The sequence below is a fragment of the Ruegeria sp. B10 genome (genome assembly GCF_056539825.1).
Genome location: NZ_JBQFVP010000007.1, coordinates 115,343 through 173,013, shown reverse-complemented (window position 1 = coordinate 173,013; position 57,671 = coordinate 115,343). Strand labels below are relative to the sequence as shown.

Sequence of the window (57,671 nt, the reverse complement as noted above, 5' to 3'; positions counted from 1 at the left end):
CCAGCTTCAACCAGAGGGAAACCCCGGAACTGGATGGCCATGTTATCAATGTCTCAGCGGACACATTCACCGACGAGGGCACAGGCTTCACCTTCTATCGGGCTGAACTGGTCCCTGATGACGGTCAGTTGGATCGCCTGAACGGCCAAACTCTGCTTCCGGGTATGCCGGTGGAGGCGATGATCAAGACGGACGAGCGCACTCCGCTGTCCTACCTGACCAAGCCGCTGACCGATTACTTCACGCGGGCATTCCGGGAATAACACATCACGCCTGGGGCAACCTGTCCCATTGTCGCGACTTGCAATCCCTGCTGATTTAGTATACCGCCGCATACAAAGAGCATATCCGGGCGTCAGATCCATGTCTGAGACCTGGACCTCAAGCACCTTCTAACGCCAATACGTCGGGATAGCCATGAGCCTGTATACTGAATACCTTGCCGAGATCGAAACACGCAAAGAGCAGGGGTTGAACCCCAAACCCGTCGATGACGGTGCCCTGACGAAGGAGATCATCGACCAGATCCGCGACCCTCAGAACGAACACCGCGCGGACTCGCTGAACTTCTTCATCTACAACACCCTGCCCGGCACAACCAGCGCCGCAGGTGAAAAGGCCGCGTTTCTGAAAGAGGTCATTCTGGGTCAGGCCGATGTCGAAGAAATCTCGCAGGATTTCGCGTTCGAGCTGCTGTCGCACATGAAGGGTGGCCCCTCGGTCAAGGTTCTGCTGGATCTGGCTTTGGGTGACGACGCGTCGATTGCGGGCAAAGCGGCTGAGGTGCTGAAGACTCAAGTCTTCCTGTACGACGCGGATACGGACCGGCTGAAAGCTGCGCTCGATGCAGGCAATGCCGTCGCGAAAGACATCCTTGAAAGTTACGCCAAGGCCGAGTTCTTCACCAAACTGCCCGACATCGACGAAGAAATCGAGGTCGTCACCTATGTCGCCGCCGAAGGTGACATCTCGACCGACCTGCTGTCGCCCGGCAATCAGGCACACTCGCGCGCGGACCGCGAATTGCACGGTAAATGCCTGATCTCCGAGACCGCGCAACAAGAGATCGAAGCGCTGAAGCTGAAGCATCCCGGCAAGCGCGTCATGCTGATCGCTGAAAAAGGCACCATGGGTGTGGGATCGTCCCGTATGTCGGGTGTGAACAACGTGGCCCTGTGGACCGGTAAACAAGCCAGCCCCTATGTGCCCTTCGTCAACTACGCTCCCATCGTGGCGGGCACCAACGGCATTTCGCCGATCTTCCTGACCACCGTCGGCGTGACCGGCGGCATCGGACTGGACCTGAAGAACTGGGTCAAAAAGGTAGATGAGGATGGCAACGCAATCCTCAACAATGACGGCAACCCGATCCTGGAAGAGAAGTACTCGGTTGCGACTGGCACGGTTCTGAAGATTAACACCAAAGACCACAAACTGCTGAGCGAGGATGGGGAAGAGCTGGTCGATGTAACTTCGTCCTTCACACCGCAAAAGGTTGAGTTCATGAAGGCAGGCGGTTCCTACGCCATCGTCTTCGGCAAGAAACTGCAAACATTCGCAGCCGAGGCACTGGGCGTTGAGGCACCGCTGGTCTTTGCGCCGTCGAAAGAAATCAGCCACGAGGGCCAGGGCCTGACCGCGGTTGAAAAGATTTTCAACAAGAACGCCGTTGGCACCACGCCCGGCAAAACCCTGCATGCCGGATCGGACGTGCGCGTCAAGGTCAACATCGTCGGCTCGCAGGACACAACCGGCCTGATGACCATGCAAGAGCTTGAGTCGATGGCGGCAACTGTTGTCTCGCCCATCGTCGACGGGGCGTATCAGTCCGGCTGTCACACGGCCTCTGTGTGGGATGCTAAGGCGCAAGCCAACACCCCCCGCCTGATGAAATTCATGAATGACTTCGGCCTCGTCACTGGGCGTGACCCGAAAGGCGTCTATCATTCGATGACCGACGTGATCCACAAGGTGTTGAACGACATCACCGTGGATGACTGGTCGGTCATCATCGGCGGCGACAGCCACACTCGTATGTCCAAAGGCGTGGCCTTCGGGGCCGACTCGGGCACTGTTGCTTTGGCGCTGGCCACGGGTGAGGCCTCGATGCCGATCCCTGAATCGGTCAAAGTGACCTTCAAGGGCACGATGGCCGAGCATATGGATTTCCGCGATGTCGTGCATGCCACCCAGGCACAGATGCTGGAACAGCACGGCGACAACGTGTTCCAAGGCCGCGTGATCGAAGTGCATATCGGCACGCTGCTGGCCGACCAGGCCTTTACCTTCACCGACTGGACGGCGGAGATGAAGGCCAAGGCCTCGGTTTGTATCTCGAATGACGAGACCTTGATCGGCTCGCTGGAACTGGCCAAGTCCCGCATCCAGATCATGATCGACAAGGGCATGGAGCATGAGAACGGCATGCTGCAAAAGCTGATCAACATCGCCGATGCACGCATTGCCGAGATTAAGTCGGGCGAAAAGCCAGCGCTGCGCCCCGATGACAACGCGAAATACTTCGCCGAGGTTGTCGTTGATCTGGACCAGATCGTTGAACCGATGATCGCCGATCCGGATGTACACAACGCCGACGTCTCGAAGCGCTATACTCACGACACGATCCGCCCGATCTCGTACTACAATGCCGAAAAGCATGTGGACCTGGGCTTTGTCGGCTCGTGCATGGTGCACAAGGGCGACATCAAGATCGTGGCCCAGATGTTGAAGAACCTCGAAAAGGAAACCGGCAAGGTCGAGTTCCAGGCCCCACTGGTCGTCGCAGCCCCGACTTACAACATCATCGACGAGTTGAAGGAAGAGGGCGACTGGGAAGTACTTGAGAAATACTCGGGCTTCGAATTCGATGACCTGTTCCCGAAGGAAAAGGCGCGGACCGAGTACGAGAACATCCTGTATCTCGAACGTCCCGGCTGTAACCTGTGCATGGGTAACCAGGAAAAGGCCGCCAAGGGCGACACGGTTCTGGCCACCTCGACCCGCCTGTTCCAGGGCCGCGTCGTGGCAGATGCGCCGGACAAGAAAGGTGAATCGCTGCTGGCCTCGACCCCGGTTGTTGTCCTGTCGGCCATTCTGGGCCGGACGCCCACGATCGAGGAATACAAAGCCTCGGTTGAAGGGATCGACCTGACCAAGTTCGCCCCGCCGGTTGCGAAAAACCCGGCCACTCAATCGGCGCATTTCTAACGCCACATTTGACACGTTTTTCCTGCGCGCGGCCGTTCATCGGTCGCGCGTAGGTGTTTTAAGGGGGCGAAGCTAGCGCAGTTCGGCCTCGGTATTGCCACCATCGACTGTGATGACGTGACCGGTCGTACGCTCCATCAAGGCCAGATTGACGAACCCTTCGGCGACATGATGCGCCTCGACCTCGCGGCCCAGAAGGTTGCCGCCCATATAGACCTCTTCGCTGACGCCCCGCGCGGCGGCGCGTTCCTTGATGAACGCATCCGTCAGCAGGCCTGATCTGATCTTGTCAGCATTGACCCCGTTAACCCGAATACCAGACCCCGCCAGTTCCAACGCCAGTTGCCGCATCAGGAACATTGTTGCGGCTTTGGGGGTTCCATAAGCGCCCAGGTTGCGGCCGGGATTGACCGCCTGTTTGGAGATATTGAACAGAATCTGCCCACCCCGCCCCTGATCCTGCATCAGCTTGGCAGCGGCGGTGGCAAAGGCCTTATGCGCGAAAAAGTTCAACTCGAAAGCCGCGCGGAAGGCATCATCCCCCAGCTCGACCAATGCGCCCCCTGTGGCCGTGCCCGCATTGGACACCAGAATATCCAACCCACCAAAGGCCGCAACCGCAGCGGCCATCGCGGTATCAGCAGCGTCAGCTTGCGTGACGTCGAGCGCGCAGGCCACGTGCCAGCGACCCAACTGAGATAGGGCCGCATCCAGCGCCTCTTGATCCCGGTCCACCAGAACAATATTCGCCCCCTTGGCAGCAAAGGCCTTGGCGGATGCCAGACCAATCGCGCCTGCCCCTCCGGTCACCATGACGACCCGGCCCTGAAATGGTGGAGGAGTGCCTTTGCCCAGCTTTGCTTGCTCCAACGACCAATATTCGCAATCGAACATGTCCTTTTCGCCAATCGGATAGAACCCGCCCGCATCTTCTGCGACGGCGCGCACGCGGATGTTCTGTTCAGCCAGATCAGCTGAGGCCGAGGCCGCCTTGGCGTTCACCCCTATCCCCAGAACACCGATCCCTTCGATCCACGCATGTTTCGGGTCAGGGGTCAGCATGGTCTTGGGTTCCGCAGCCTGAGGGGCCTGACGGTCGAAATAGACGCGGTAATCAGCAGCGAAGGCTTCGACCTTGGCCCTGATGCTCTCTCGGTCGGTCAGGTCCGCCTGTTTCAGCACCAGCGGCCAGCCCTTGGTGCGCAGAACGTGATCGGGTGAGGCCATGCCGCGCGTCGCCAGCGCGTCCACATCGCCGCGCGCCATAAACGCATGTGTCGCGGGGCCGTTTCTCAGGTCGAAAACGGGCATAACGCCGTCCCGATCCGCAGTGGCTTCGGCGATCACACCGCGCAGGACGGGCAACATGTCCAGCCCGTTGGCAGGCAGACGTTTACCAATTGGCGTGAGTTCGGTCAGGCCCAGATAGGCCGCGACCTCATTGGTATGCTGAACGATCTTGTCATAGCTTTCCTGCGCGGTGGCTCCAAAGGCGAAATGACCGTGTTTAAGCAGCAACAGCCCCTCAACATCAGGGTTGGCGTCATACACATCCGCCGCCGCCTTCGCGAGGCTAAAACCGGGCATGATGTAAGGCACGATCCCCAGCCGGTCGCCGAAAATCTCGCGACAGACCTCCTCGGCATTGGGCAGGTCGGCGAGGATCAGAAACGGAGTGGCGTGGGTGTGATCGACGTATTTGTGTGGCAGGAAGGCATGCAGCAGCGTTTCCACTGACGGGTTGGGCGAGGTCGAATTCAGCAGGCTTGAGCGCTGATAGTTCACCATGTCTTCATCCGACAACTTATCGAGTGCGCGTAGCTTCAACAGTGGCTCTTGCCAGACACCGGGCAGTCCGGGCGCTTCGATCGTGTCCAGATCCCAGCCCGAGCCTTTGACGTGCAGAACCGGCCGCATCTCGCCGAACAAATCGGGGCGCTCTAGCTTGACCGAGGTATTGCCACCGCCATGCATCAGCAGATCCGGGTTCTGACCGATGAGGCGCGAAGTGTAGACCCGCTCTGCCAATTCCTGATCAGCCGGATCGGCGCCGGCAGCCGCACGCCAGTCTGCGGCGGCCTGCGCCTTGTACATGTTTTCGATCATGTTTTTTGTATCCTTGTAGTTCTGCGCTCAGGCGGCTTGGCCAACCTTTTCAGGGAACATGGCCGCCAGACCCTCGGCGCTGGCGTCGCAGACGCCCCGCTCGGTGATCAAGCCCGTGACCAGACGGTTCGGCGTGACGTCAAAGGCCGGGTTGCCCACAGCCGAGCCTTCGGGAACCACGCAAACCTCACCGATGCCACCCTCTGTCATGCCGAACACATGCGAGATTTCGCGGTCCGGTCGGTCCTCGATCGGGATTTCGGCGACCCCGTCGCGAAGCGTCCAATCGATAGTGGGTGAGGGCAAGGCCACATAGAACGGCACGTTGTTGTCATGTGCGGCCAGGGCTTTCAGATAGGTGCCGATCTTGTTGCAGACATCGCCGGTCGAGGTGGTTCGATCCGTCCCGGTGATCACAAGATCGACCAGACCATGCTGCATCAGGTGACCGCCTGCATTGTCGACGATGTATTGATGGCTGATGCCATGTTCGCCCAGCTCCCACGCAGTCAAGGCCCCCTGGTTCCGGGGTCGTGTTTCATCGACCCAGACATGGATCGGCAAACCAGCGTTATGCGCCTGATACATCGGGCTGGTCGCAGTGCCCCAATCTACGGTGGCCAGCCACCCGGCATTGCAATGGGTCAGCAGGCGCACCGGCTCACCCGAGGGTTTGCGGGCGGCGATCTCGCGGATCAAAGCAAGCCCATGTTCTCCGATCCGGCGATTGATCTCGATATCCTCTTCGCAGATATCATCCGCCAGCGCCCAGGCCGCGGCGGCGCGTTGATCAATCGGCAGAGGCAGCAAGGCCTCCCGGCAGCGCTGCAACGCCCAGTTCAGGTTCACCGCCGTTGGCCGGGTCGCGTTCAAAACCGAAGCTGAATGTTCAAAGTTCTGATCAGACGGGTCGCGGGACATCGCATCCGCCATACCATAGGCAGCGGTCGCCCCGATCAGAGGCGCGCCACGCACCCACATCTCGCGGATTGCGGCCTCAAACTCGGCCAGCGAGGACAACGTGGCGATCCGGAAATCGTGCGGCAGCCAGCGCTGGTCGATGATCCTGACCTCGCCGCCTTCAGCGTCGCGCCAGATCGAGTGGTAGTGAACGCCGCCAATTTTCATCTTCTGCCCTCCGGTCGGGTTTCATGGGATCTGCCACACGTTCCAGTATTTTCACGCAGGCCTCAAGCGCCGATGGGTTGTTTCCGCACGGCTTTTAGCGGCGGATTACAGATCGGCCAGCCCCATGGCGGCATAGGCGGGTGGCATCAGGGCGCGCCGCCACCGGCCTAAAGGAAAGCGTCGGGCTGTCTCGGACATGACATTTGTCACTCCGCTGGTCTGACCCAGCGCCAACCGCGCCAAGGCCCGGCCGCTATAGGTGCCCATGGCGACTCCGTTACCATGATAGGCAAAGCCCGCAAACATCCCTGCCTGCCCCGGAACCGGCCCGACAAAGGGCACTAGATCGCGCGACATGCATACCATGCCCGACCAGATATGAGTGACGTCCACCTCGGACCACGCTGGGAACATACGCTTGAAGTCGCGCTGCACCAGCATTCGGATCGCCGCCTCGGATTTGGGTGAGGACCGCAGCCCGCCCCGCATGCCAAACAGGAACCGACCGTCCGGCATCAGGCGGAAATAGTGCAAGAGATTGCGCGTATCGTAGGACATCTGATCCGAGGTCCAACCCTGCGCCTCCTTCTCGCCCGGCGTCAGAGGACGAGTGACCAGCACCGTGGATTGGGCAGGCATGTAACGAGCCGACATCCAGGACGGGATATCTTCGCTGGAGTACCCATTGGTGCAGACCAAGACCTTGTCGGCTCGGATTTGGCCTTTTGGTGTTTGAACAGCAAAGCCTGACGCGGACTTCTCAATGCTCAGAACGGGGCTGTTCCGAAAAAACACTGCGCCTTGCGCCTGCGCGGCTTGGGTTAAACCAAAAAGGTATTTCCGAGGATTCAGGCCGAACCCAACAGGAGTTGTGTACCCACCGTGAAATGGCCCGTTCAGGCTTAGACCGGGCAGATCGGCAGCTTCATGCAGTATGCCGTGATCTTCGGCCTTGCGCCTCAGCGCCTCCATCGCACGGCGGGAATGGGCCAGTTGCGTCTCACCTTTTGAATGCCGATCCACGTCGATCCCGTAGCGGTCCAGAAGGCTTTCGACGAGTTGCACCGAGTCGCATTCAGCCTCGGAATAGGCTTGCGCCGAAGCCTCACCATAGCGGCGACACATGGCCTTGTAGCTGAGTTTTGATCCCCCCAGACAGCAGAACCCACCATTGCGTCCTGATGCCCCCCAACCGGGTGTTTCGGCTTCACATACAGCGACGGACACGGCGGCATCCGACAGATGCAGTGCGGCCGAAGCTCCGGTGAAGCCGCCGCCGATGATGGCAACATCAACTTGCAAATCACCCTGCTGTTCAGGCCAGTCGGGGGCGGTGATCGTTTCATCCCACCAGCACCCCTGCCTTGGCCCATCACCATAGGTGTAGTCTGGAAATATCCGTTTCATTCGGCGCGCACGGCGGCCATCTCATCCTGCTTTTGCCGCATCATGGCACGCTTAGTGACCAATGAGGCGGTGATGACGCCGATCGTCACAACCGCGATCATCAGGGTCGACAGCGCATTAATCTCAGGGCTGACACCAAGCCGCACGGCCGAGAAAATCTTGATCGGCAAAGTCGTGGCAGACGGGCCCGAAGTAAAGGACGCGATCACCAGATCATCCAGTGACAGGGTAAAGGCCAGCAGCCAGCCTGAGATCACTGCCGGCGCGATGATCGGCAGGGTTACCAGTCGAAACGCTTGCGCGGGCGAGCAGCCAAGGTCCAAGGCGGCCTCTTCCAGCGACTGGTCAAAGGTCACAAGACGCGAGGAAACAACCACTGACACAAAGCACATCGAAAAGGTCGTATGGGCCAGAACGATGGTCAGGATCCCCCGGTCCAATCCGATACCGATGAAGAGCAGCAACAGGGACAGACCTGTGATCACCTCGGGCATGACCAGCGGCGCGTAGATCATTCCCGAGAACAGGGTACGGCCAAAGAAGCGCCCTCCGCGTACCAGGACATAGGCCGCGGCGGTGCCCAGAACGGTTGCCAGCGTCGATGAGAACACCGCCACCCGGATCGTCACCCATGCCGCGTCCAGAAACGCTTCGTTCTGGGCCAGCTCTCCGTACCATTTGGTCGAGAACCCGGCCCAGACAGTCACCAGTTTGCTTTCATTGAAGCTGAAGATGATCAGGATAATCATCGGGATGTACAGGAACGCGAACCCTAGCGTCAGGGAAACCGTGTTGAACCAGCTTAATCTGTTCATTTCTCGGCCTCCGCCTGTTTCTGCTGGTTGCGCTGGAACAGCACAATCGGCACCACGAGGATCAGCAGCAGAACCACCGCCACCGCGCTTGCCACCGGCCAGTCACGGTTTGAGAAGAACTCCTCCCACAGGACCTTACCGATCATCAGGGTGCCCGAGCCGCCGAGAAGTGAGGGGATCACAAACTCACCGATCACCGGGATCATCACAAGGAAACAGCCCGCAATGATGCCGGGGCGCGACAAGGGGATCGTTACCAGCCAGAAGGCCTGGAGGCGCGAACACCCCAGATCCTCGGCGGCTTCGATCAGTGACTCATCCATGCGCTCCAACGACGAATAGATCGGCAGGATCATGAACGGCAGGTAGGTGTAGACGATCCCGATATAGACAGCCGTATTGGTGTTCAGAATCGTCAGCGGGGTCGAGATGATACCCGTCCACAGCAGAAGCTGGTTTAGATACCCTTCGTTCGAAAGGATCCCCATCCACGCGTAGACGCGGATCAGGAATGAGGTCCAGAACGGCAGGATCACCAGCATCATCAGTGTCGGTCGCCATTCAGCCGGCGCGCGCGCCATGCCATAGGCAATCGGGTATCCCACCAGCAGCGTCAGAAAGGTTGAGATGACCGCGATCTTCAGGCTGGACAGGTAGGCCTTCCAATATAGGTCATCCTCGGTCAGCCAGACGAAATTCTCAAAATCCAGCTGGCTGAAGAAATCCTTGATCCCGGCCCAGCCCTGCGACAGGTCCAGGGTCGGCGTGTAAGGCGGGATCGCCAGTTCCGTGTCCGAGAGTGAAATTTTCAGGACAATGAAAAACGGCACCAAAAACAGCGCCAATAGCCAGACATAAGGAACTGCAATCAGCAGCGCGCGACGCATCAGCTTGCCAACAAGACCGCAGCCGTTGCTGTCCAGGACAGCCAGACCGGGTCTTCCCATGTGAATGACCGACGCGAGATGCGGCGGGTATTGGCCGTTTGCGCCTTGATGATCGTGCCGTTCGGCAACTCGACATGATAGGTCGAGAGGTTGCCCAGATAAGCGATATCCAACACCTTGCCCTGCACGGCATTGATTGCCTCGGCAGGGCGGTCAGTTGATATCGTCACCTTCTCGGGCCGGATCGCCAGATGGCAGGCCTGACCCTCCGAGAAGCCGTTTGCCGAGGTTGCCGTCAGCGGAGCCTGCCCTTCGGCCCAATCGATCCGATAGGTTTCCTCACCATTCGCGGTGGCGTGGCCTTCGATGATGTTTACGTCGCCGATAAAGTCAGCGACATAGACCGAGTTCGGGTTTTCATAGATGCGATCGGGCGTGGCGACCTGCATCAAGCGACCTTGATCCATTACCGCCACGCGGCTGGCGACGGTCATGGCTTCCTCCTGATCGTGGGTAACGATCACAAAGGTCGTGCCGGTCTTCTCCTGAATATCCATCAGTTCGAACTGCGTGTCCTGTCGCAGTTTCTTGTCCAACGCGCCCAGAGGTTCGTCCAACAGCAACAGCTTGGGCGCCTTCGCCAGCGACCGCGCCAGCGCAACCCGTTGCCGTTGACCGCCCGAGATCTGATGCGGCTTGCGGCGCGCGAATTGCTCGAGCCGTGTCAGGCGCAGCATCTCTTCTACCCGGTCCTCAAGGCCATGCTTGGGCATGTTGTCCCGGCGCAGACCGAAGGCGATGTTTTCCCAGATGCTGAGATGCGGAAACAGCGCGTAGGACTGGAACATCATGTTCACCGCCCGCTTGTTGGGCGGGATCGGGTCAATGTCCTGACCGCCCAGAATGATGTGCCCCTCTGTCGGCGTTTCGAATCCCGCCAGCATCCGCATCATCGTGGTCTTGCCGCAACCCGACGGACCGAGCAGGGCAAAGAATTCTTTCTCGAAAATGTCCAGAGACAGATTGTCTATGGCCGTGAAATCTCCAAACCGTTTGGTGACATTCTGGAATTGGATCAAGGGTTTCGCCTGCGGGTCATCCCACGGCGCAAAGACGTCAGAGTTCAAAACGGCCCCCGTTCGACAATCTGGAAGTGGGCGCAAGGCGATCCCCGCCGCCTTGCGCGAAATCGGATCAGGTGCCCGATTTGATCTTGGTCCACATACGGGTCACAACCCGCTGCGTTTTTGCCGGGTACGGCGTGGTGATGTAGAGGTTCTGCATCGTCGCATCATCCGGATAGATCGCCGGATCACCGATCACGTCTTCTTCAAGGAACTCTTGCGAGGCCTTGTTGCCGTTGGCGTAGTACACATAGTTCGACGCCGCCGCCATGTTGTTGGCATCAAGGATGAAGTTCAGGAACTTATGCGCGCCTTCCGGGTTCGGAGCGTCCGCCGGAATAGCCATCTGGTCGAACCACATCAGCGAGCCTTCGGCGAAGGGATGGTATTCGATCTCAACGCCGTTGTCGGCCTCGGCCGCACGGTCACGGGCCTGCAGAATGTCACCTGACCAGCCGACTGCCACGCAGATATCGCCATTGGCCAGCGCGTTGATGTATTCCGAGCTGTGGAATTTCTGGATATAGGGGCGCACGCCGGTCAGAACTTCCTCGACCTTCTTGATGACGTCCGGGTCATGGCTATCCGGGTCCTCACCGAGATATTGCAACGTCATCGGGATCATTTCAGCGGGTGCATCCAAGAAATGCACTCCGCACTCGGCAAGTTTCTCCATGTTTTCGGGCTTCAGCACCAAATCCATGCTGTTCAACGCAACGTCATCCCCCAGCGCTTCTTTCACCTTTCCGACATTCACACCAATGCCCGTTGTGCCCCACATGTAGTTGATCGAATAAGCATTGTTCGGGTCGTATCCGGCAGTACGCTCCTGGATGACATCCCAAAGGTTGCCAGCATTGGACAGCTGAGCTGTATCCAGTTCCCGGAACGCTCCGGCCTGAATCTGGCGCTGAAGGAATGTACCCGAGGGCACCACGACATCATAGCCAGAGCCACCGGCCAGCATCTTGGTCTCCAGCAATTCGTTGCTGTCGAACACGTCGTAGATCAGGGTCAGCCCTGTCTCTTCCTCGAACTTCGTTAGAAGCTCCTCGTCGATATAGTCCGACCAGTTATAGACTCGCACCTCTTCGGCGAAGGCCGCCGAAGTCCCCAATGCGAGAACCGCTGTCAGTGTCAGCGTCTTGAACATCATTTTTGTTCTCCCTGCGATTATGGTGGGTATTGTCCCGTTTTTTTGGATTTGATCAAGTTTTGCGTTTTTCGACTTTCTGAACTATGGTTCCAAAAGGTCAACAGCCCGGCAAGTCGGCACCCATCGAGACAAGGCAAACCAATTGGATTTGATCAAAAATAAGGCACCTAAGCCCAATATTGACGCCGGGAAACGGCCCGCGCACGAACAGGTCTACCACACCCTGAAATCCATGATCATGTTCGGCGAGCTGGTCCCAGGTCAGCCCGTCACTATTCAGGGCCTTACTGATTCGCTCGGCGTCGGCATGACCCCCGTGCGTGAGGCGATTCGACGTCTGATCTCGGACGGCGCATTGGTGTTTCAGGGCAATCGCAGGGTCAGTGTGCCGTTGTTGTCCAGCGGTGATGTTGAGCAGGTGATCTTCGCCAGAATTGCCATAGAATCAGAGCTTTCAAGGCGATCCACCGCCAAAATGTCCGCCAGCGACATTGATCAACTGGAATCAATCGACCAGCAATTGGACCAGATGATCGCGGATGGTGACGTTCATGGCTACCTGCATCTCAACCACAGATTCCACGAAACGCTTTACGCACATGCCGATGCGCCTGTCCTGAGCGATCTGGCCGAGCGTCTGTGGCTCCGATTCGGGCCATCCTTGCGTGTGGTCTGCGGCCGCTTCGGCACTCAAAGCCTGCCTGATCGCCATAAGGACATCATCGCAGGGCTGCGCGCTGTGGATGCGGAAAAGGTGGCGAAAGCGACCGCTCAGGATATCGAGCAAGGCATGGAACTGATGATCGACGCTGCCCCGGACATCTAGAAAACACCGATTCGATTGACAGGAAATAATTTGATCATATTGTGACTCGCAACCACCGTTGCAGGAGTCTTTCGGATGTCCACGATCACAAACCACATGCCCACCGCCGAATTGCAGGCGCTGGACGCCGCCCACCACATGCACCCGTTCTCCGCCAACGGAGCGCTGGGCGAAGAGGGCGCGCGCGTTATCACCCGCGCCAATGGCGTCTATCTGACAGACAGCGAAGGCGAACAGATCCTGGACGCGATGGCCGGCCTGTGGTGCGTGAATATCGGCTACGGACGAGATGAGCTGGCCGACGCCGCCGCCCGCCAAATGCGCGAGCTTCCCTACTACAACACCTTCTTCAAAACGACGCACGTGCCCGCAATTGCACTGGCCAACAAACTGGCCGAGCTTGCCCCGGGCGACCTGAACCACGTGTTCTTCGCAGCTGGCGGGTCCGAGGCGAACGACACCAACATCCGCCTGGTGCGCACCTATTGGGCCGAAAAAGGTCAGCCTGACAAGAACATCATCATCAGCCGGCACAACGCATATCATGGCTCGTCAGTGGGCTCCGCTTCGTTGGGCGGAATGGCCGGAATGCACGCACAGGGCGGTATTCCGATCCCGAACATCCACCATATCAATCAACCCAACTGGTGGGCCGAAGGCGGTGACATGACGCCCGAAGAGTTCGGCCTCACCCGCGCGCGCGAACTGGAAGAAGCCATTCTAGAACTGGGCGAAGATCGTGTCGCGGCCTTTATCGCCGAGCCGGTTCAGGGCGCAGGCGGCGTGATCGTCGCGCCCGATACCTACTGGCCGGAAATCCAGCGCATTTGCGACAAATACGATATTCTCATGATCGCCGATGAAGTGATCTGTGGCTTTGGCCGTACGGGCAACTGGTTCGGATCGCAGACCGTTGGCATCAAGCCCCACATCATGACCATCGCCAAGGGCCTCAGCTCGGGCTACGCACCCATCGGCGGCTCCATCGTCAACGACGAGATCGCCGAGGTGATCGGCGGCACTGAATTCAACCACGGCTACACCTATTCCGGCCACCCGGTCGCGGCCGCTGTTGCCCTGGAAAACCTGCGCATCCTTGAAGAAGAAAAGATCGTCGAGCATGTCCGTGACGTCGCCGCCCCCTACCTGAAACAGAAGTGGGAGGCGCTGGCCGATCACCCGCTGGTGGGCGAGGCCAAGATCGTCGGCATGATGGCGTCGATCGCGCTTACCCCCGACAAAGCCAGCCGCGCAAAATTCGCCTCGGCCCCCGGCACGGTGGGCTATATCTGCCGCGACCGCTGCTTTGCCAACAACCTGATCATGCGGCATGTGGGCGACCGGATGATCATCTCTCCGCCTCTGATCCTGACGACGGCGGATATCGACGAGATGTTCGTGCGCATCCACAAATCTCTGGACGAAGCACAAGCTGAGATAATCGCGCAGGGGTTGATGAAAGCGGCCTCCTGATCCGCCCTTCATCTGGCTAAAACATCCCGGGGGAGACGCCGATAGGCGGCGGGGGCAGAGCCCTTAGCCCGCTCGTTAGTTGCACTTTCAGTTGTGGTCGACAAGTTATCACCGCTGATTGCGATCCCTTTGGCATTGCCCAAGCACTAACATCAAAATCGGCCCAAGGCGGCCATTTGCGTCGGCCGCATCGAAAGTCGGCTTATAGCCCAGGGCGGACCTTTGTCTTACTATTGGAGTCGCAGGAGCAACGAAGAACCACATACCTACCTACACAATCCGGCGTCGAAAACGGCCATCATTGCGCTTCGCAGGTGAGCAATATCTTCGTCCACTGAAGCGGAGTGATCGCATTTAAATGACGGCAATACCTCGACCCTGATCGTTCCGCTTTTGGGCAAGTGTTTGTCGCGCGGCATGCTTTTGTAGGATGCGTGAATTACGACGGGTCGTGTTGTTCGGCCGTTGGTGCGCGCGACTACTATAGCTCCTGCCTTGAACTTGCCGAGGCTTCCGGAGTTAGTGCGCGTACCCTCTGGGAAAAGCACGACATAACGGCGCGCGGGCATGGCTTGAACAAAAGCAGTGAGTGTTTCGATCGCCACATTGCCACTTTTCCAGTCAATCTTCACCGGCCCTACACACTTGATTCCGTGGCGTTGGATAACCGCGTCGCAAAGTTCCTTTTTTGGCGGCGAAGGTGATCCACTTGGCGTCGGACACCACGTCAATCAGAGTGAAACCATCCAGGTGGCTGCGGCGGTTGATCACGATAATTGTGGAACGTCACAGATCTTTGACTTAATCGATGGCCAAAACCTCAAGGAATGATTGCATCACGTCATTCATATCTGACCCAAACATCAAGCATTTCTGACCCAAAACACCTATCGACCATACGTAAGCACTGCTGCCAATACTTCAAACTTCCTCAAATCGTCGAAAGGCCAAGGCAATTAAACCGGCGATGGCCATGTAAACCAAAGCCAACAACAACAGGGGCTCGTAGACCACAAATGTGTCTGCTCGAACCCGGGACGAAACAGCATATATCTCGACCACTGTGATCGTTGCTACGAGTGGCGTTGCTTTGAGCTGCAAGATGGTTTCTCCGCCCAAGGTAGGTAGAACATTGCGTACGGCTTGGGGTAGCCAGATCCGGCGGAACATCGTGAAACGTGGCATCCCGAAAGACTTTGCAGCCTCCAGCTGGCCTTTTGCCACACCGGAAAACGCGCCTCGCATGACCTCGCCTTCATATCCCGCAAAGGACAGTGTCAGTGCCAGGACGGCGTAGGGCCAAGCCTGACGCAGGTAGGGCCAAAGCTCAGACGACCGTATCCAGGGAAACTGCGGAAACAACGAACCAAGCCCGTAATATAGCAACCAGATCTGCAACAGCAGCGGTGTGCCTCGAATTATCGTGCAGAACACCCGGGCGGGCGTTGCCAAGTACCACGGGCCCACCGCCTGCGCCAATCCCAGAGGCACAGCCATTAGAAAGCCTAGTACGGTTGTGACTACCAAGAGCCAAATTGTGGTCCAGAGACCCTGCAACGCCAAAGGGGCATATTTTGGAATCCAATCCCAACGCAGCGAGAACGCACACCAGATCACAAGCGCTGCAAACAACAACATCATGACGATACGGTGCGGTTGCATAAGAGCTTTTACAGTAATCATGCCGAGCCACCCTTCAACGAAGGTTGACCACGCCGCGCCCATTTCTCGATACGGGCAAAAACGACCCCTGAGAAAAGGGTCACCATAAGGTACAAGAAACCTGCAGCCAAAAAGAAGGTGAAATAAGCACGGGTACTGCTAGCCGCTTGGCGCGTTTCCAGCGTCAACTCACTGAACCCGACGACAGCAAGCAAGGCCGTGTCTTTGGTGGCGATAAGCCACAGATTGGCCAGCCCGGGCACCGCAAATCCCATCATTGCTGGTATTGTCACCCGACGCATGATCATGAAAGCGGGCATTCCATAGGACTTCGCCGCCTCGATCTGCCCGACTGGCACCGCCTTTATGGCGCCTCGCAGAACCTCGGTGGCATAGGCGCCTTGTACAACGCCCAGCACCCAAATACCGGCGGCGACACCGTTGATCTCGACCCGACCGCCACCGACCGCCTCAGAGATCTTGTTGATGATATCACTGCCGACATAATAAAGGATCAGGATCAGCACCAATTCAGGCACCGCCCTGATCACTGTTGTGTAGATGGCAAGAAGGTCGCGCGTGACCTTCCCGCCGTAGAGTTTTCCGTAGGCCCCGAACAGCCCGATAACCAGCCCCATTCCAAATGCGCCGAAGGCGATTTGTAGGGAATTGGCAAGCCCGCGCAACAGGTTGCCACCCCAACTAGACAGCGACAGCAACTCCATGCTGGTGCCAAGGCCCAGTGTCTCTAACAGTCCGGTCACAGCTACGCCTTAGTAGATGCTGGTGGTGAAATAACCCTCGGTGATTTTCTCGTGGGTCCCATCTGCCAGGATCGCAGCGATCCCTTTGTTAAGCGCTTCAAGAAGTTCGGTTTCGCCCTTGCGCACACCGGCACCGACGCCACGGCCCAAGATTGCCGGATCATCCTCGACAGCACCTTTGATCTCGCAACAGCTGCCATTGTCCGAATTCACAAAATCCGCCATAGCGATGCTGTCGGCTTGAGTAGCATCGATGCGACCCGCGAAAAGGTCTTGGTTGGCCTCATCCTGAGTCTGATAGACTTTCAGCTCTGAATCCTTGAAGTATTCCTGGGCATAGGCCTGGTGGATGGTCGAGGCTTGGATCCCGATGATCTTACCAGCAAGGGACTCTGCGGTGGGTTCGATATCCATCGACTTGTCGGCCACGATCACTGCGGGTGTGTTGTAGTACGCATCACTGAAGTCGATGGTCTTCAGCCGCTCTTCGGTGATCGACATCGACGCCATGATCGCGTCGATCTGCTGGCCGGTCAGCGACGGAATGATACCGTCCCAGGCAACAGGTGTGATCACGCAGTCAAGCTCGGCTGCGTCGCAGACGGCATTGATCACCTCGATCTCCCATCCTACCCAATTGCCCGAGCTGTCGGGTGACGCAAATGGGGGATAGGGTTCGGCGGCGATACCGATCTTGACTTGTTCAGCTGCGGCAGCGCCTGCAGTTAGAACGGCTGCGGCCGTTGCTGCAGTCAGAAGTGCTTTCAGTTTCATTAGGGGTCTCCCGGTTGGTTTTATTTGGTGTTTTGATGCTATCCGACTGATCTGAGGAATTGCTTCAGTCGTTCTGATTGTGGATTTCCAAAGAGGTCGGCAGGCGGTCCCTGCTCTTCAATGCGCCCCTGGTAGAGGTAGACGACATGGTTCGCCACTTCGCGCGCGAACTTCATCTCATGGGTGACCAATAGCATGGTTCGCCCTTCTGCAGCCAGGTCACGGATCACCGTCAGCACTTCGCCCACTAGTTCTGGATCCAGTGCGGATGTCGGCTCGTCAAAGAGCATGGCGGAAGGATCAACTGCCAATGCCCGAGCAATAGCCGCCCTCTGCTGTTGGCCCCCGGAGAGATATGCTGGGAAGGTGTCCTCTTTGCCGCCCAGGCCTACCCTGACCAGCAACTGGCGCGCGCGTTCGATCGCCTCTGATTTTGGCACCTTCAACACATGTACCGGAACCTCGATCACATTCTCCAGCAGAGTGCGGTGGGTCCACAGGTTGAATTGCTGGAACACCATCGCCAGCTTTGTCCGGATGCGCTCTATCTGCTTCTGGCTGGCCGGGCTGCCATCTGCCCGCATTGCTACTTCCTCGCCTCCGATTATGATTTTGCCGGAGGTCGGCGTTTCAAGGAAATTGATGCATCTTAGCATGGTCGACTTGCCAGACCCCGAGCCACCAATGATCGCTACGACATCGCCCTGATGTGCAGTGAGGTCTACGCCTTTTAGTACCTCGAGATTTCCAAAAGACTTGTGCAAGTCCTCAACGCGGATCGCCTCTCGGCGCGTATCCGTTTCTTGAGCAACTGCGTCAGCGGCGGCTGTGTCCATTTTTTCTTTGACCCCAACTTTCTGATTGCAGTAAGCCGCGAGCATAGTAATTATGCAAGTGTATAATTACAGCATCCGCAAATTAGGACCAATCGTGAGCGAAACCCGCAAGAAATTTAAGCGCGAGACGGCCGAAGCCCGACAACACGCACTGATTCTGGCGACACTTGATTTGGTCGCCGAACAAGGCGTGCGTGGCGCAACTGTGCGGGAAATCGCAGATCGCGCAGATGTTTCTCAGGGAATGATCCGTCATCATTTCAACTCCAAGCAGGAGCTGATCGCCGCCGCTTATGAGCACCACATGAACTCGATGACAGATCAGACCTTCGCACCTGCGCATGAAGTCGAAGCCAGCGCCCAAGCCAAGTTGGCAGCTTTCGTGACCGCGTCGTTGACGCCTCCGGTTGTCGACCCCCGTGCTATCGCTCTTTGGGCCAGTTTTTTGAACAAAGTTCAGCAGGACCAGCAAATGAAGGCGACCCACGAACGAACATACGCCTATTTTCGGGACCAGCTTGAAGGGTTAATCGCGGCCTCTCTGAATGAAGCGAACCGTTCGGCATCGCCTGTCCAATTGCGGCAGCTGGCTATCGCTTGCAATGCGGTCATCGACGGTCTGTGGCTGGAAGGCGGGGCCTTACCCGATGCCTTTGAGCAGGGTGAACTGGTTGAAATCGGGCTGCAATCCGTTTCCGCCATTATCGATTTGGATCTAACGCAAGAGAGCGAGCGCCTATGAGGTTGACGGCAATTACTGAACGGCTGGCCGGATTGGGCGGCGGTAAGTGGGAAGTACACTTGAAGGCGCGCGCCATGGTTGAGGCAGGCGCCGATCTGGTGGAAATGACAATCGGCGAGCCGGACGTGCCAACGCCGTCGGAGCTTTGCGATGCCGCTGCCTTAGCTTTGCAGTCGGGCCGTACCGGCTATTCCAACGGCCGCGGAGAGGCCGGGCTTTGCGCAGCCTTGGCAGAGTCGTACACCAAAAGCCGCGGCCGGCAGTTTTTGCCGGAGAACATTCTTTGTTTTCCCGGCACGCAGACCGCACTTTATACGGTGATGCAAGGCGTCGCCGAAGCCGGTTCCGAAGTGTTGGTCGGTGATCCGATGTATGCCACGTATGAGGGCGTGATCCGCGCATCAGGAGCCGAACCCGTGCCGGTGCCACTCCGCCCTGAAAACGGTTTTCGGTTGCAGGCCGAAGATATTGCCGAGCGCATCTCCCCGCGCAGCCGCGCTATACTTCTGACGACTCCGCATAATCCAACCGGCGCGATCGTGACCGCAGAAGATGTGCGGAAAATTGGCGAACTTGCGATCAAGCACGACCTCTGGATCATCTCGGACGAAGTGTACGAGCATCTAGTGTTTGAAGGAGCAGAATTTGTCTCTCCGTTGTCTGTCCCGGACTTGGCCGATAGGGTCATCGCGGTGTCGTCGATTTCAAAATCTCACGCAGCCCCTGGATTTCGCAGCGGTTGGTGCGTAGGCCCAGCCGCGTTCTGTACTGCGTTACTACCGGTCTCGGAAACGATGTTGTTTGGCAACCAGCCCTTTATCGCAGACATGACGGAAAAAGCTGTGCGAGACGGATCTTCGGTCGCCGCTGGTATGGCTTCCCGTTTTGCAGCCCGCGCTGATGGTCTGGCACGCCGCCTTCATAGTGAAACGCCTCTGACCGTCCACCAACCGGAAGCGGGCATGTTTGCGTTAGTCAACGTGTCGGGCATTGGAATGGATGGTGACGCCTATGCTTGGGATCTTTTGGAGCATGGCGTTTCAGTGATGCCGGGCTCGGCCTTTGGTGAAAGCCTCAAGGACTGGGTTCGGGTCGCCCTCACCATCGACGACAGCCAATTCGCGACGGCGCTGGACCGCATCGTCGCCCACGCAAACCTCAGCAAACGGAATGTTGCATGACCAAACAAACAGTGGGCGAGGCACTGGTCGCCGAATTGAAGCAACGGGGCGTATCCTGCGTGTTCGGCATTCCCGGCGTGCACACCGTTGAGCTCTATCGCGGGCTTGCCGCCTCGGGCATTCAGCATGTGACCCCAAGGCACGAGCAAGGCGCAGGTTTTATGGCTGACGGCTATGCGCGTGTTTCAGGCAAGCCGGGCGTGGCCTTCGTGATTACGGGGCCCGGCCTGACAAATACGCTGACGCCGATGGCGCAGGCCCGCGCGGATTCTGTTCCGATGCTGGTGGTTTCTGGCGTCAACGAAAAGAGCACGCTACACAAGGGTCTTGGCCATTTGCATGAACTGCCCGACCAACATGCGCTCGCCAAGACTGTTTCGCTGGTGTCCGAACATGTGGACCAGCCGGGTGATCTGAGCGCTGCTTTGGATCGCTCGTTTGCACCCTATTCCGCTGGACGACCGGGCCCCACCCATATCCAAATCCCGCTGGATGTGGCGGGATTGGTCGCTGAAAGCGCCCTGACTCCGGATGATCATCCCCATCAGGCACTGGACAGTGACTTGGTTCAACAAGCTGTAGACCGGCTGTCGGCCGCGCGAAAAGTCGTCATCTTGGCGGGGGGCGGAGCGAAAACGACCGGAGAAGATCTACAAACTCTGGCAGAGCGTCTCGATGCGCCTGTCGTGCAAACCGTAAATGCGCGCGGTCTGATGCATGGGCACCCACTGACTATTCCCGCTAGTCCGAGTTTAAAATCTGTCCGGACACTGATCGAAGAAGCCGATTGCGTCCTCGCTTTGGGGACCGAGTTGGGCCCAACGGACTATGACATGTATGCCACCGGAGATATGGCCTCAATGTCGGGGCTCATACGAGTGGATATTTGCCCGGATCAATTGACCCGTCACGAAGCCGCAATAGCCATAGAGGGTCGCACCGGTCAGGTTGTTTCGTCCTTGCTGTCGGCATTGCCCGGAAAATCCAACCGACGAGATGGAAAGGATCGCGCTGAAAGAACCCGCGCTGCGGCGTTTGAAGAGATAGGTTCGGACTACCGCGCTCAAGTCGGGATTCTCGCGGCCATGCGCGCCGCAGTCCCGAATGCGCTCATGATCGGAGATTCCACTCAGCCGATTTATGCGGGCAACCTCTACTATGATCACGACCGTCCTGGCGGTTGGTTCAATGCGGCCACCGGATACGGGGCTCTTGGCTATGGCATTCCGGCCGCCATCGGTGCCGCGATTGCCGACCCGGAGGCGTCCGTGATTTGCATCGCCGGAGACGGAGGTGCCCAATTCTCACTGCCCGAGATCATGGCTGCAGTGGACCAAAACCTCCGCATTACCTTTGTTCTTTGGAACAACCATGGCTATGGCGAAATCGCCACGTCCATGGAGGACGTGGGCGTCGAGGTGATCGGTTGCGACCCAACCCCACCTGACTTTGCGGCCACTGCTGCCTCGTTTGGCGTCCACTACAAACGCGTTCTGCAAGATCCAACAGCTGTTGCCGCTGCACTGGCAGAAGCCGATGCCCAATACGGCCCCTCGATTCTGGAAATTGATACTGCCGGGCGCCGCTCGGATCAGGAGTGACTCATGCGAAACCCGACCTTTGAATTTACCGGTGCCATAACGCGCAAGCCTGCCTCGACCATTGCAGACGGCCTGCGTGCCGAGGATATCGGCAATCCCAGCCTAGAGGGTATGCTGGCTGCGCATTCGGCCTATGTCAGCGCGCTGCGGAGCACTGGAGCAGAAGTTATTGAGCTAGACCCGCTGGAAGCGTACCCGGACGCCCAATTCGTCGAGGACACTGCGCTGTGCCTGCCGCAAGGTGCTATCCTGATGCGACCTAGCGCGCCCTCCCGCCTGGGTGAGGTGGCAGAAATTTCGTCGACGATCCGTGCCTGCTACGACGACGTCCGCGAGATCAAAGGTCCCGGCCATGTCGAAGGAGGTGATATCCTGGTGACCGGAAAGGAAATTCTGGTCGGCCGCTCGGATCGAACCGACGCTGCAGGCGTGGCCGAGCTGACGGAAATTGCCAATGAATGGGGCCATGCTTTGCGCGAGGTGTTTACGCCTGAAGGCGTGTTGCATTTCAAGACCGATTGTTCGCTGATGGATGCCGAAACCATCCTTTCAACCAAGCGCCTGGATGCGTCCGGGTGTTTTGAAGGCTACCGGGTTCTGCATGTTGCCGACGGTGAAGAAGCGGCCGCCAATGCAATACGTTTCAACAATCTGGTACTCATGGCGGCTGGTTTTCCGCGCACTGCAGATGTTTTGGACAAGGCTGGGTACGAGGTGGTCCAAATCGACAACACCGATTGCGCCAAGTTGGATGGCGGCATGTCATGCCTGTCTCTGAGGTTTTGATGGTAGCGAAGGATCATCAGGCAAAATAACCGAGTTCAGCTTGAGTGCCGAGGCTGTCCGCATGCGCGCCGCACCTGCTTCCGTCCAGCCAACGAGCGCAAAAGAGCAGTCCGCGCCGCCCAAACACCCTAAACACGATTAGCATGCAATCGCGTTTTTCGCCTTAGCGCTCGGCTAAGTGCGAGAGCACCAAGGTATTTGGCCCAAGCTGGCAAGTGCGAGGCAATACCAAACAATAGTGCAATCGACAGCTTGGCAGCGCCCCCCTCCCCTACCTCAACCGCTCAAGCAAACGAATGGACGCATAGCCATCTGGCAGCAGTCCTTGAGCCAGCTGATAGGCCCGCACTGCATTCACCGTATTCGGCCCGGTGCGCCCATCTATGCCCTGGGTATCAAACCCGGCCTGCGTCAACCGCGTTTGCAATTCCTTTTTCTCGGTAAAACTCAGCACCCGGTCGCCACGCGGCCAACTGGCCTGAAACGGAGCATCTCCGCTCAGCCGATCCGACAGGTGACCAATTCCGATCACATAGGCATCCGCACCGTTATACGCCTCGATCACGCTGAAATTGTCGAAGATCATCAGCGCTACACCCTGCCCGCCCGCAGGCAGCAAGATCGCCGCCCGTCCATGATCGCGCACCGGTTTGCCATCAAGTCCGACCACACCACGTGCTGCCCAATCAGACGGCATCAGAGTGTAGTCCCGCTTGGCCGTTGCATAGTCGAACCCGTTGGGCAGACGCACTTCCACCCCCCAGGGTTGCCCTTTGGTCCACCCATGCCGGGCCAGATAGGCGGCGGCCGAGGCCAGCGCGTCTGTCGGATCCTCAGACCAGATATCACGCCGACCGTCGCCATCGAAATCAACCGCGTGATCCAGATACGAGGTCGGCATGAATTGCGTATGCCCCATGGCGCCAGCCCAGCTGCCCACCATGCGACCCGCACTTATATCCCCGGCCTGAATGATCCGCAAAGCTGCGATTAACTGGGTCTCGAAAAACGAAGCGCGGCGGGCATCGAAGGCCAATGTCGCCAGAGAGCGGATCGTCTGGTTGCTGCCACGATAGGACCCGAAGGAGGTCTCGAGGCCCCAAATGGCAGTTACGACCTCTTTCTCGACGCCATATTGCGCCTCGATCTGCCGCAGGACTTTTCGATGCCGGTCCAATGCCGCGCGACCATTGGAGATGCGCGTGTCCGAGACGGCCGCGTCCAAATACTCCCAGATCGGCTTTGAGAACTCTGCTTGATTGCGATCCCGTTTGATGACCCTTTGGTCATAGCTAAGCCCGGCCAGTGCGTGATCCAATGTCTGCTGAGTGATCCCCTGCGCAACCGCCCGCCGCTGAAACGCGCCAAGCCATGCCTGAAAGCGGGCATTGCCTTCTACCGACACCCGAACGGCCTCAGCCGAAGGTCGCGGCACCGGCCGGAGGGAGATCACCACATCCGCCGAGGCCAGTTGTATCGTATTGTCCAAAAGTCGATTTTCTGACCCTTGAGAAGTTTCTGCTGAACCTGCCTGCATCATGGATGCCCACAATGCGGCGGTCATGACGCCGCCTATGCATTTACGCATTCCGTTTTTTCCTGATTACTGCTCTGCCTCAGGATAGCGCAAAATGGGCGGTTTTCAAAGCACGCAGACCGGTTCTGCCGATAGGGTCATCCGAGGATTTTCTGCCCGTTCTGCCAGACGGCCAGCAGATCCCCCTCAGGGCCGATATGCAAGACATGTGCCAGCGCGCCTTTGACCAGACGTCCGATCTGGCGATTGCCGATCAAGTTCGCGGACACAAGGCTGGCCATCTGCAGGGCCTTAGCAAACGGCACATCGACTTGCGTGGTAAGATTCCGCGCCGCCTGCAACAATTCCAGATGCGCGCCGGCCAATGTTCCGTCGGCCAGCGTTAGCCGGTTGTCCTCCCGGTGGATTTCACGGCCATTGAGCTCAAACACGCGGATATCCGACCCTGCCGTCGCCATGGCATCGCTGACCAGAAAAATCTCACCGGGTCCCAGCTTGGCATTCAACGCATTGCGGATCATGGCGGGATGAACATGGATCATGTCCGCGATAAGACCCGCCGAGAATTTTCCCTCGGCCAATGCCGCGCCAACGGTTCCCGGCGCGCGTCCTTGCATCTGGCTTTGCGCGTTGAACAGATGCGTCACACAGCGCGCACCAGCCTTTGCGGCGGCAACGCAGACCTCATAACTGGCATCGGTATGCCCCAAGGAGACCAATACACCTGCCGCCGTCAGTGTTTCAATCTGGGCGTTCGTGACGCTTTCGGGCGCCAGTGTCACTTTAAGCACCGGCAATTGGGCGGCGGCCTCAAGCAGGGCCGCGACATCCGCATCCTCCATCGGGCGGATAAAGGCAGCGTCATGCGCGCCTTTGCGGGAGACAGCCAGATGCGGGCCTTCCAAGTGCAGGCCAACGATCCCCGGAACGCCTTGCCGCACGGCCTCAATCGCGGCCGAGATGGCGTTTGCGGTGACCTCGGGCGAATCCGTGATCAAGGTCGGCAGGATCGAGGTCGCCCCGATCTGCGCATGAGCCCCAGCCATGATCTGCAGCGCGTCGACATCCGGCTGGTTGTTGAACATCACCCCGCCGCCGCCATTGACCTGCAGATCGACGAAACCCGGCGCGAGAAACCCGCCCTCCAGCGTGATTGGCACGTGCCCAGAGCCAAGTTCCGACATGGTAACGACGCCATCAACCCGCCCACCCCGATGCAACAGCGCGTGGTCTTTCACGATGCCGTCCGGCGTCAGAATATCTGCTCCGATGAGGGCGTGGGTCGTCTCCGTCATACCGTCTCCGTCACCTTCTTGAGGTGCCGGGGGGCATCCGGGTCAATGCCGCGCGAGGCGGCGAAAACCTCGACCATGGAGTAGAACGAAACGATCAGGCTCAGCGCGTCGGTCAGCGGGTGTAGCGTGCGGACATGTTCGACCGGCGACGCAGATTTGACCTTGGTCGTGGTCGCAAAAACGCGGGCCCCTTTGGCGCTGATCGCGTCGGCGACCTCGGACAACGCGGGTTCCGCAGCATCGGCAGCAGCAAAGCTGAGGACAGGAAACCCTTCTTCGACAATCGAGACCGGCCCATGCAGCACTTCGGCCGAAGAATAGCTCTCCGCGTGCAATTGGCAGGTCTCTTTGAACTTCAATGCGGCCTCGTTGGACATGGCGAGCACCTGCCCGCGCCCCAAGGTGAACAGCGACGGGTTCGCCCCAATCGCAACCCGTACCTCAGGCCAGTCGATACGCGCAGCTTGCGCCAGCCGTTCTGGCAAATCGCGAATGGCCGCCAAAAGCGCCTCGTCCCGCGCCCATTCGGCCAACACCCACAGGCCCGCCACGGCGGAGGACACAAATGTCTTGGTCGCGGCCACACTTAGTTCGGGGCCTGCCTGTATATCAATCGTATAGGCGCAGGATACCGCCAGCGGAGAGTCCGCGTCATTTGTCAACCCGATGGTCAGTGCGCCATCACGATCCGCGCTGCGAACCATCGCCAGGATATCCGGGCTTTGACCGGACTGGGACACGGCCAGACAAAGGCTGTTTTGCAGCCGGAGCGGCGCGTTGTAGATCGACGCGACAGAAGGGCCGACCGAGGCCACCGGCAGGCCCAACAGGATTTCCGACGCGTATTTGAGATAGGTGCAGACATGATCCGACGACCCCCGCGCCACGCTTGTCAGAAAGGCAGGATCAAGGGTCCGGGCGACCTCAGCCGTGGACGCAATGTCCTGTTGACCCCGGCTGAGCAGCCGTTCGACCGCGTCAGGTATCTCATCGATTTCCCGGCGCATCCGGGTGATCTGCTGTTGCATGTGGTTTCCTAGCTGTTTGCAAGGCGCAGTTCGGCCACGAAATCGTAGGCATCACCGCGATAGACAGAGCGGGTGAACTCCACCACGCGTCGATTGGACAGGAACGAGGTCCGCACGATCCGCAGCCCGGCCACGCCTGGCTCGACCCCCAGAACGGCGGCATCGTTGGCCTCAAGGTTGATGGCTGAAATTCGCTGCATGGCGCGTACCGGGCGGTTGCCGTCGCGTTCCAGCACTTCATAGAGCGAGGATGTTACGCCTTCTGGATGCGGCAGGATATCGACCGGCAAGGCCGCGTGCTCAATCGCCATCGGCCGGTCATTGGCCATGCGCAGCCGCGACAGCCGCGCTACCTCTTCGCCCGAGGACAGGGCCAGCGCCATGACCTCTTCAGGTGAGGGCGTGTGGATGCCACGGTCCAGCCACTCGCTGGTCGAATCCAGCCCCCGACGGGTCATGTCTTCGGTAAAAGAGGTCAGCAGAGACAGCGATTGTTCGACCCGAGGCGTTCCGTCCGCCACGAAACTGCCCGAGCCCTGACGCTGCACGATGATGCCACGCTCGACCAAATCCTGCAGCGCGCGCCGGACGGTGACACGGGACAGGCCCGTCAGATGGGCCATCTCACGCTCGCCAGGCAGCGGGGCGCTTTCGGCCAGAACTCCGGCCTCAATGCTTTGCTCAAGTCGCTTGCGCAACCGTACATAGAGGGGGCCTGTCGCCTCCTGCAGCCAATCGGCGGGTTTCAGGAATGTCTCGATCGTGTCGCTCATCAGCCCGCCCCTACCTTTGCCCGCTCGGCCAGGTGACGCGCCAAAATCAGGGCACCGTCTAGCGGTGAGCCCTTGGCCTCGGTCAGGCAGGCCTGCATGTGAGGGGGCAGATAGTCTGCATAGTGCGGCGCGACCCCGCCGATCATGCAGATGGGCGATCCGTCGGTGTGACCAAGGGCGCGCAGCCCTTGCGCCAGATAGTCGGCCCCGCCTTGCAACAGATCTCGCGCCACGGGATCGCCACCAGCCGCAGCCGCGATGATCTCGGGGGCGAGACCTGCGAAATCCGAGGGGTTCGCCTGGCCAACAAACGCAACGATTTGCATGGGATCGCCGCCATATTCCGCGCTGATTTTTCGGGTCAGTGCGCTGTGCGGTTGAATGCCGTCTATCGCCAATAGAACGCGTTTAAGCAGCCTAACGCCTAACCAGTTGCCCGAGGCCTGATCGCCGATCAAAGCTCCGTAGCCGCCAATAAACTGCGTTCGCCCATCGGCCTGACGGGCCAGAAAGGATCCCGTTCCAACGCCGATCACAGAACCGTCCTGCGCGCCCAAGGCGCCCACAACCGCCGACCTGCGGTCATCTTCGACTTCGACAATCCGCGAGGGCAGACTGCGCGCAACCTCCGACGCCGCAACGGCATCCGTCACCCCAGCCAGTCCCGCGTAGGTCGGAATCTCGGCCAGATGCGCTCGGGGCAATTGCGCCTTATCGGCCAAGGCCTGCAGCCCCTCATCGAGGGTGCGCAGCGCTTTCTGACGATCCGAGAAGGCATTGGCACTACCCAATGTCACCTCGACTCGACCGTCAGGTGTGACCATCGCGAAACGGCACTTTGTGCCACCGCCGTCGATTGCAATCAGGTATTGGAAGGACTCATTCATATAGATACCTTTAAGATACCTTTTGCCGAAAAAAAAGACCTCAGCTTATAGAAACTGAGAATTATTGGTTATTTCAGGGTTTTTTGGCATATTTTTCCAACGAGAGGTAGACAAAAGGTATTATATAGGTATTACTCTCATCTGGGGAGGAATCAAATGCTGCCGCAAACCGAAATGCTGCGCGACGAGGTCGAAGGGCTTGACCTGCGGCCAGATGTCGACATCCTTGACTATCTGCTTGAGGCGCAGAAGGCAGCATTGGGTGGGCTTGGCGGCTGCCTGGATGCCCTTTCAAAGGGGGCCGCCATTCTGACGGAGACTGTGCGCCGGGGCGGCAAGATTTACTACGCTGCAGCCGGTTCGTCGGGCTTGATGGGGCTGGCGGACGGGGCCGAGTTGTCCGGTACATTCGGCCTTTCGCCTGAGACCATGGCGATATGCATGGCAGGCGGGATACCGCAGGGCGCAGCAATGCCGGGCCATACCGAAGATGATCAAACGGCGGCGCAATCTGCTGCCGCCAAGGTACAACCGAGTGACGCTGTGATCGCTCTTTCTGCCAGTGGCAGCACGCCCTATGCCGTCGAATTCGCGCGTCACGCGCGCGCGCAGGGTGCCAAGGTCATCGGGATCGCCAACAACGCAGAGGCCCCGCTATTCGACTACGTAGATTGCGCCGTCCACTTGAACACGCCACCCGAACCCATTGCCGGCTCAACGCGCCTTGGGGCCGCGACGGCGCAGAAAGTGGCTCTGAATATGATGTCCACGCTGATGGGCGTTCGCCTGGGGCATGTTCATGACGGGATGATGGTGAACGTCATTGCGGACAACCATAAACTGCGCCAACGCGCCGAAGGGATCGTTGGAAAAATCGCTGGGGTTTCGGCAGAGCAGGCCAGTGCTGCGCTTACGCAGGCGTCCGGTAACGTGAAACAGGCAATCTTGCTGGCCGCGGGCGCCGACAGCCCGGACCGGGCCGAGGCGCTTTTGGCGCAATCCGATGGCCACCTGCGCCCCGCACTGAAACAACTTTAAAACCAAACAAAATACCAAGGGAGAAAAGACCATGAAGAAAGTATCACTAAGCGCCGTTTTGCTGGCGTCGTCGGCCCTTGCAGGCGCCGCCTATGCCGAAACGGTCCTGACTATCGAAAGCTGGCGCAATGACGATCTGGCCCTGTGGCAGGAAAAGATCATCCCCGCGTTTGAGGCGCAGAACCCGGATATCAAAATCCGATTTACACCCTCGGCCCCTGCCGAATACAACGCGGCCCTGAACGCCAAACTGGATGCCGGATCGGCCGGAGACCTGATCACCTGCCGTCCGTTTGACACTTCGCTTGGTCTTTATGAGGCCGGTCACCTGACGGATCTGTCCGATCTGGGCGGCATGGCCAATTTCTCGGACGTGGCGAAATCTGCGTGGCAGACCGATGACGGCGCGGCGACCTTCTGTGTTCCCATGGCCTCGGTCATTCACGGTTTCATCTACAACAAGGACGCCTTCAACGAGCTGGGCATCGACGTGCCCACAACCGAGGCTGAGTTCTTCGCGGCGCTCGACAAGATCAAAGAGGACGGCACCTATATCCCGATGGCAATGGGCACCAATGACCAGTGGGAAGCGGCAACCATGGGCTACAACAATATCGGCCCGAACTACTGGAAAGGCGAAGAAGGCCGTCTGGCCTTGATCGAAGGCTCGCAGAAGCTGACGGATGAGGCGTGGGTTGCACCCTATCGCCAATTGGCGAAATGGGGTGAGTACATGGGCGACGGGTTCGAAGCCCAGACCTATCCGGACAGCCAGAACCTGTTCACTCTGGGCCGCGCAGCCGTCTATCCGGCAGGCAGCTGGGAGATCAGCGGTTTCAACAATCTGGCCGATTTCGAAATGGGTGCGTTTAAGCCTCCGGTCCAGAATGCGGGCGATGAGTGCTATATCTCGGATCACACCGATATCGCCATCGGCTTGAACGCCGCGTCACCCAACGCAGAGGCTGCGCGCACCTTCTTGGATTGGGTCGGCTCGGAAGAGTTCGCAACCATCTACGCCAACGCCCTGCCCGGCTTCTTCTCGCTGTCCAGCTTTGACGTCGCGATGGACGACCCGCTGGCGCAGGAGTTCGTAAGCTGGCGTGGCGAGTGTGGCTCAACCATCCGCTCGACCTACCAGATCCTGTCGCGCGGCACGCCGAATCTTGAGAACGAGACCTGGAACGCCTCGACTCAGGTCATCAAGGGCGAGGAAAGCCCCGAGGACGCCGGTCAACGCCTGCAGGATGGCCTCGCCACGTGGTACGCACCGCACCAATAACCACTCACGAAACCAACGGGTCCGGCCTCCGGGCCGGACCCACCCAGAACAGTTGAGGCACAAGATGGGCAACAGCCGGATCAAATGGCACATAGTGGTGTTCCTTGCGCCCGCCGTGCTGGTTTACACCGCCGTGATGATCCTGCCGCTGTTCAACACGCTGCGGCTGGCGCTTTACACCGAGGTTGATCAATCCCGCGTCTTTGTCGGTTTGGACAATTTCCGCACGCTTTTTGGCGATCCTTTGTGGTCGGATGCGTTTTGGAACGCGCTCGGTAACAATTTCTGGTTCTTTTTCATTCACATGCTGGTGCAGAACCCGATCGGCATTGCTTTGGCTGCCATGCTCAGCCACCCGAGGCTGAGGTTTGCCGCATTCTACCGCTCGGCCATCTTCATCCCGACAATCCTGTCCTTTGTGATCGTCGGCTTTGCGTGGAAACTGATCCTGTCGCCGATCTGGGGCATCGCGCCGGACATGCTGGCCGCTGTCGGCCTGAAATCCCTCTACGCTCCGTGGTTGGGGAAAGAGGAATATGCCCTTACCACCTTGGCGCTTGTGTCGGTCTGGCAGTTCGTCGGCATCCCGATGATGCTGATCTATGCTGCGCTGCTGTCGATCCCAGAAGAAATCCTTGAGGCCGCCGAGGTCGAAGGCATCACCGGCATGGCCGCTTTCTGGAAGATCAAACTGCCGCTGATCCTGCCGTCGATCGGCATCATCTCGATCCTGACCTTCGTGGGGAATTTCAACGCGTTTGACCTGATCTATGCCGCGCAAGGCGCACTGGCAGGTCCCGATTTCTCAACCGATATTCTGGGCACCTTCATGTACCGCACCTTCTTCGGGTTCCAGTTGCAGCTTGGCGATCCGCATATGGGCTCGGCCATTGCGACGGGCATGTTTGCGATCATCCTGACCGGTGTCTGCGTCTATCTGTTTCTGATCCAGACCCGCATCCGCCGGTATCAGTTCTGAGGGTGGTAAGATGAACAAAGCCCGCAGAAACCCGTTCAATATCGCCGCCATGCATGGTGCGCTGATCCTGTACACCCTGATTGCGTTGTTCCCGGTCTTTGTGATCGTTATCAACAGCTTCAAATCCCGCAAAGCGATCTTTCGCGAGCCGCTGGCTCTGCCGGATGCCGAGACATTCTCGATGATCGGCTATCAGACGGTGATGAAACAGGGGGATTTCTTCCTCTACTTCCAGAACTCGATGATCGTCACGGTGGTGTCGCTGTTCTTCATCCTGCTGTTCGGCGCAATGGCCGCCTTTGCCCTCAGCGAGTACCGCTTTCGCGGCAACACCCTGATGGGCCTCTATCTGGCCTTGGGCATCATGATCCCGATCCGTATCGGCACGGTCGCCATCCTTGAGATGATGGTCGCAACCGGGCTGGTGAACACGCTGATGGCCCTGATCCTTGTCTACACCGCGCAGGGCCTGCCACTGGCCGTCTTTATCCTGTCCGAGTTCATGCGGCAGGTCAGCGACGATCTGAAAAACGCGGGCCGCATTGATGGCCTCAGCGAATACACAATTTTCTTCCGGCTGGTTCTACCGCTTGTACGCCCAGCGATGGCGACAGTAGCCGTGTTCAATATGATCCCGATCTGGAACGATCTGTGGTTCCCACTGATCCTCGCCCCGGCCGAGGAAACCAAGACGCTCACGCTGGGCAGTCAGGTCTTCATCGGGCAGTTTGTCACTGACTGGAACGCGGTTCTGTCCGCGCTCAGCATGGCGATCCTGCCGGTCATGGTTCTCTACGTCATCTTCTCGCGGCAATTGATCCGCGGCATCACCTCGGGGGCGGTCAAATGATCCGAGTCCTTATCGCAGGTCTGGGCAATATGGGGCTCAGCCACGCGCTGGCGCATCACCATCATCCCGACGCGCAGATTGTTGGGTTGGTCAATCGCTCGGGCCAGGTCGATCAGTCGGAGTTGCAGGGCTATCCCGTCTTCTCGGACTTCCACACCGCTCTGACTGAGACCGCGCCTGATCTGGTGGTTATCGCGACCTATTCCGACAGCCACGCTGACTATGCCTGTGCCGCGATGGAGTTTGGCGCGCATGTGTTTGTCGAGAAACCTCTGGCCACCACGGTCGAGGATGCGCGCCGTGTTGTCGCCAAAGCGGTTGAGACGGGGCGCAAACTTGTGATCGGCTATATCCTGCGCCACCACCCCTCGTGGATGCGTTTGATCTCTGAGGCGCGCGATCTGGGCGGACCCTACGTGTTCCGCCTGAACCTGAACCAGCAATCCACCGGCCCGACTTGGGAGACGCATAAGGCGCTAATGCAGACCACCTCGCCGATCGTCGATTGTGGCGTGCATTATGTGGATGTGATGTGCCAGATCACCGACTCCCTGCCCTTACGGGTCAACGGCATGGGCCTGCGCCTGTCGGACGAGATCGCACCGGATATGTACAATTACGGCCAGTTCCAAGTGGTGTTCGCGGACGGATCAGTCGGCTGGTACGAGGCCGGATGGGGCCCGATGATGTCAGAGACCGCGTTCTTCGTGAAAGACATCGTCTCGCCCAATGGGGCCGTTTCGATCACCGAGGGCAACAAGGGCGCTTCGGACGACGTGGACGGTCACACCAAAGTGGGCGGCATTCTTGTACATCGCCTGGATGGGGACACTCTGATCGAAATGGACGGCGAACCGGGCCATCAGGAGCTGTGCGATGCAGAGCAAGCCTACATGCTGCGCGCCATCGCCGAGGATATCGACCTGACCCGCCACATGAGCGACGCGGTGCAATCCCTGCGGATCTGTCTGGCGGCTGATGAAAGCATTCGAACCGGACAGCCGGTTGACCTGAAGGAGGCGTGACGTGACCGCCCTGAAGCTGAGTAGTGTATGTAAATCCTTCGGACCAGTTGAGGTGCTGAAGAACATCGACCTGACCGTCGAGGAGAATGAATTCGTGGTCTTTGTCGGCCCCTCAGGCTGCGGTAAATCGACCTTGTTGCGGGTGATTGCGGGGTTGGAGGGTGCGACCTCGGGCACGGTCGAAATCGACGGAGAGCAGGTCAATACCGTGCCCCCGGCGAAACGCGGGCTTGCGATGGTGTTCCAGTCCTACGCGCTCTACCCGCATCTCACGGTGCGTGGAAATATGGCGCTTGGGCTGAAGCAGGCTGGCCACCCGAAGGATGAAATCTCGCGCCGCATTTCCGAGGCCAGCCGGATGCTGTCGCTTGAGGACTATCTGGAGCGTCGCCCCGCCGAGCTGTCAGGCGGCCAGCGGCAACGTGTGGCCATCGGGCGCGCGATTGTGCGCAACCCGAAACTGTTCCTGTTTGATGAACCATTGTCCAATCTGGATGCCGCCCTGCGCCTGAACACACGGGTCGAGATCGCCAATCTGCACCGCCAGATTGACGCCAGCATGATCTACGTGACCCATGATCAGACCGAGGCAATGACACTCGCCGACAAGATCGTGGTTCTGCGCGACGGGCGCGTGGAGCAGATCGGCAGCCCAATGGACCTCTACAACAACCCCGCCAACCGCTTTGTGGCCGAGTTTATCGGCTCCCCCGCGATGAATTTTGTCCCGGCGGATATGATCGGCGGCCCAAAGGGCACCTATTTCGGCATCCGCCCGGAATATGCCACCCATTCTGAAACCGGGGCCCTATCCGGCACCGTGGTGCATGTGGAAAACTTGGGGGCCGATACGAATATCATGGTCGATATAGGAACCGGAAAACCCTTCACCATCCGCGCCTTCGGCCAACACAGGGTTGAGCCGGGCGCGCGGACAGGAATCGCCTTCGATCAGGCCAACGTCCTCGCTTTTGGCGAGGACGGGCAGAGACTTTAGCGCTACGCGTCTTCCCCAAGCTCTTTGACGGCGGCCAAGAGGCGGGCGATTTCCTGTTCTGTGTTGTAGTGACAGAAGGAAATGCGGATGCAGTCCGATAGCCCCAATGGCCCCAGCACATTGCCCGAGTAATGGTCGGCCTTGCGCGTATGGGTTCGAATGCCCTGCTGATTCAGCGTCTCGACCACATCTTCGGATGCCTTGCCTTTGAACACAATCGACACCAGCCCCTCACGCGCTGGGTTGTCGGCCCCGGCAAGAATGGTGACGTGATCCATATCGCGCAGACCGGGCAGATTGCCGGTGCCGTTGATGGCTGTATCGGTGAGGTGCGTCTCGTAGTCATGAATGGCACGACCCGCAGCCTCAATCCGCGCGCGCGGGTCAGTCTCGTCCGATACTTCCCCACCCAGCCAGTCGAAGTAAGACACCACATCCGACACCGTCGCATAGGAACCTGTGTCGCGGGTGCCGAACTCCCACCCTGTCGCGGGGGCGTCGATCAGCATGTCGTGGGGCGTATGGGTGAGACGGTCAGAGATCCACGCAATCCCGTATCCGTGACGCGAGAACACTTTGTAAGGTGAGATCGCATAGCCATCTACGTTGTAGGCATCCAGATCCAACTGCCCATGGGCCGCGTGCTGGATGCCGTCAACAATGATCATGCAATCCGGCGCAACCGCCCGGATCGCGGCCGAGATCGCGGCCACATCCATGCCCATGCCTGTCACCGGTGAGGCATGCAGGATCGTCGCCACCGCCACATCCGGGGTCATCAGTGCGGTGTAGTCCTCGGGCGTGACCAGACCGGTGTCGTTGTCATGCGGCACGTTCACATAGTCCAGCCCAGCAATCTCGGCCCAGCGGCGTGCGGCGCTGCGGGTGGCCGGGTGCTCAATGGAGGACCCGATCACCTTGGCTCCCTTGGGTGCGGCCAAACACGCGGTGCGAATCATGCGGAACAACAGCTCGGTGCCGCTTTCGCCTGCAAAGAACTGGCCGCTTGAGGCGTTCATGAACACGCCTAGATCCTGCTTGGCTTTGTTGATCACATTTTGCGTACCCTGCCCCGCAGGGTTGATACGGCCCGGATTGTCCGGGATCGCCGCATAGAAAGCCGAGGTCTCAGCCACCGATTTCAACGTCAGGGCGCCGCCTGCATTCTCAAAGAAAATGCGTTCGCCCTGAAACGGGCACGTGTCGACATGGGCGAACCTGTCGCGAATGGCATCAATAAGCGCGGGGTTGTCTTGGATCATGGGTCAGTCCTGTGGAAAGTCAGAGCGTTCGGACAGCTTGCACGGGCGTGCCGAACAGATCGAATTCAAACACCGGTTTTGTCTTCATGACAAGAAAAAGGGCCGGTTGAAACAACCGGCCCTTCTGCGTCAGTTGAACCGAGGGATCAGTTCGAACCGGCGTTCAGCTTTTCGTTCTGCTCGCGCAGCGTGTCCGAGATGATCGCGTACCATTCGCCGGACTGGCGCATCTCGTTCAGACCCTTGTTCATCATCGCGATGTATTCGCGGGCAAACGGGTTCGAACGGTGAGCCATGAAGCTCATCGACGAGAGAGTCGAAACATAGGGGTTTTCGACGATATCGTCCGATGTCAAACCCATGTCGTTCATGGTTGAGGCAAACAGCTCAACCTCGAATGCAGCAACGTCTGCTGTGCCGGTGAGAACGGCGTCCAGGCACTCACGCGCCGAGTTCGGATGAATCAGGTTCAGGTTTTTGCCGTTCAGGCCAACTTCTTCCAGAACAACCATGCTCCAACCCGCCATACGGCAAAGGGTTGCGCCTTCGAGATCCGAAAACTCTGTTGCGGCGGCGTATTCGCTTTCGGGCAGCGTGAAGAAGCCGCCAACAACGTCGTAGATCGGAACAGACGCCACGAACTGCGTGCAGCGGGCTTCGGTTGCCTCAGACCACTCGTAAGAGCGGTTTGTACAATCGGGCAGCGTCCAGGCAATCGAGATGTCGAATGCGCCCAGCGGCAGCAGAGTGTCCAAGTGCGAAGACCAGTCATCCACGAAGCTGACCGAGAAGTCGCGGCTATTGCCGGCACGCTGCAGGCTGGTTGTCGCCAGACGGGTCATGATGCCGCCGCCGCTCAGGGATTCTGTTGTAAACGGCTCCCAGCCGTTGCCCGCAACCAGTTTGATCGGTGGTGCATAGACGTTCGAACGTTTCACGCTGGCCGCACGCTGTTCTTCCGCCGCGATGATTTCCTGCGCCGACTGACCGTTGGGCAGGCTGCCATCCTCACACGGCAGAGCCAGGACCAGGCCGGGCTCTAGCGAATTGGGGTTGGTGATCTCGTTGCGGTTCGCGTTGAAGATCGGCTGATAGTTCGATGTGCCATAGGCTGCGATCGCGATGGTTGCCATCGTGTCGCCATCCTGCACGGTGTAGTTTGAACAGGCTTCCTGCGCTGCTGCAGCACCTGCGGAGAGTGTGAGGACGGCGGTTGCCGTCATCACTTTGGTATTGAGTTTTTCTCTTAGCATTTTTTATTCCTCCCATAAGTTGGAATGTGGAGATGAGGTTTCAGTTGATTGCGTCTAGCAGTCTTTCGTTATGCTCATTCAGGCTATCCGAGATGATGGCGTACCATTCCCCGGTTTCACGCATTTCGTTCAGGCCCTTGTTCATCAGGGCAAGGTATCTTTGACCCTGAGGATTGGACCGGTGAGTGATGAAGCGAAGGGACGACAGCGTCGAGACATAGGGGTTCTCGACTAGGTCGTTGGCATTCAGGCCCATTTCGCTCATGGCGTCTGCGAACAGCTGCAATTCGAACGTGGCGATGTCGGCTGTTCCAGTGATGACCGCATCCAGGCATTCCCGTGCGGTGGCGGGCTGCACAACCGTCATGGTGTCGTCGCGCAGCAAACCTTCTTGCTCCAGATCGTGCAAAGGCCAGCCTTCCATACGGCAGATCGTGGCGCCGTGCAGGTCGTCAAAGCTGGTGGCTCCGGCGTATTTGCCCTCGGGCACGCTGTAGAAACCGAACACGATGTCGTAGACTGGGGCCGAGGCGTGGAACTGCGTGCAGCGGACCTCGGTCTCCCATGACCATTCATAGCTGCGGTTGGTGCAGTCGGGGATATTCCAGGCCATCGACACATCGAACGCGCCCAGCGGCAGCAGGGTTTCGATATGCGAGTTCCAGTCATCCACGAAGCTGATCGAGAATTGCTCGTTATTGCCACCACGCTGCAGCGTTGTGGTGCCCAGACGGGTGATGAACCCGCCACCGTTCAGGGTTTCATCCGCGAACGGAGCCCAGCCATTGCCGGTCACCAGTTTGATCGGCCGTTTGAACGCACTGCTCTGCGCAGAGTTTGCAAAACGCTCCTGCTGCGCCGCGATGATGTCGCTTGCGCTCTGACCGTTTGGCAGGTTTCCGTCCTCACAAGGCAGGACCAGAGACAGCCCAGGATCCAGCGCGTTAGGGTTGCTGATCGCATCGCGGTTCGCGTTGAAGATGGGCTGGTAGTTGGACGTGCCATACGCGGTCAGCGCGATGGACGCCATGGTATCGCCGTCCTGCACGGTATAATTCGTACAGGCTTGTTGGGCGGCAGCGGCTCCGGCACTGACCGTCAATACGGCAGCGGTTGTCAACGCAACATTATGGAGCGTGAAGTTGGGCATTCGGTGTTTTCTCCAGATAAAATTTGAGATGGCTTTTCAGTTTTCTCAGCCGTTTTCCATTTGATAGCGAAGAGCGGATGACACGATGTCTCGCCATTCGCCGGATTGCTGCATGATCGCCAGACCCTTGTTGAGCGTTTCCAGAATCGCTTCTCCGTCCGGGTTGTCCTTGTGCGTCATGACATTCAGCGACTTGATCGCCGCCAAATTCGGGTTCTCGACTATGCGGTGTTCGTAGCCAAGCCGACCGATGGCTCCGTCGGCCAGGTGCGCTTCGATTGCGACAATGTCGGCCTCGCCCGTCATCACTGCTTCAAAGCACTCGTCCGGCGATTCCGGGCGCAGCAAGGTGATGATCGGCTCGTACAGACTGACCGCATCCATATGTGACAGCGACCAACCTTCGGGGCGGCAGATCGTCGTTCCGGCGAAATCAGCGTAGCTGAGCGCTTCGACATAGCTTGTGCCTTCGCGGGCGAAGAACGTGTCGACCACTTCGTAGAACGGGTTCGAGAAGTTGTAAGTCTCACAGCGGTTGCGGTCGTTTTCGGACAGCGCCGCGGGTTCTTCGCAATTCGGACGCGACCAGGGGAAAGTGCCGTCAAACGCAAGTGTCGGCATCAGCAGATCCAGATGCGAGTTCCAGTCGTTGACGAACTGAATCTTGTAGGCCTGCTCGGGTGCGGCACGCAGCATCGCGGTTTCCACCAGATGCGTATAGAGGCCACGGTGCGGCAGTGCTTCGTCGGTGAAGGGCTGATAGTCACCGCCGGTGATCAATAGCACCTGACGGTCACGTACCTCGGGGCGTTCACCCGTACCGGCATCGCGGATCAGGGCGGCACCTTCGGCGCGTGCCGCCTCGATTTCCTCACGCGCGGCGGCCTTTGCTTCAACCACGGCCTGTTCACTGACCTGCTTGGCCTCGGCTTCGGCAGCGGCCACACGGGCTTCGGCCTCGGCGATGGCCTGTTCCGCACGCTCTTCGGCCGCTTTGACCAGCTCGGCTGCCATTTCGGCGGCCAGACGCTCGGCTTCGGTATCAGCCAGTACCGGAGTACGACCGATATCTTCAAGGCAGGGCATTTCCAGCACGTCACCGACCCGAATGATGTTCGGATTGGATCCAATCACATCGCGGTTGGCGTCAAAAATGATGCGGAAATCTTCCGTCGCATAGACCTGAATCGCCAGCTCTCGCAGACTGTCGCCGCGCTGAATCTCGTAGTTCGAGCACGCCTCTTGCGCCGATGCTGCACCTGTCGCCGCCGCCAGGGCCAGGCTCGATATGATCAATGTGTTTTTCATGGGTCCCGTTGCTTTGCCTTATTATTGTTTCGCAAGTTTCACGACTGCGATTGAGAGGTTGTCTTGATCAGGGTTGTTCTTCGCCAGCACCGCCTGCTGCAGCGCTTCTGCGATTTCTTGCGCCAATGCCTGAGAATGGCCGCCTACAACCGCCTGAAGCTCGTCATCGGTCAGGGTCTGCAGGCCATCACTGCCGAGGATGAGGATATCTGCAGCCGTCATTGCCAGCGGATCTTCCGGGCAATCCACTTTGGGAATCGCACCCCCCATAATGACCGAGGTTAGTTGATTGCGGTCCGGATGAGCCCGTGCCTGCGCTTCGGTCAGCGTACCGTCGGCAACCTGCGCGTCGATCATCGGCGCCATCGAGTGGTCTTCGTTGATCTGCATCAGCGCGCCGTCCCGAAACAGGTAGAGCGGGCTGTCGCCAATCGAAATCCAGAACAGACGCTGCCCCAACAGCAAGGTGCCCAGCAAGGTGGACCCCATGTTGCAGCCATCGCCCTGTTCTTCATTTCGGTTCGAAATCAATGCGTTGGCCTGCATGGCCGCCAAAGGCAACGCATCTATCGCCGCGCGTTCTGACACGGTGTCGCTTTCCAGCTCGGCGTCCAGCGCCTCTCGCCAGGCGGCGACCACGAGGCCTGAGGCGACCTCACCAGCCTCATGCCCGCCCATACCGTCGGCAATCACGACATAGCCTGCATCTGCTGCGTCGAACATACGCGCAGCGATGGCATCCTCCTGCGTGTCCCGCTGACCCTGGTTCAGGATCAGCGCAACGTCATATGCCGGAGTCGCGAGCATCTATCAGGAATCCCGCCAATCAAAACCTTCGTCGCAGAAGGCCATGAAACGGATCGAGGTTTCGCTGATGCGGATCAGATCGCCATTGGACAGCGCCACGGTGCTGAGAACCGGCTTGCCATTCAGGCGCACCAAATTGGCCTTACCGCCATGACCCAAATAGCATTTGCGATCTTCCGGGTCATAAGCAATCACGGCGTGGTTGCTGCGCGAGATGCCGGTGTCGCCGAAATCCAGCTGGATGGCCTGATCATCATTGCGTCCGATCTGCATCAGACCTTCGGTCAGGGTGATGCTGGACCCACGGCCGGGGCCTTGGGTGACAACCAGCCAACCCACCGGGAAGGTCTCTTGCGCGGCTTCGGTCTTGGCCACCGGCTCGGCGGTTTCGATCAGGTCCTGAACGTGGGTATCTGCGCGTTCGAAACCCAGGAAAGTGGTCTTCACACGCGAACGGCGGTCCTCGGCTGGGGCCGTAGTCGGCGCTGGAGTCGGTGTCGGCTCAACCGCTGCGGCCTGCACCTCGGGTTCGGGCTGCGGCTCAGGCTGCGGTTCGGGGGTTTCCGCCACCGGCTCCTGAACTTCGACCTCAGGCTCGACCAGAGCGGCGGTCGGTTCCGGAGTAGGCTCGACCGCGACAGGTTCAATCACTTCGGGCTCTGCCGCTTCGACCTCATCCTGAACCGGCGCTTCGACAAGCTCGTCTTCGGACAGATGCAGGGTCACGATCTGCTCGTCAGCTTCCGGCTCGTCAATCGCTGCTTCCTCGGCCAGCTCTTCGGTCAACGGAGCTTCTTCTGCGAAGATCGACGTTTCTTCCCCGGTGTCCTCGGCCACGTCCTCGGCATCCGAAAACTCGGGCATCTCGCCTTCGGCGGTCAGCTCATCCTCTTCGTCATATGTCTCTTCATACGCCTCAGTGGCCAGATTGCCACCGCCTAGCGCCGCGCGCAGCGCGTTGAAATCCGCAATCGGTTCGGGCTTTTCCTCGGCCGGGGCTGCTGCCTCAGTCGTTTCTTCTTCTTTGGCTTTGCCGGCACCTTCTAGAAGCCGGCTGAGAGGGCTTTTGTATTTGAACATGGTGTCGACACCTTCAACTTGTTGGCACGCAATTTTGTGCCGTTTCGATACCCGCACCACTTCTGTTCGCGCTGCGGTCTTTAATCTTGAAACCAGGAAACTTTTTACCTTTCTGCGTCGGGCCGGATCCCGTCAGGGTGGCTGTCTTTCGAGGGCCACCCTCAGCAAACACACGCTGGCAGATTACGTTCGAACCGGTCTGATCACTCCTGCGCAAGAGGCATGGTTGCGCCTGTATCGGCACCGTTGCGCAATACCGCAAACTGCGCCTGAGGCTGTTCGCCCGACACCAGTTGCGCTAGCACCGCATCGAGGCTTTCCGGTCCTTCGAACGCAAGACCCGTTTCGGCCTCGCTGACCAGCACATCCCCTGTTTGCAAGCTGCCCGACGCGCCTTCGGGCACCTCTGTCACAACTGTCTGCCAGCCACCGACCCCATTGCCGTTGACGCTAAAGCCGTAGCCGTTTTCCAACCCGATCGTGCGGAATGCAGGTAATGCCAGCAGTCCGTTCTGCGCCCGTGTCTCCCCCAGAGGACGGTAGCGCGCGGCTACGCGTAGATACCCGTCGGGATCCACCTGCAGGTTCTCAAGCACCTGTGCCGCAAACGAGGCATCGTCGCGCACCGGCTTGCCGTTCAAGGTAAAGATGGTGGCCCCGCGCTGAACCCAATCGCCGATCACCGACATATCCTGATTGGCATCCACACCCGTGATCGAGAACATATTGCCGGTCGAGGCGCGACGGCGGGACGTATCAAACGGAACCTCAACATCCCAATGCGAAAACGCAACCTGAGCCTCGGCCAGATTGACCGGAGCTGCCGGGGCCTCGGCCTCAGGCGCGGTCACTTCGGGTGCGGCTGCTGTTTCTTCGGGCGCAGCTGCGGTTTCTTCAGGCGTTGCGTCTTCGGTCACCGTTTCTGCGGGGGCTGCTTCTGTGGCAACCGTCTCCGCAGTTTCAACCGGCTCCTGCTCGACAGGCTGCACTGCAGCGCTGACTTGTTCCAGTTCCTGTGAAGGCTCTTCTGTTTGGGCCGGTTCGACCGCCGCTGTTTCGGTTTCCACTACTGCGGTTGCGGGTTCCGCCGCTTCCGTCGCAGGGACCGCTGCCGCAGTCTCGACCTTGTCCGCATCACCGGACATCATCACATACCCACCTGCGGCCAGAGCGATGGCCACAACAGCGACGCCTGCCAACAGCTTGCCATTGCCGCTAGATCCGCTTTTGACAACCGTATCAACCGCAACCGCCGGTTCTTCGCGGGGCGAGAGCTTGGACAGATCCTCTTCGGCCTTGTCCTCATTGCCCATGACAATGTCGGAATTGCCCGCCAACAAAGCGGTCACAACCGCCTCGGCATTTTCGCTTTCAGCCTTGATCCGAGCTTTCTCGGCCTCTTTGTCTTCGCGGTCCATACCGACAATGACCGAAACCGGACGATAGGCGAATGTATCGAACATCACCCCCGGACCGCGGAACATGCGCAACCAGTCCAGCGCCGATTGCAGACGGTCGGTTGCGTGAACCTCCATCGCCTTGTCGATCGCTTCCAGGAAACCTTCGGGATAGCCTTCGAACCGCCCGGTGAGCGGAGTATAGGGGTCTTCCTGACCGTTGTTGAACGCGTTCAGGCGGCTTTGACCATCAATCGGACGCTCACCACTGATCGCGTGATACAGCGTCGCCGCCAGTACATAGAGGTCGCTACTGGGGCCTTGCTCGGCACCGCGAACGTAGAATTCATGGGGTGAGTAGCCATCCTTGATCACCCGCAGCGTCAACAGCGCCGCCGACTTGTTCGCCGCCTGCTCGCGTGCTGCGCCAAAGTCGATCAGAACCGGATCGCCATTCTCGTCGATCAGGATGTTGTCGGGGGAAATGTCCCGGTGCAGCATGCCGCTCTGGTGGATGAAAGAGACCGCCGACAGCATCTTTTCAGTCACCTGCACGATGAAGTCAGGGCCGCTTTCGTTCTCGGGCTTGTCCATGTAGTCCAGCAGGTCGCACCCGCGGATCAGGTCCATGGCGATATAGGCGGTGTTGTTGTCCTCGAACACCTGATGCACGTCGACGATGTTGGGATGCACCAGCCGCGCGTGGTTGCGCGCTTCCTGGATGAATAGATCCACGATCGCGCGCAGGTCTTCGGAGTAAGAGGGATCAGCGGCTTCAACAAGGTCACCGTCGCGACGGCAGAGCGCGCCGGGGAAACACTCTTTGATCACCACGTCCCGCTCCAGGCTGTCACGGGCCAGATAGGTGATTCCGAAGCCACCATTGCTGAGATAGCTCAGGATTTCATACTGCCCACGCAGGAGCTTGGCTCCGGGTTGCAGACCTTCAATTTTTGGTTCGTCGTGCGATGCACCGACAGCCTGGTTATGGCTCATTTCAATCCGCCCGTATTTCTCAAATCGCGGTACAGAAAACTGGGCAATCAGCCCGCGAACTCATAACCAAAAACAACCGCAGGACACTTATGTCCGGTTAGACGTTTCAAATTTGACTTTATTGGGGCCGCCTCATGGCTTCACTATGGATCGTATTTCCCCTAAATCAACATATAGTGCTGGGCCCATTTTGCAATCATAGATATGGTAAATTCACATACATAATTCGAAAACTGAACCAACCAAAACAAGCGGTTGGTCTACGAATTCGAAACAATAGGGAATCGTTTTGGACAGGCCTCGAATCGCCGCAGTGCAGCTCAATTCCAGGTGGAGAGCGTCAGGTTCCGGTCTTGGACTGCTCGGTCGCCACAGTGCTACCAGCCCAGGCGAGGTTGTCGCTCAGCTGCGCCAGAATGCTGATGGCATCACGCAAAGGTGCGTCGCCGCTTTCGAATTGCAGCAGCAGCAGAAGGTCGGTGGCCTTTTCGAACTCGCCGGGAATCCAGTCCGCATCGGGATCGATCTCGCCGCCCTGTTCCAGACGTTCGGCAAAGTCCTCGACGATTTCCTGACAGCTCTGCAGGAACGCGGCCGGTTCGATATCCGAGGATTCACGCAGGTCCTCATAGATGCTGGCAATCGCGGCCAGCCAGTCTTCGAGGATCGGGTTGTTCAACGGCGGCAGGGCCGATCCAAGCGCAGCTTGAACTGAGGAGCTTTCAGCCTCTGGCTCTGGCTCGGGGTCAGAGAGAGTTTCCAGAAATGGCTCAAACAGCTCGGCAATGTCTTTGCGGGCTGCGTTCAGGTCATGCATCCGACGCGCGGAAGCCGCCTCAAGCACTTTCTCAGCCAGATTCTGACCTCCGCAGTTTTCCCACAGATCAAAATCTGGTTCAGGCTCTTGCGCCATGGCTTTCACTGCAACAGGCGTACCGATTGGAACCACGGCGTTGAAAAGGCCTGTTTTTTCCTTATTCAACCGGGCAAGCACGCGGTCCAGAGCATCACGGACGTGAGGCAAATCGGTATGCGTTACGGCCAGTAGACTGTTGTCGCGTAACTCCTGAGGGACCTGCGCCCAGAGATGACGCTCAGTCTCGCGCCAGGCGTTTGTGCCATTGGTACACCAGATGGCGCAGTCCACGAAACGCAGCAGGTCGAGCGTTGGCTTGTAAGTCTCATCCAACGCGCCCGAGCCGGGCAGGTCGAACAACGAAATCTCGCGAAGCGCGGGCGTGTTCAACCCGACCGAGATGAAGTCGGGCTTATCCTCGGCCGCTTTCTCAAGCACGATCCCTGAGTAAGTCTTGGGTTCCTTGTCCCACCAGCCGACAGTGGTTTCAGGCGCGTCCGCATAGGCAACGATCACGAGAGGCAGCTTCAGATGCTGCGGCCCAGTGGGCAGGATGTCCGCCCCGGCCAGCATATTCGCGAGGCTAGACTTACCCGCCCCGAATTCCCCGGCAAAACCGATATTGACCGCGTTGGACAGACGCTCGGCATGGGCCAGAGCCTTCGCGCGCATATCCTCCAGCGCCGAATCCATTGGCAGGGATTCGGTTGCGTTCAGAAAGCGTTCAAGCTGTCTGACGTCCTTTTCGGTTCCGGGAAATTCGATCATTCCGCTGCCTTTGCTTGTCCTTCATCCGCGCGCATCGGGCCAAACACCGTTTCCAGTTCATCGGCGATGCGACGGGCCCGGTCGAACGCATCCTGCGCTTCAGCCTGAGCATTAGTTTCACTCGATCCGGTTCGGTGTTCAAGATAGCCGCCCAAGAGCGCCACATAGTGGTCCAGAACCGTTTTCAGCCGCTCCATCATGTTTTCACGAGCCGTGTCGATCAGATCATCCCCGATCAGTTCGAATTCCTGCACGATCATCCGCTCTGCGCGCGTGACCACGCTTTTGCGCGAAATCAGGCGCGACAGCCAGTTCACCCGCAACTCCACCGTAATACCGCGAGTAAGCGCTGTGGTGTCCGGACGGAACCACCGCACCGCGCTGGTGTTCATTCGGTTGTCGACAGGGTCCTGCCATCCGGGCAAGGCGCGCAGGGCCGCGTTGGCCTGCATGTCGATCGCATAAAGCTCGCTCAGCATGCGCTGGCGGACGACCTGCGTGGCCCCTTGAATCAACTCGCGCATCCGGTCGCGCAGAGGGGTAAAGTTCAGCTCGGTCTCAGCACCTTTGGCCAGCAGAGGCGAATTGCCATCCGGGCCACGCACCACGGCCGAGACCGCCTCGGCCACCGTGTCATCCATGACGCCGCGCAAATTGGCCAGCACGTCATCCATGTCGCGCGTCATCACCTCGGTCTTCTCGGCGACTAGCGCCCTGAGTTCACCAAGCGTTTTGTTGTTTTCGTCCAGATCAACTGCAGTAGAGCCGTCCTCGGATTCAAGCGCGCGCAGCTCGGCCTGCGACCGTTCCAATTCGCCCTGCGCGAAACTGTTCAGATGCTGCCACGCCATCCGCAGCTGTTCGCTGCGAGGGCCGTCGGCCAAGGCCTGTGTCACATGCCGCCGCAGATCCGGCAGACCAGAGGCGATCATGGCAGCAAAGCGCAGAACGCCTTCGCGGCTGATCGGGCCGGGGCCTTGCTTGATCTCTTCCACACCGTCCAGATACTGCTTCATCTGCTCGGGATGGGCGCGCAGCCAGGCTAGGACGTCATCGTGATTGACGCCGGTCTCATCCCCAGTCAGTGCATAGTGCGCCCATTGGGCACTGCCCATTAGCACGTCAATGTCCGAGTTCCCCAGCGCTTGCTCCAGACCATCCAGAACATCGCTGCGCACCTTGCCGGCATCCTCGGCTCCGCCGCCCAGCTCATCCACGCGGTTGATGAAGACGACGATCTGGCCCAGTTCCAGCGCCTGCATCAGACGGAACAGCTTCAGATCGGCCCGTGACAAGGCCTGATGCGCGGACAGAACCACCACAAAGAAATCGGATTCCTTGAGGTACTGACGCGAGATTTCTTCGCGGATCAGCAGCGGGTCGTTGACGCCCGGCGTGTCGGTAACTGTCAGCGGAAACGGGAAATGGCCGATGTCAAAATAGACCTCGGCCTTTCGGGTGATATCACTGTAAAGTCCCCGATCCGAGCCGGGATCGGGGGTTTCGCTATCGCTCGGATCATCTCCCGCGCAGACATAGCGGGCCAGATCGTCCGAGTTCAGGTCTTCCAGATCATGATGTTGACCCAGCAGCTGTTCGTAGCTATCGCCCAGACGCAGACGGGCGCGGGTTTTCATCGCCTCGACCTGCTCTTCGATCATCTCGCGCTTATAGCTGTCCTCTTCATCAGGGAACATGTTGCGCAGCTCTTCACCCTCGGCGATCAGAGCCTGCCACTGGTGATTGTCGAAGAAGTGGAACTCTGCCCCCTCGGTGCGACCTGAAGGATGGCCAAAATGCATATCGGTGATCACCGTCGTCCACGGGTTCACATCCGAGGGCAGGTATTCGGCCTGCCCCGTGAAGCCGTTGATCAAACGCGATTTTCCCGCCTTGATCTGCCCGACGAAGGCAATCGACGGCTTCAACCCCGAAAGGTCTCCGACAATACGCGAGATGAACTGACGGGTTTCGTCATTACTCGTCTCGTTCATGTCTTCGGCAATGCGAATAAGCTCGCGGCGACTGGTTTCACTCATAACTTTTTACCCTGGCAACAAGAAACACTGGTTTGAATTGATGGAAAATTTGAAGGATCGGGAGGCGCTCATGAGTCACCCCCGGAAAGTTTGGGCCACAGGCCAACAACGGCACCCAGCTTGCGCGCGTCATGGACGGCAATAGCGGTCTGACCTTGATCCTGCACCACCGCCACGGCGGCCCCCTTGCCCCCCGAAGGACGCATGACAATCAGTTGAGGTTGCTGCAGCTCGGACTGGCTATCATCGTTCCATCCGGTCAGATCCGCCATGAAACGCGCCAGAAGACCGGCATCCGGGCGCAGTGCGGCGTCTCCTTCGAACTGAGGATCACCTCCGTCGATCAGGCCACGCGCCTGCGCGAAACGCTCGGCACTGTCAAAGAACCCCCGCGCGGCAGAGGTGGAATCCGTTGCCTGAGGCGCAGGCTGTTGAACATCCGGTACAACCGAAACAATCGGCTCCACCGGAAGTTCGATCCGGGCGCAGGCCGTTTCGATTTCGCCAAGCGTGACGCCGACGTCATCGGCCTCAAGCTCGGCATCGGGTTTCAGCGAGACGAATTCCAGCGGCGCGGGCGCGTCGGCGATGTCCGACACCAGCTGCGCAAGTTTGCCGATCAGCCCTTCACGCGGTTCGGTTTCAAAATCCGGCACCATACCCGACCGAACGCGGAACACATCGGTCACACGGGCATTGCTAACTTCAATCGCCAGCACGTCTCCATTGGCCGCAGTAAACTCCAAGCGACGCGGCAGAACGGTGCCACGAATAGCGCGCAGCACACCAGCACGGCGCGCAACCGAGGTCTCGCCCTCGACCGGGACGGCAGGCGACAAACGTGCAACCGAGGACCGCCCGATATTGTCGAGCATGTCGAGTATGTTCGTATCCATCATACCGTGACCCCCTCTGGTCCCGTTCAGACTGCGGCCGCAACCAGCCCTAAGCTGAGATGTGATTTGGTAAGCGCCAACCCTACATTCGCGCTGTTGCTGCAGATGTAGCAGACCACATGTTCGGGATATTCCCGGGTCCGCTGGAAAATGATTACTCTGTCGCCGGAAAACACCGCGATTTCCCCAAATCCCGGTGTTTCAGACGCGTCCCCGCCTGCCTCGCGCAGCATGGTTTCAAAAGCCACCACCCCGCGCCCTTGAAACAGGTTTGCCGCGGCCAAAGCCAGCGTGTCCAGCACGTCCGAGGCATCAGGGTCCTTGACGCTGGTGCCCAGCAACATACCCGTTTCCATGTCGACATACCCGGCTGCAACGCAGTCGGGTATGGTCTCCATCGCCGCGGTCAGAGCAACTTGAATAGACATTTAAACCCTGACCTTCTTCATGTCTTGTCGGCGTCGGCTACAGAACATGCCATTCTGCCCCTCTGTGTTCCCCGGCTTTGGGAATGGACCTGATCGCCTCTTTGGCCTGAGATTCTGCGTACTCGTGGGCAATCTGGTCGAACTCGGCCAGAAAGGCCAGGAATGCGCGTTGAAGCCCCTCGGCATCTGTCGGCAGATCCCCGGCGGCGGCAAGCTCTCGCCACATCGCGGCTGCGCTGGGAAGCTCGCCTGCGGGGATGTCCAGCAGCCCCTCGTTTGCATCTTCCGCAACCTCTTCCGGTTCGGGCTGCGGCATCAGACGCACTTCGACCAGACCGTTAGTTTCGGGTTCCGGTTCAAAGTCGTCGTCATCGCTTCCCGACTGTTCCGCCATCAATGCCGTGATCGACGAGACCGAAACCTCGATCCCGGGCGCATCAGACTGGTCTTCTGTGGCCTCCGTCGGCACAACCTCGGGTGTGTTGGACAAGGTCTTGTTGAGCGATTCCAGAAGGTCTTCAGATTCCTCAGCCTCAGGCGCTGCCTCAGCCACATCATTTGAGGGCCTGGGTGTTTCATCCTCTTCGGCAAAGACATTCTCATCTTCGTCTTCCGCACCCGAGAATTCGAACACGTCCAGGTCCGCCTCGTTTTCAGCGAAAGAGGAGAGGTCCAGCGGGTCTTTGGGTTCTTCTCTGAACTGGGCCCGCAGCTGGTCCTCTTCCGCCTCGGCGGGTTGAGGGTCCGGCGTCGGGACCATTTCGGCGCGCAGGCGCTCGGCCTCGTCCGCGTTGATCCGCTCCCGCTCTACCTCGTCCGAGCGTCGTTCCACGCGGGACGGGCGCACTGGGAAATTGGTGACCACGCCACCGTCCTGATCTGCCACCTCCGGGGTCTCCGAAGTAACCGGATCCACCAGTTGCAACGGCGCGACCTCAGCGGCCTCATCCTTGCGCTTGGGCCGGGTCGGGCGCACCAGCGGGCCGTCAGACTGGCTCTTGTCAATTTGGTACCTCGACAGATGGCCGGCGCGGGTGTCCATGATCTGCTCGGTGATCCCGAGGAAGCAGTCGATCATCTTGCCGCCACCGCTGCGCGCCCACATCTCGGGGTCGCCGGTCTTATCGCGCGCGGTAATCGCATCGCGGGCAGAAAACAGGATCGAGCGGTTGAACAGATGCCCCGCTTCGCGGTTGACCCGACGCAGGACTTTTTGCCGGTCCTTCTGGCCCAGTGCATCAGCGCGCGTGATCAGCAGGATCGAATTGTTCTGCAACCGTTCGGGCAGAGAGACCCATGTCGCACGTTCAGTTTCCCGCCAGGCCTGTGTCGCATGGGTACACCACAGAACGCCATTAGCCTGCCCGACAGCGCGCTGCCAAACATCGGTTGAGATTTTGGGGTCCGAGATACCAGGCGTGTCGATCAGATCAACCGCCTCAAGAATATCGGCTTCAAGGAAAATCCGAATGAACTGCGCGTCGTTGACACCCACACTCTCAAGCTGATCCAGCGAGATATCTTCGGTGCTACCATCATGGCGTTTGACGTAAGCGGAGCGGTTGCCATAGCTGAACCAGACCGGCGGCAGCTGGGTTGCGGTGACTTGCGTCGGCAAGGCCTGCTTGCGCAGCAGAAAGTTCATAAGCGTCGATTTACCGGCGCTGAACTCGCCCATGAGGGCGAAAACCGGCTTACGGCGCGACCACTGCTCGATACGCTCCCATGCCTTGGGGGTGATGAAACGGTTTTGGATGTCTTTTGCCATTTTTCTACTTACGCCGCTTCGTTGCTTAGATCTTTGAGGATGCTGCCCAGAATCTCGTCACGGGATTTCTGCAATTGCAAACCCGCCATCAGCGCCGGATTTTGCCCTGCATCCTTCTCGGCCGTGGCCGAGATATTCAGCAGGGTTTCCTTCTGCTCGCGCAGGAAGTCGGTCAGGACGGCCCGCACGTTTTCAAGCACGGCGGCGACCTGATTTTCCTCGATATCCTTGGTGATCGAGTTCGCTTCGGACGCGATCAGACGGGTGTAGTCAGATGCATAGGCCTCGAACCCTTTGCGCCGCTGCCACCAGCGCCGCCACCATGTGCTTTGCAGGTCCAGCGCGATGGTGCGACCGATCCCCAGCGGGGGCGGTACACGGGGCACGATCGGGGCTTCGATGTTGAACTCACCCAGATGATTGCCAAGCAGTTTCTGATAGAGCGCCTCGACATCCGCCGCTGCTGCCGAATAAAGCGCGCTGGCTTCCTTGCGCATCGAACGGGCAAAGCTGAAATACGCCGCTTTCTGCAGCGTCCGCAGACCCGCAGGATCATACTGCCACGTACCCTGTTCACCATTCTGTTCCAGATGCGAAATCAGGGAGTCAGTGGCCCGTTTGACAAAGCTCGTCTCGGCCGAGTTCAAACGCTCCAGCACCTTGTCGCGCAGCTTGGCGGTCAGGTCAGCGGCCTTTTTGTCATACTCGGCGGAAACAGCAGCAATCGCATCTTCAGGCGACGCGCCGTCAAGATCGCGGACGACGCCCTCACCCCCAGACAGGGTCTTTGCAACTGCAGTGGCGCGAATCTGGCTGGCAATGTTGCGCGCCCGGTGGCGCACACGGTCCAGCAATCTGGCCCCTGCCCCTTCGGCGATACGTTCGTTCATTGCCAACAGAAGGTCGGGCAGCCCCGAAAGCGCCCAGATCTTATCCAGTGACGGCGCCTGATCCCCGAACCCTGCAGCAAGGTAGAAAGTGTTCAGGGCCTCACGCGACTCCTCGGTCAGGATTTCGGGGTTGCCAGTCAAGGCGGCCTCGGCCCACAGGGCGCTGCCGAACACGACACTTGTGTTGGCGTCGATGTTGTTCTGTTTCAGCGTGTCCTGGATCCGGTCGCGGATCTCGGGCACCTGGTTCACCGGATCAGCCAGCTCGTCGATACGGTTCACGAACAGCACGATCTGGCGATTTTCGAACTGGGCGATGATCCGCATCAACGCCATATCCATCGTGGTCAGCGCCTGACTTGCGGCCAGCACGACAACACAAACCTCGGACCCGCGCAGGCTGCGCAGCGTGATCTGCTCGCGCACCATGAAGGTATCGTTCACACCGGGAGTATCGCAAAGCTTCAGCGCAATCGGGTATTGCGGGATGTCCATGTAAAGCTCGGCCGATTTGGTTACATCGGCGAACCGTCCGGTTTTGGGGTCGATATCCGGATCGTCCTCATCGCCCAGACAAACGTAGCGCTGGATCAGCTCTTCATCGAAATAGTCGTACTGGTGGCTTTGACCCAGAATCAGGTCGAAATGCTTGCCAAGACGTTCTTCGGATTTGGCCTTCATCTCACCGATCTGGCGGCGGATATCGTCCATTTCGTCATCCGCACCGGCGCGGTTGGCCAGCTCACCCAGACGACCGCCGCCCACCATCAGGTTGTCCCATTCTTCCTGCTCGAAGAAAGTGAACTTGGACTTGGTGTCTCCCGGCGGGCGCGTGTTGATGTTCAGCGTCGTGACCACCGAGGTCCACGGGTTGACGTCAGAAGGCAGCAGCGCAGGACGGCCTGCCAGAATGTTAACGATCGAGGACTTGCCAGCCTTGACCTGCCCCACCATCGTCACGCTGGCGGTGAAGTTTTCCATTCGCGTCTTGAGCGTCGCCAGTCGCGCCGAGGAGCGCGCATCCGCCACCTCTGTCAGTTGGTCGATCTGCGATGTCAACGACGTCATCGCCGACGTCATCGGCATCAGAGCTTCGTTGCCCACAGACAAAAGGTGGTCATTGCGCGCCATGTTCAGCCTCCGGTTCCTGTTGCCGCGATCCGGTGCGCGTGGTCCGCGCCTTGAGCCGGGATCCCGGTCAGGGTGTCGATACGGGCAATCAGGTTCAGGGCGTTGCCCAGAATCTCGGCCTCGGCCCGTGGTGTAATGGTTTCGTAGCCTTCGGAATCTGCCAGAACCTCGATCGAGCTGAAGCGGTCTCCGTTTTCAAGGCAGGCAACGCGACGCCCGGTCGGAAAGCCATCAGATTTGCTGGCGGGCAGCGGCATCCGCGCGTTTGCCAGCAGATAGTGCTGACCCGAATGGGTGCGCAGTGAAATTCCAAAGCCGGTATTGGGGTAGTCACGGTTCAGGGTTTTGAGTTCACCCAGAAAACTCTCACGTGCAAAGATGACGGCATCCTGCTCGTGGGCAGCGGAGTTGTTCGGATCGGTCACAGCAAAGAACCTCGAGACTGGAGTTGAGCAAAAAAACTCGTAAGGGCGCCTAAGTGGCAGAAAAGACTCATTAACTCCTACGCGACCAAGAAGCCCGTTCAAGGCGGTGTTATTTTGACGCGAATAAGATATTTTGGCGTTTCAAATGTGGCGCCATTAAGGCGCGCGATTCATAAGAATGCCTCAACCCCTACGTGTACGGGGTTCTTCTTCAAAAACACCTATCTCGCGACAAACCGCATAGTCTGCAAATTGGCAACGTTGGCGGACTATACCGCAGCGCTTGGCAAATACCAGCGAATCGCAACGGCGTTTTGTTCAAGCGCAAAAACTTGCCTTTGAATGGATTTTACCCCTCGCGCTTGCGGAAAAGCTTTGCTATCCAGCGCTCCAGTCCGACGCATAAGCGTCCGGTTGCGGGTGTGGCGAAATTGGTAGACGCACCAGATTTAGGTTCTGGCGCCGCAAGGCGTGGGGGTTCAAGTCCCTCCACCCGCACCACTGGTATCCATAGGCGATAATTGTAGCGTTTCAGCTGGTCCGCTGAGCTAGCTGTGCCTTCGAAACCAGAGGCCAGTTTCTTAGTTTCGCGATCCGAACCATTTGCGGTAAATCTCGTCATAGGTTCCATCTTCGCGCAAAGCCAGAAGCGCCTGATTGACCTCTTCCACCAAGGGCGACCCCGTTGGGAAAGCTATGCCGTAATTTTCGCGCAGGAAGATCCCTCCGGTCATCGTGGCGATACGGCGACCCTCATGGGCGGCAAAATAGGACAGGACCGGGGCGTCGAATACGACGGCGTTCAGGTCTTCGGCCTTGAAAGCCTCCAACATTTCATCAAGCCCGGGGTAGGCGACGTATTCGATCTCGCGCCGGTTGAGGAAACTGGCAGCCGTCGATCCCTCGATCGTGCCGACATTTTTGCCGTAAAGATCATTGACCGAGTTCACATTTCCGGTGATCGCATCCACCGTCATCACACTGGTGATCCGGGCGGTGAAGACCGAGACGATGAACAAGGACGACACCACCAGTATGACGCCCAAGATCCGGCCAAAGGGCGTGCGGGGCATCCTCTCTTCAAAGCCGCCATTGACGACCAGATTCAGCGCCCACCAGAAGGATGGAAACCAAGCCTCGTTCAATTTTCGGTCGAAATAGGGCTGCGCGCGACGTTCGAACCCCCACATCAGCATGCCACCCCCAAGAAGGATGGCAAAGGCCAAGCCGATGGCAAAGAACAGCTCGGCCGACAGCAGCGCCTGCAACAGCGACGGCTTACGCGCCGAATCCGAGGGCACCATGATCTGCAACCCGGCCTCGAAGATCGGCTGGCTGAAATCCATCTGCGTCTCACGCAGCGCAGTAATCGAGATGTTTGCGATCGCCAGATCCGCCGTTCCATCCTGAACAGCCGCCAGCATGTCTGCGAAAGCCTCGACCCGGGTGACGGAGTATTCCCATTCCAGCGACTCGGCGAGCGCTGCCAGCAGATCCATGGAAAAACCAGCCTCGGCACCGTCCTCGACATAGGAAAACGGTGGGCGGGTCACCGTGGTGACGTTCAAGGTTTGGGCCAGGCTTTGCTGTGCGAGAACGGCGAAAGTCAGGCTGATCAATGCGTAAAAGGCGCGTTTCATGGTCAAATTACCTGTTTCGCCGCCCTGTAGCGCGATTGAGGTCAAAACAGCAAGGTCACCGCAGGGTAAAGCTCCATGTTTTATTGGCGTCTCAACTCGACACATTGTGGGAATTACCTGGGGAATCTGACGGATTGGGGTTGGCAATCCGGCCAATTCGTTGAATCTGTGCGGTAACCCGAACGAAAACCCAACCCCGAGGCCCGAAATGACTGACGCAGTTCAATTGACAGCGGAATTGATTCGTTGCCCATCGGTCACACCCGTTGAAGGGGGGGCTTTGGTCTTGTTGGAAAATCTGCTGTCAGGTGCGGGGTTTGACTGCACGCGGGTGGATCGCGGCGGCATCTGCAACCTGTTCGCCCGTTGGGGGACCAAAGGGCACCCGCGCAGTTTTGGTTTCAACGGCCACACCGACGTTGTTCCGGTAGGCGATGAGGCCGCATGGACCAAGCCCCCATTTGGGGCCGAGGTGCATGACGGCGTCATGTTCGGACGCGGCACAACCGATATGAAATCCGGGGTCGCGGCCTTTGCAGCCGCAGCTATTGATTTCGTCCGCGATACCCCACCCGATGGGGCCATCATCCTGACCATTACCGGGGATGAGGAAGGCGACGCGCTGGACGGCACGACGGCCCTGCTGGACTATATGGATCAATCGCACGAGCGGATGTCGGTCTGTCTGGTGGGCGAGCCAACCTGTCCCAACCGTATGGGCGAGATGATCAAGATCGGTCGTCGCGGCTCAATGACCGCTTGGTTTACAGTGACCGGGGTGCAGGGGCATTCGGCCTATCCGCATCGGGCGAAGAACCCTCTGCCGGCGATGGCGCGGTTAATGGATCGGCTCGCCAGTCACGAGTTGGATCAGGGAAGCGATCACTTCGATGCCTCTACGCTGGCCGTAGTGACAATCGACACTGGCAATGCCGCGACCAACGTGATCCCGGCGCAATGCAGCGGGGCGGTGAATATCCGCTTTAACGACCTGCATTCCGGGGCTGCCCTTAGCGATTGGTTGCTGCAGCAGGCCGATCAGGTGGCGCAGGATTTCGGCGTTGAGATTGAGACACGGATCAAGATCTCGGGCGAAAGCTTTCTGACCCCTCCGGGCACGCTTTCCGATCTGGTGTCAAAAGCCGTCAAAGCCGAGACTGGCATCACGCCCGAGCTGTCGACAACGGGCGGCACGTCCGACGCGCGGTTTGTCAAGAACCACTGCCCGGTGGTCGAGTTCGGGCTGGTCGGGCGGACTATGCATCAGGTGGACGAATGCGTCGAGGTAGCTCAGATCAAGCAGCTCAAGGCGATCTATACCCGCATCCTGAAAGACTACTTCGCCTGACTGGGTCAGGGGGCTGCGATTTTAGTCATGACGCCGTCTCACCACCGTGCTAGGCCAAACCCATGACTCGCATCCCCACCAAGCAAGAGGTCCTGGATTGGATCTCGGCGAACCCCACCCTGACCTCGAAACGCGATATCGCAAAGGCCTTTGGCATCAAGGGCGCGGATCGGATTGATCTGAAACGCATCCTCAAAGAGCTTGAGGCCGAAGGGCATCTGGAAAAGCGCAAGCGCAGTTACCGCGACCCGGATCGCCTACCTCCGGTCAGTGTGCTGCAGGTGAAGGCCCCCAATGAGGATGGCGACCTGTTCGCGCGGCCATTGGAATGGCATGGGGAAGGGGTTGAGCCGATTGTCCTCCTGATCACCCGCGCCAGCGATCCCGCGTTGGGCGAAGGCGACCGGATTCTGGCCCGTCTGACTGTGGTGCAGGAAGAAGACCACAATTACGAGGCCCGCCTGATCCGCCGCATCGGGACCAACCCGCGCAAGATCGTAGGTCTGTTCCGCAAAGGGGCCGAAGGCGGGCGGATCGTGCCCATCGACAAGGCCAGCCAGACCGAATGGCAAGTGCCCGAAGGCGCGGTGCATGGGGCCAAAGACGGTGAACTGGTCGAGGCCGAACAGGCCGGACCCAAATCTCGCATGGGCCTGCCCCGCGCCCGCATTGTCGAACGTTTGGGCGACCCGTCCGCGCCAAAGGCTGTGTCGCTGATCGCGATCCATCAACATGGCATCCCCGACGATTTTCCCGACAAGGTCATCGCCGAAGCTGACAAGGCCAAACCCGTTGGTCTGAAGGGTCGCGAAGACTTGCGGGACATGCCGCTGCTGACCATCGACCCCTCGGATGCGCGCGACCATGATGACGCCTGCTATGCTCATGCCGATGACGACCCCAAGAACCCCCGCGGCCATGTGATCTGGGTCGCAATTGCCGACGTCGCCGCCTATGTACAGCCCGGCACCGCACTGGACCGCGAGGCGCGCAAGCGTGGCAACTCCAGCTATTTCCCGGATCGCGTCGTGCCGATGCTGCCGGATCGCCTGTCAGGTGATCTGTGTTCCCTGCACGAAGGTGTCCCGCGGGCCTGTATCGCCGTGCGGATGCAAATCGACGCCGAGGGCAACAAGATCGGCCATCGCTTCGTGCGAGGTTTGATGCGCTCGGCCGCGTCGCTGCACTATGCTGAGGTGCAGGAGGCCATCGACGGCTCCCCCAATGACCGCACGGGACCGTTGTTGGAGACGGTTCTGAAGCCGCTCTACGCCGCCTATACCGCGCTTAAAACCGCGCGCGCGGCGCGGCAACCGCTGGAGCTGGACCTACCGGAACGCAAGATTGTTCTGTCCGATACGGGCGAGGTCACCAGCGTCGCCTTCCGCGACCGTTTGGACGCGCATAAGCTGATCGAAGAGTTCATGATCCTTGCCAACGTCGCCGCAGCTGAAGCGCTGATTGCGAAACGTCGGCCACTGTTGTTCCGCGTCCACGAAGAACCCGCGCCTGAAAAGCTGGAAAGCTTGCGCGAAACGGCCCAAGCCGCTGGCCTGAACCTTGCCAAGGGTCAGGTTCTGCAAACCCGTCACCTGAACGCCCTGCTGAATGCGGCTGCGGGTACCGAGGATGCGGAACTGATCAACCTGACGACCCTGCGGTCGATGGCGCAGGCCTATTACAATCCCGAAAACTTCGGTCATTTCGGGTTGGCATTACGGAACTATGCACATTTCACCTCGCCCATTCGTCGCTATGCTGACCTGATCGTCCACCGCGCGCTGATCTCGGGCCATGGCTGGGGTGATGACGGTCTGACCGAGGATGAAATCGCCCGGCTTGACGAAACCGCGACCCATATCTCGGACACTGAGCGACGCTCGATGATGGCTGAACGCGACACGACTGACCGCTATTTGGCGGCCTATCTCAGCGAACGTGTGGGCAATGAGTTCAAGGGCCGGATCAGCGGAATCGCGCGCTTCGGGGCCTTCGTGAAGATGGACGAAACCGGCGCGGACGGGCTGGTGCCTGTCCGATCGCTGGGGCGTGAGTTCTTCCAT

At 59.0% G+C, this 57,671-nt stretch carries 49 protein-coding genes and 1 tRNA gene (2 of these 50 running past the window's edge); 18 read left to right on the top strand and 32 right to left on the bottom strand.

What is annotated here, in order from left to right:
- Positions 1-263: the end of an HlyD family type I secretion periplasmic adaptor subunit gene (locus ACR0J4_RS11550; protein WP_170552245.1), read on the top strand. It extends 1,045 nt beyond the left edge of the window; 263 of the gene's 1,308 nt are visible here — the last part of the coding sequence; its start codon lies off the left edge, out of view; the stop codon is at positions 261-263.
- A 154-nt stretch (positions 264-417) separates the two neighbouring features.
- Entirely contained in the window at positions 418-3,207 is a 2,790-nt protein-coding gene (locus ACR0J4_RS11545; protein WP_170642604.1) for a bifunctional aconitate hydratase 2/2-methylisocitrate dehydratase, read from the top strand.
- A 72-nt stretch (positions 3,208-3,279) separates the two neighbouring features.
- Here the strand turns inward: ACR0J4_RS11545 and ACR0J4_RS11540 are convergent, their stop codons facing one another.
- From ACR0J4_RS11540 to ACR0J4_RS11510, 7 genes are all read right to left on the bottom strand, one after another.
- Positions 3,280-5,313 (bottom strand): bifunctional aldolase/short-chain dehydrogenase, encoded by a 2,034-nt coding sequence (locus ACR0J4_RS11540; protein WP_170642603.1) that lies wholly within the window; start codon positions 5,311-5,313, stop codon positions 3,280-3,282.
- Positions 5,314-5,340: 27 nt separating this feature from the next.
- Positions 5,341-6,441, bottom strand: a complete 1,101-nt coding sequence (gene mtnA / locus ACR0J4_RS11535; RefSeq protein WP_170747264.1) for an S-methyl-5-thioribose-1-phosphate isomerase — start codon at positions 6,439-6,441, stop codon at positions 5,341-5,343.
- 105 nt (positions 6,442-6,546) lie between these two features.
- Positions 6,547-7,848 (bottom strand): NAD(P)/FAD-dependent oxidoreductase, encoded by a 1,302-nt coding sequence (locus ACR0J4_RS11530; RefSeq protein WP_170642602.1) that lies wholly within the window; start codon positions 7,846-7,848, stop codon positions 6,547-6,549.
- Positions 7,845-8,663: an ABC transporter permease gene (locus ACR0J4_RS11525; protein WP_170642601.1), complete on the bottom strand. Its 819-nt coding sequence runs from the start codon at positions 8,661-8,663 to the stop codon at positions 7,845-7,847. Before ACR0J4_RS11525 ends, ACR0J4_RS11530 begins: the two co-directional genes overlap by 4 nt.
- On the bottom strand, positions 8,660-9,550 hold the full coding sequence (locus tag ACR0J4_RS11520) for an ABC transporter permease subunit (protein WP_170376046.1): 891 nt from the start codon (positions 9,548-9,550) through the stop codon (positions 8,660-8,662). Before ACR0J4_RS11520 ends, ACR0J4_RS11525 begins: the two co-directional genes overlap by 4 nt.
- A complete protein-coding gene (locus ACR0J4_RS11515; RefSeq protein ID WP_170642600.1) occupies positions 9,550-10,677 on the bottom strand; it encodes an ABC transporter ATP-binding protein in 1,128 nt (375 codons plus the stop codon). The genes ACR0J4_RS11520 and ACR0J4_RS11515 overlap by 1 nt, the downstream gene beginning before the upstream one ends.
- Before the next feature lie 67 nt (positions 10,678-10,744).
- Positions 10,745-11,830 (bottom strand): polyamine ABC transporter substrate-binding protein, encoded by a 1,086-nt coding sequence (locus ACR0J4_RS11510; RefSeq protein WP_170375682.1) that lies wholly within the window; start codon positions 11,828-11,830, stop codon positions 10,745-10,747.
- 142 nt (positions 11,831-11,972) lie between these two features.
- Here ACR0J4_RS11510 and ACR0J4_RS11505 point away from each other — a divergent pair, with 142 nt between their 5' ends.
- Together ACR0J4_RS11505 and ACR0J4_RS11500 are read left to right on the top strand one after the other, a co-directional pair.
- Positions 11,973-12,656 carry a GntR family transcriptional regulator gene (locus ACR0J4_RS11505; RefSeq protein WP_170642599.1) on the top strand — a complete coding sequence of 228 codons (684 nt, stop codon included), beginning with the start codon at positions 11,973-11,975 and terminating at the stop codon, positions 12,654-12,656.
- Between the two features lie 75 nt (positions 12,657-12,731).
- Positions 12,732-14,129, top strand: a complete 1,398-nt coding sequence (locus tag ACR0J4_RS11500) for an aspartate aminotransferase family protein (protein ID WP_170642598.1) — start codon at positions 12,732-12,734, stop codon at positions 14,127-14,129.
- A gap of 266 nt (positions 14,130-14,395) precedes the next feature.
- Here the strand turns inward: ACR0J4_RS11500 and ACR0J4_RS11495 are convergent, their stop codons facing one another.
- Positions 14,396-14,761: a lysophospholipid acyltransferase family protein gene (locus tag ACR0J4_RS11495; protein ID WP_480668590.1), complete on the bottom strand. Its 366-nt coding sequence runs from the start codon at positions 14,759-14,761 to the stop codon at positions 14,396-14,398.
- Here ACR0J4_RS11495 and ACR0J4_RS11490 point away from each other — a divergent pair.
- Positions 14,715-14,960, top strand: a complete 246-nt coding sequence (locus tag ACR0J4_RS11490) for a hypothetical protein (RefSeq protein ID WP_480668633.1) — start codon at positions 14,715-14,717, stop codon at positions 14,958-14,960. The genes ACR0J4_RS11495 and ACR0J4_RS11490 overlap by 47 nt on opposite strands.
- 90 nt (positions 14,961-15,050) lie before the next feature.
- Here the strand turns inward: ACR0J4_RS11490 and ACR0J4_RS11485 are convergent, their stop codons facing one another.
- The 4 genes from ACR0J4_RS11485 to ACR0J4_RS11470 are packed head-to-tail and all read right to left on the bottom strand — an operon-like array spanning position 15,051 to position 18,165.
- Complete coding sequence (locus ACR0J4_RS11485; protein ID WP_170552219.1) at positions 15,051-15,812, bottom strand: ABC transporter permease; 762 nt, start codon at positions 15,810-15,812, stop codon at positions 15,051-15,053.
- On the bottom strand, positions 15,809-16,555 hold the full coding sequence (locus ACR0J4_RS11480; RefSeq protein WP_170552217.1) for an ABC transporter permease subunit: 747 nt from the start codon (positions 16,553-16,555) through the stop codon (positions 15,809-15,811). The genes ACR0J4_RS11485 and ACR0J4_RS11480 overlap by 4 nt, the downstream gene beginning before the upstream one ends.
- Positions 16,556-16,564: 9 nt before the next feature.
- The gene (locus ACR0J4_RS11475) at positions 16,565-17,329 is read right to left on the bottom strand and encodes a transporter substrate-binding domain-containing protein (RefSeq protein WP_170642596.1); all 765 of its coding nucleotides are present in this window, start codon (positions 17,327-17,329) and stop codon (positions 16,565-16,567) included.
- 38 nt (positions 17,330-17,367) lie between these two features.
- Positions 17,368-18,165, bottom strand: a complete 798-nt coding sequence (locus ACR0J4_RS11470) for an ATP-binding cassette domain-containing protein (protein WP_170552608.1) — start codon at positions 18,163-18,165, stop codon at positions 17,368-17,370.
- A 94-nt stretch (positions 18,166-18,259) separates the two neighbouring features.
- Here ACR0J4_RS11470 and ACR0J4_RS11465 point away from each other — a divergent pair, with 94 nt between their 5' ends.
- The 4 genes from ACR0J4_RS11465 to ACR0J4_RS11450 are packed head-to-tail and all read left to right on the top strand — an operon-like array spanning position 18,260 to position 22,475.
- Complete coding sequence (locus tag ACR0J4_RS11465) at positions 18,260-18,907, top strand: TetR/AcrR family transcriptional regulator (protein ID WP_480668588.1); 648 nt, start codon at positions 18,260-18,262, stop codon at positions 18,905-18,907.
- On the top strand, positions 18,904-20,088 hold the full coding sequence (locus ACR0J4_RS11460) for a pyridoxal phosphate-dependent aminotransferase (protein WP_170552208.1): 1,185 nt from the start codon (positions 18,904-18,906) through the stop codon (positions 20,086-20,088). Before ACR0J4_RS11465 ends, ACR0J4_RS11460 begins: the two co-directional genes overlap by 4 nt.
- Positions 20,085-21,689 carry a 5-guanidino-2-oxopentanoate decarboxylase gene (locus ACR0J4_RS11455; RefSeq protein WP_170642595.1) on the top strand — a complete coding sequence of 535 codons (1,605 nt, stop codon included), beginning with the start codon at positions 20,085-20,087 and terminating at the stop codon, positions 21,687-21,689. Before ACR0J4_RS11460 ends, ACR0J4_RS11455 begins: the two co-directional genes overlap by 4 nt.
- 3 nt (positions 21,690-21,692) lie before the next feature.
- Complete coding sequence (locus ACR0J4_RS11450) at positions 21,693-22,475, top strand: arginine deiminase family protein (RefSeq protein ID WP_170642594.1); 783 nt, start codon at positions 21,693-21,695, stop codon at positions 22,473-22,475.
- 271 nt (positions 22,476-22,746) lie between these two features.
- On the opposite strand, the gene ACR0J4_RS11445 is transcribed toward ACR0J4_RS11450, so the two are convergent.
- The 5 genes from ACR0J4_RS11445 to ACR0J4_RS11425 form a co-directional block, all read right to left on the bottom strand.
- Complete coding sequence (locus ACR0J4_RS11445) at positions 22,747-24,063, bottom strand: lytic murein transglycosylase (protein WP_170642593.1); 1,317 nt, start codon at positions 24,061-24,063, stop codon at positions 22,747-22,749.
- An 86-nt stretch (positions 24,064-24,149) separates the two neighbouring features.
- Positions 24,150-25,307: an N-acetylglucosamine-6-phosphate deacetylase gene (gene nagA / locus ACR0J4_RS11440; protein ID WP_170642592.1), complete on the bottom strand. Its 1,158-nt coding sequence runs from the start codon at positions 25,305-25,307 to the stop codon at positions 24,150-24,152.
- The gene (locus tag ACR0J4_RS11435; RefSeq protein WP_170642591.1) at positions 25,304-26,335 is read right to left on the bottom strand and encodes an SIS domain-containing protein; all 1,032 of its coding nucleotides are present in this window, start codon (positions 26,333-26,335) and stop codon (positions 25,304-25,306) included. Before ACR0J4_RS11435 ends, nagA begins: the two co-directional genes overlap by 4 nt.
- 8 nt (positions 26,336-26,343) lie before the next feature.
- Positions 26,344-27,108, bottom strand: a complete 765-nt coding sequence (locus ACR0J4_RS11430) for a GntR family transcriptional regulator (RefSeq protein ID WP_170638126.1) — start codon at positions 27,106-27,108, stop codon at positions 26,344-26,346.
- Positions 27,108-27,995, bottom strand: coding sequence for a BadF/BadG/BcrA/BcrD ATPase family protein (locus ACR0J4_RS11425; protein WP_170642590.1), 888 nt, complete (start codon positions 27,993-27,995; stop codon positions 27,108-27,110). Before ACR0J4_RS11425 ends, ACR0J4_RS11430 begins: the two co-directional genes overlap by 1 nt.
- Positions 27,996-28,151: 156 nt before the next feature.
- Between ACR0J4_RS11425 and ACR0J4_RS11420 the strand changes: the two genes are divergently transcribed.
- The 6 genes from ACR0J4_RS11420 to ACR0J4_RS11395 all read left to right on the top strand — a co-directional run bounded on the left by ACR0J4_RS11420 (position 28,152) and on the right by ACR0J4_RS11395 (position 34,166).
- Complete coding sequence (locus tag ACR0J4_RS11420) at positions 28,152-29,033, top strand: N-acetylmuramic acid 6-phosphate etherase (RefSeq protein ID WP_170642589.1); 882 nt, start codon at positions 28,152-28,154, stop codon at positions 29,031-29,033.
- A gap of 31 nt (positions 29,034-29,064) precedes the next feature.
- The gene (locus ACR0J4_RS11415; RefSeq protein ID WP_170747265.1) at positions 29,065-30,315 is read left to right on the top strand and encodes an ABC transporter substrate-binding protein; all 1,251 of its coding nucleotides are present in this window, start codon (positions 29,065-29,067) and stop codon (positions 30,313-30,315) included.
- A gap of 64 nt (positions 30,316-30,379) precedes the next feature.
- On the top strand, positions 30,380-31,294 hold the full coding sequence (locus ACR0J4_RS11410; RefSeq protein WP_170459957.1) for a carbohydrate ABC transporter permease: 915 nt from the start codon (positions 30,380-30,382) through the stop codon (positions 31,292-31,294).
- A gap of 10 nt (positions 31,295-31,304) precedes the next feature.
- Positions 31,305-32,144, top strand: coding sequence for a carbohydrate ABC transporter permease (locus ACR0J4_RS11405; RefSeq protein ID WP_170375704.1), 840 nt, complete (start codon positions 31,305-31,307; stop codon positions 32,142-32,144).
- Positions 32,141-33,169, top strand: a complete 1,029-nt coding sequence (locus ACR0J4_RS11400; RefSeq protein ID WP_170642587.1) for a Gfo/Idh/MocA family protein — start codon at positions 32,141-32,143, stop codon at positions 33,167-33,169. Before ACR0J4_RS11405 ends, ACR0J4_RS11400 begins: the two co-directional genes overlap by 4 nt.
- A 1-nt stretch (position 33,170) precedes the next feature.
- Positions 33,171-34,166: an ABC transporter ATP-binding protein gene (locus ACR0J4_RS11395; protein ID WP_170552175.1), complete on the top strand. Its 996-nt coding sequence runs from the start codon at positions 33,171-33,173 to the stop codon at positions 34,164-34,166.
- Positions 34,167-34,168: 2 nt separating this feature from the next.
- Here ACR0J4_RS11395 and ACR0J4_RS11390 read toward each other — a convergent pair whose 3' ends face one another.
- The 14 genes from ACR0J4_RS11390 to ACR0J4_RS11325 all read right to left on the bottom strand — a co-directional run bounded on the left by ACR0J4_RS11390 (position 34,169) and on the right by ACR0J4_RS11325 (position 52,620).
- Positions 34,169-35,428: an aminotransferase class V-fold PLP-dependent enzyme gene (locus ACR0J4_RS11390; RefSeq protein ID WP_170552172.1), complete on the bottom strand. Its 1,260-nt coding sequence runs from the start codon at positions 35,426-35,428 to the stop codon at positions 34,169-34,171.
- Between the two features lie 146 nt (positions 35,429-35,574).
- Positions 35,575-36,681, bottom strand: coding sequence for a LysM peptidoglycan-binding domain-containing protein (locus ACR0J4_RS11385; RefSeq protein ID WP_170471522.1), 1,107 nt, complete (start codon positions 36,679-36,681; stop codon positions 35,575-35,577).
- A gap of 40 nt (positions 36,682-36,721) precedes the next feature.
- A complete protein-coding gene (locus tag ACR0J4_RS11380; protein ID WP_170375715.1) occupies positions 36,722-37,831 on the bottom strand; it encodes a LysM peptidoglycan-binding domain-containing protein in 1,110 nt (369 codons plus the stop codon).
- 45 nt (positions 37,832-37,876) lie between these two features.
- Positions 37,877-39,139, bottom strand: coding sequence for a transporter substrate-binding domain-containing protein (locus tag ACR0J4_RS11375; RefSeq protein WP_170552163.1), 1,263 nt, complete (start codon positions 39,137-39,139; stop codon positions 37,877-37,879).
- Positions 39,140-39,160: 21 nt separating this feature from the next.
- Entirely contained in the window at positions 39,161-39,946 is a 786-nt protein-coding gene (locus tag ACR0J4_RS11370; protein WP_170552160.1) for a PP2C family protein-serine/threonine phosphatase, read from the bottom strand.
- Positions 39,947-39,949: 3 nt separating this feature from the next.
- On the bottom strand, positions 39,950-41,026 hold the full coding sequence (locus ACR0J4_RS11365) for an FHA domain-containing protein (protein WP_170642586.1): 1,077 nt from the start codon (positions 41,024-41,026) through the stop codon (positions 39,950-39,952).
- Positions 41,027-41,229: 203 nt separating this feature from the next.
- Positions 41,230-43,419: a serine/threonine-protein kinase gene (locus ACR0J4_RS11360; RefSeq protein ID WP_170642585.1), complete on the bottom strand. Its 2,190-nt coding sequence runs from the start codon at positions 43,417-43,419 to the stop codon at positions 41,230-41,232.
- Positions 43,420-43,759: 340 nt separating this feature from the next.
- Positions 43,760-45,043: a dynamin family protein gene (locus ACR0J4_RS11355; protein WP_170642584.1), complete on the bottom strand. Its 1,284-nt coding sequence runs from the start codon at positions 45,041-45,043 to the stop codon at positions 43,760-43,762.
- Positions 45,040-47,082 carry a dynamin family protein gene (locus ACR0J4_RS11350; protein WP_170642583.1) on the bottom strand — a complete coding sequence of 681 codons (2,043 nt, stop codon included), beginning with the start codon at positions 47,080-47,082 and terminating at the stop codon, positions 45,040-45,042. Before ACR0J4_RS11350 ends, ACR0J4_RS11355 begins: the two co-directional genes overlap by 4 nt.
- Before the next feature lie 68 nt (positions 47,083-47,150).
- A complete protein-coding gene (locus ACR0J4_RS11345) occupies positions 47,151-47,981 on the bottom strand; it encodes a hypothetical protein (RefSeq protein WP_170642582.1) in 831 nt (276 codons plus the stop codon).
- A gap of 23 nt (positions 47,982-48,004) precedes the next feature.
- Entirely contained in the window at positions 48,005-48,406 is a 402-nt protein-coding gene (locus ACR0J4_RS11340) for a hypothetical protein (protein ID WP_170642581.1), read from the bottom strand.
- 37 nt (positions 48,407-48,443) lie between these two features.
- The gene (locus ACR0J4_RS11335) at positions 48,444-50,174 is read right to left on the bottom strand and encodes a dynamin family protein (protein WP_170642580.1); all 1,731 of its coding nucleotides are present in this window, start codon (positions 50,172-50,174) and stop codon (positions 48,444-48,446) included.
- A gap of 8 nt (positions 50,175-50,182) precedes the next feature.
- Complete coding sequence (locus tag ACR0J4_RS11330; protein ID WP_170642579.1) at positions 50,183-52,195, bottom strand: dynamin family protein; 2,013 nt, start codon at positions 52,193-52,195, stop codon at positions 50,183-50,185.
- 2 nt (positions 52,196-52,197) lie between these two features.
- Positions 52,198-52,620, bottom strand: coding sequence for a hypothetical protein (locus tag ACR0J4_RS11325; protein ID WP_170459901.1), 423 nt, complete (start codon positions 52,618-52,620; stop codon positions 52,198-52,200).
- Between the two features lie 416 nt (positions 52,621-53,036).
- Between ACR0J4_RS11325 and ACR0J4_RS11320 the strand changes: the two genes are divergently transcribed.
- A tRNA-Leu gene (locus tag ACR0J4_RS11320) sits at positions 53,037-53,121 on the top strand.
- Positions 53,122-53,201: 80 nt separating this feature from the next.
- Here ACR0J4_RS11320 and ACR0J4_RS11315 read toward each other — a convergent pair.
- Positions 53,202-54,260 (bottom strand): transporter substrate-binding domain-containing protein, encoded by a 1,059-nt coding sequence (locus ACR0J4_RS11315; RefSeq protein ID WP_170642578.1) that lies wholly within the window; start codon positions 54,258-54,260, stop codon positions 53,202-53,204.
- 208 nt (positions 54,261-54,468) lie between these two features.
- Between ACR0J4_RS11315 and dapE the strand changes: the two genes are divergently transcribed.
- Positions 54,469-55,608: a succinyl-diaminopimelate desuccinylase gene (gene dapE / locus ACR0J4_RS11310; RefSeq protein WP_170642577.1), complete on the top strand. Its 1,140-nt coding sequence runs from the start codon at positions 54,469-54,471 to the stop codon at positions 55,606-55,608.
- A gap of 62 nt (positions 55,609-55,670) precedes the next feature.
- Positions 55,671-57,671 carry the 5' portion of a ribonuclease R gene (gene rnr, locus ACR0J4_RS11305; protein WP_170642576.1) on the top strand. It continues 258 nt past the right edge of the window, so 2,001 of the gene's 2,259 nt are visible here — the first part of the coding sequence; it begins with the start codon at positions 55,671-55,673; the stop codon falls past the right edge of the window.

Bases quoted from the DNA above. Each gene is read 5' to 3' on its own strand.
- ACR0J4_RS11520 (WP_170376046.1), bottom strand. From the start codon at position 9,550: ATGCGTCGCGCGCTGCTGATTGCAGTTCCTTATGTCTGGCTATTGGCG.
- ACR0J4_RS11410 (WP_170459957.1), top strand. From the start codon at position 30,380: ATGGGCAACAGCCGGATCAAATGGCACATAGTGGTGTTCCTTGCGCCC.
- ACR0J4_RS11500 (WP_170642598.1), top strand. From the start codon at position 12,732: ATGTCCACGATCACAAACCACATGCCCACCGCCGAATTGCAGGCGCTG.
- dapE (WP_170642577.1), top strand. From the start codon at position 54,469: ATGACTGACGCAGTTCAATTGACAGCGGAATTGATTCGTTGCCCATCG.
- ACR0J4_RS11365 (WP_170642586.1), bottom strand. From the start codon at position 41,026: ATGTTCAAATACAAAAGCCCTCTCAGCCGGCTTCTAGAAGGTGCCGGC.
- ACR0J4_RS11510 (WP_170375682.1), bottom strand. From the start codon at position 11,830: ATGATGTTCAAGACGCTGACACTGACAGCGGTTCTCGCATTGGGGACT.
- ACR0J4_RS11540 (WP_170642603.1), bottom strand. From the start codon at position 5,313: ATGATCGAAAACATGTACAAGGCGCAGGCCGCCGCAGACTGGCGTGCG.
- ACR0J4_RS11400 (WP_170642587.1), top strand. From the start codon at position 32,141: ATGATCCGAGTCCTTATCGCAGGTCTGGGCAATATGGGGCTCAGCCAC.
- ACR0J4_RS11475 (WP_170642596.1), bottom strand. From the start codon at position 17,329: ATGAAACTGAAAGCACTTCTGACTGCAGCAACGGCCGCAGCCGTTCTA.
- ACR0J4_RS11340 (WP_170642581.1), bottom strand. From the start codon at position 48,406: ATGTCTATTCAAGTTGCTCTGACCGCGGCGATGGAGACCATACCCGAC.
- ACR0J4_RS11315 (WP_170642578.1), bottom strand. From the start codon at position 54,260: ATGAAACGCGCCTTTTACGCATTGATCAGCCTGACTTTCGCCGTTCTC.
- ACR0J4_RS11370 (WP_170552160.1), bottom strand. From the start codon at position 39,946: ATGCTCGCGACTCCGGCATATGACGTTGCGCTGATCCTGAACCAGGGT.
- ACR0J4_RS11430 (WP_170638126.1), bottom strand. From the start codon at position 27,108: ATGAGCGACACGATCGAGACATTCCTGAAACCCGCCGATTGGCTGCAG.
- ACR0J4_RS11375 (WP_170552163.1), bottom strand. From the start codon at position 39,139: ATGAAAAACACATTGATCATATCGAGCCTGGCCCTGGCGGCGGCGACA.
- ACR0J4_RS11445 (WP_170642593.1), bottom strand. From the start codon at position 24,063: ATGCGTAAATGCATAGGCGGCGTCATGACCGCCGCATTGTGGGCATCC.
- ACR0J4_RS11415 (WP_170747265.1), top strand. From the start codon at position 29,065: ATGAAGAAAGTATCACTAAGCGCCGTTTTGCTGGCGTCGTCGGCCCTT.
- ACR0J4_RS11485 (WP_170552219.1), bottom strand. From the start codon at position 15,812: ATGATTACTGTAAAAGCTCTTATGCAACCGCACCGTATCGTCATGATG.
- ACR0J4_RS11455 (WP_170642595.1), top strand. From the start codon at position 20,085: ATGACCAAACAAACAGTGGGCGAGGCACTGGTCGCCGAATTGAAGCAA.
- ACR0J4_RS11330 (WP_170642579.1), bottom strand. From the start codon at position 52,195: ATGGCGCGCAATGACCACCTTTTGTCTGTGGGCAACGAAGCTCTGATG.
- ACR0J4_RS11390 (WP_170552172.1), bottom strand. From the start codon at position 35,428: ATGATCCAAGACAACCCCGCGCTTATTGATGCCATTCGCGACAGGTTC.
- ACR0J4_RS11345 (WP_170642582.1), bottom strand. From the start codon at position 47,981: ATGATGGATACGAACATACTCGACATGCTCGACAATATCGGGCGGTCC.
- ACR0J4_RS11525 (WP_170642601.1), bottom strand. From the start codon at position 8,663: ATGAACAGATTAAGCTGGTTCAACACGGTTTCCCTGACGCTAGGGTTC.
- ACR0J4_RS11360 (WP_170642585.1), bottom strand. From the start codon at position 43,419: ATGAGCCATAACCAGGCTGTCGGTGCATCGCACGACGAACCAAAAATT.
- ACR0J4_RS11385 (WP_170471522.1), bottom strand. From the start codon at position 36,681: ATGCTAAGAGAAAAACTCAATACCAAAGTGATGACGGCAACCGCCGTC.
- ACR0J4_RS11425 (WP_170642590.1), bottom strand. From the start codon at position 27,995: ATGAATGAGTCCTTCCAATACCTGATTGCAATCGACGGCGGTGGCACA.
- ACR0J4_RS11450 (WP_170642594.1), top strand. From the start codon at position 21,693: ATGCGAAACCCGACCTTTGAATTTACCGGTGCCATAACGCGCAAGCCT.
- ACR0J4_RS11335 (WP_170642580.1), bottom strand. From the start codon at position 50,174: ATGGCAAAAGACATCCAAAACCGTTTCATCACCCCCAAGGCATGGGAG.
- ACR0J4_RS11470 (WP_170552608.1), bottom strand. From the start codon at position 18,165: ATGGACACAGCCGCCGCTGACGCAGTTGCTCAAGAAACGGATACGCGC.
- nagA (WP_170642592.1), bottom strand. From the start codon at position 25,307: ATGACGGAGACGACCCACGCCCTCATCGGAGCAGATATTCTGACGCCG.
- ACR0J4_RS11380 (WP_170375715.1), bottom strand. From the start codon at position 37,831: ATGCCCAACTTCACGCTCCATAATGTTGCGTTGACAACCGCTGCCGTA.
- ACR0J4_RS11435 (WP_170642591.1), bottom strand. From the start codon at position 26,335: ATGCAACAGCAGATCACCCGGATGCGCCGGGAAATCGATGAGATACCT.
- mtnA (WP_170747264.1), bottom strand. From the start codon at position 6,441: ATGAAAATTGGCGGCGTTCACTACCACTCGATCTGGCGCGACGCTGAA.
- ACR0J4_RS11460 (WP_170552208.1), top strand. From the start codon at position 18,904: ATGAGGTTGACGGCAATTACTGAACGGCTGGCCGGATTGGGCGGCGGT.
- ACR0J4_RS11405 (WP_170375704.1), top strand. From the start codon at position 31,305: ATGAACAAAGCCCGCAGAAACCCGTTCAATATCGCCGCCATGCATGGT.
- ACR0J4_RS11530 (WP_170642602.1), bottom strand. From the start codon at position 7,848: ATGAAACGGATATTTCCAGACTACACCTATGGTGATGGGCCAAGGCAG.
- ACR0J4_RS11545 (WP_170642604.1), top strand. From the start codon at position 418: ATGAGCCTGTATACTGAATACCTTGCCGAGATCGAAACACGCAAAGAG.
- ACR0J4_RS11420 (WP_170642589.1), top strand. From the start codon at position 28,152: ATGCTGCCGCAAACCGAAATGCTGCGCGACGAGGTCGAAGGGCTTGAC.
- ACR0J4_RS11355 (WP_170642584.1), bottom strand. From the start codon at position 45,043: ATGATCGAATTTCCCGGAACCGAAAAGGACGTCAGACAGCTTGAACGC.
- ACR0J4_RS11350 (WP_170642583.1), bottom strand. From the start codon at position 47,082: ATGAGTGAAACCAGTCGCCGCGAGCTTATTCGCATTGCCGAAGACATG.